Origin of the sequence: Leifsonia sp. NPDC058248 (assembly GCF_042881905.1) — a bacterium.
Taxonomy (GTDB): domain Bacteria; phylum Actinomycetota; class Actinomycetes; order Actinomycetales; family Microbacteriaceae; genus Leifsonia.
Genome location: NZ_JBHVXB010000008.1, coordinates 50,621 through 107,243, shown reverse-complemented (window position 1 = coordinate 107,243; position 56,623 = coordinate 50,621). Strand labels below are relative to the sequence as shown.

49 protein-coding genes and 1 tRNA gene (1 of these 50 only partly in view) are annotated in these 56,623 nt (G+C 69.6%); 30 read left to right on the top strand and 20 right to left on the bottom strand.

Annotated features, from left to right (window positions below; translation table 11 throughout):
- Positions 1-955, bottom strand: partial view of a DUF222 domain-containing protein gene (locus ACFVV5_RS14330; RefSeq protein ID WP_387245266.1) — the 5' portion only. Its footprint begins 530 nt before the window's first position; 955 of the gene's 1,485 nt are visible here — the first part of the coding sequence; its start codon is at positions 953-955; its stop codon lies off the left edge, out of view.
- Between the two features lie 211 nt (positions 956-1,166).
- Between ACFVV5_RS14330 and metG the strand changes: the two genes are divergently transcribed.
- Genes metG through ACFVV5_RS14310 form a run of 4 tightly spaced genes read left to right on the top strand, consistent with a single transcriptional unit; the run spans position 1,167 to position 5,488 of the window.
- Positions 1,167-2,756 carry a methionine--tRNA ligase gene (gene metG, locus ACFVV5_RS14325; protein WP_387245263.1) on the top strand — a complete coding sequence of 530 codons (1,590 nt, stop codon included), beginning with the start codon at positions 1,167-1,169 and terminating at the stop codon, positions 2,754-2,756.
- A complete protein-coding gene (locus ACFVV5_RS14320; RefSeq protein WP_387245260.1) occupies positions 2,753-3,682 on the top strand; it encodes a TatD family hydrolase in 930 nt (309 codons plus the stop codon). Before metG ends, ACFVV5_RS14320 begins: the two co-directional genes overlap by 4 nt.
- On the top strand, positions 3,679-4,524 hold the full coding sequence (gene rsmA, locus ACFVV5_RS14315; RefSeq protein WP_387245257.1) for a 16S rRNA (adenine(1518)-N(6)/adenine(1519)-N(6))-dimethyltransferase RsmA: 846 nt from the start codon (positions 3,679-3,681) through the stop codon (positions 4,522-4,524). The genes ACFVV5_RS14320 and rsmA overlap by 4 nt, the downstream gene beginning before the upstream one ends.
- A gap of 31 nt (positions 4,525-4,555) precedes the next feature.
- A complete protein-coding gene (locus tag ACFVV5_RS14310; RefSeq protein WP_387245254.1) occupies positions 4,556-5,488 on the top strand; it encodes a 4-(cytidine 5'-diphospho)-2-C-methyl-D-erythritol kinase in 933 nt (310 codons plus the stop codon).
- Between the two features lie 267 nt (positions 5,489-5,755).
- On the opposite strand, the gene ACFVV5_RS14305 is transcribed toward ACFVV5_RS14310, so the two are convergent.
- A complete protein-coding gene (locus tag ACFVV5_RS14305) occupies positions 5,756-8,710 on the bottom strand; it encodes an AAA family ATPase (protein WP_387245251.1) in 2,955 nt (984 codons plus the stop codon).
- 174 nt (positions 8,711-8,884) lie between these two features.
- Here ACFVV5_RS14305 and ACFVV5_RS14300 point away from each other — a divergent pair, with 174 nt between their 5' ends.
- Both ACFVV5_RS14300 and ACFVV5_RS14295 read left to right on the top strand, forming a co-directional pair.
- Complete coding sequence (locus ACFVV5_RS14300) at positions 8,885-10,711, top strand: ABC-F family ATP-binding cassette domain-containing protein (RefSeq protein ID WP_387245248.1); 1,827 nt, start codon at positions 8,885-8,887, stop codon at positions 10,709-10,711.
- Positions 10,712-10,715: 4 nt separating this feature from the next.
- A complete protein-coding gene (locus ACFVV5_RS14295) occupies positions 10,716-12,338 on the top strand; it encodes an acyl-CoA dehydrogenase family protein (protein WP_387245245.1) in 1,623 nt (540 codons plus the stop codon).
- A gap of 189 nt (positions 12,339-12,527) precedes the next feature.
- On the opposite strand, the gene ACFVV5_RS14290 is transcribed toward ACFVV5_RS14295, so the two are convergent.
- Positions 12,528-15,104 carry a CDP-glycerol glycerophosphotransferase family protein gene (locus tag ACFVV5_RS14290; protein WP_387245242.1) on the bottom strand — a complete coding sequence of 859 codons (2,577 nt, stop codon included), beginning with the start codon at positions 15,102-15,104 and terminating at the stop codon, positions 12,528-12,530.
- Between the two features lie 82 nt (positions 15,105-15,186).
- Entirely contained in the window at positions 15,187-15,690 is a 504-nt protein-coding gene (locus tag ACFVV5_RS14285) for a MarR family winged helix-turn-helix transcriptional regulator (RefSeq protein WP_387245515.1), read from the bottom strand.
- A gap of 92 nt (positions 15,691-15,782) precedes the next feature.
- Here ACFVV5_RS14285 and ACFVV5_RS14280 point away from each other — a divergent pair.
- The 4 genes from ACFVV5_RS14280 to ACFVV5_RS14265 all read left to right on the top strand — a co-directional run bounded on the left by ACFVV5_RS14280 (position 15,783) and on the right by ACFVV5_RS14265 (position 19,349).
- Positions 15,783-15,854: transfer RNA gene (locus tag ACFVV5_RS14280), tRNA-Gln, on the top strand.
- 28 nt (positions 15,855-15,882) lie between these two features.
- The gene (gene glmU / locus ACFVV5_RS14275) at positions 15,883-17,307 is read left to right on the top strand and encodes a bifunctional UDP-N-acetylglucosamine diphosphorylase/glucosamine-1-phosphate N-acetyltransferase GlmU (RefSeq protein WP_387245240.1); all 1,425 of its coding nucleotides are present in this window, start codon (positions 15,883-15,885) and stop codon (positions 17,305-17,307) included.
- A complete protein-coding gene (locus tag ACFVV5_RS14270) occupies positions 17,308-18,285 on the top strand; it encodes a ribose-phosphate diphosphokinase (RefSeq protein WP_387245237.1) in 978 nt (325 codons plus the stop codon).
- A gap of 23 nt (positions 18,286-18,308) precedes the next feature.
- Entirely contained in the window at positions 18,309-19,349 is a 1,041-nt protein-coding gene (locus tag ACFVV5_RS14265; protein ID WP_387245234.1) for a DUF2891 family protein, read from the top strand.
- 21 nt (positions 19,350-19,370) lie between these two features.
- On the opposite strand, the gene ACFVV5_RS14260 is transcribed toward ACFVV5_RS14265, so the two are convergent.
- The 6 genes from ACFVV5_RS14260 to ACFVV5_RS14235 form a co-directional block, all read right to left on the bottom strand.
- A complete protein-coding gene (locus ACFVV5_RS14260; protein ID WP_387245231.1) occupies positions 19,371-19,739 on the bottom strand; it encodes a hypothetical protein in 369 nt (122 codons plus the stop codon).
- A 189-nt stretch (positions 19,740-19,928) separates the two neighbouring features.
- Positions 19,929-20,282, bottom strand: a complete 354-nt coding sequence (locus tag ACFVV5_RS14255) for a DUF202 domain-containing protein (protein WP_387245228.1) — start codon at positions 20,280-20,282, stop codon at positions 19,929-19,931.
- Between the two features lie 22 nt (positions 20,283-20,304).
- Positions 20,305-20,658, bottom strand: coding sequence for a YidH family protein (locus tag ACFVV5_RS14250; RefSeq protein ID WP_387245225.1), 354 nt, complete (start codon positions 20,656-20,658; stop codon positions 20,305-20,307).
- Positions 20,659-20,660: 2 nt separating this feature from the next.
- Entirely contained in the window at positions 20,661-22,118 is a 1,458-nt protein-coding gene (gene gndA, locus ACFVV5_RS14245; protein WP_387245222.1) for an NADP-dependent phosphogluconate dehydrogenase, read from the bottom strand.
- A gap of 91 nt (positions 22,119-22,209) precedes the next feature.
- Positions 22,210-23,625, bottom strand: coding sequence for a glucuronate isomerase (uxaC, locus tag ACFVV5_RS14240; protein ID WP_387245219.1), 1,416 nt, complete (start codon positions 23,623-23,625; stop codon positions 22,210-22,212).
- Entirely contained in the window at positions 23,622-24,698 is a 1,077-nt protein-coding gene (locus ACFVV5_RS14235) for a LacI family DNA-binding transcriptional regulator (RefSeq protein WP_387245216.1), read from the bottom strand. The genes uxaC and ACFVV5_RS14235 overlap by 4 nt, the downstream gene beginning before the upstream one ends.
- Before the next feature lie 143 nt (positions 24,699-24,841).
- On the opposite strand from ACFVV5_RS14235, the gene ACFVV5_RS14230 reads away from it, so the two are divergent.
- Genes ACFVV5_RS14230 through ACFVV5_RS14190 form a run of 9 tightly spaced genes read left to right on the top strand, consistent with a single transcriptional unit; the run spans position 24,842 to position 34,128 of the window.
- Entirely contained in the window at positions 24,842-26,197 is a 1,356-nt protein-coding gene (locus tag ACFVV5_RS14230; RefSeq protein WP_387245213.1) for an ABC transporter substrate-binding protein, read from the top strand.
- A gap of 12 nt (positions 26,198-26,209) precedes the next feature.
- Positions 26,210-27,202: a carbohydrate ABC transporter permease gene (locus tag ACFVV5_RS14225; protein ID WP_387245210.1), complete on the top strand. Its 993-nt coding sequence runs from the start codon at positions 26,210-26,212 to the stop codon at positions 27,200-27,202.
- Entirely contained in the window at positions 27,199-28,071 is an 873-nt protein-coding gene (locus tag ACFVV5_RS14220) for a carbohydrate ABC transporter permease (protein ID WP_387245207.1), read from the top strand. The genes ACFVV5_RS14225 and ACFVV5_RS14220 overlap by 4 nt, the downstream gene beginning before the upstream one ends.
- Positions 28,068-28,910, top strand: coding sequence for a sugar phosphate isomerase/epimerase family protein (locus ACFVV5_RS14215; RefSeq protein WP_387245204.1), 843 nt, complete (start codon positions 28,068-28,070; stop codon positions 28,908-28,910). The genes ACFVV5_RS14220 and ACFVV5_RS14215 overlap by 4 nt, the downstream gene beginning before the upstream one ends.
- Positions 28,907-30,085, top strand: coding sequence for a Gfo/Idh/MocA family protein (locus tag ACFVV5_RS14210; RefSeq protein WP_387245200.1), 1,179 nt, complete (start codon positions 28,907-28,909; stop codon positions 30,083-30,085). Before ACFVV5_RS14215 ends, ACFVV5_RS14210 begins: the two co-directional genes overlap by 4 nt.
- Positions 30,082-30,954, top strand: coding sequence for a sugar phosphate isomerase/epimerase family protein (locus ACFVV5_RS14205; RefSeq protein WP_387245197.1), 873 nt, complete (start codon positions 30,082-30,084; stop codon positions 30,952-30,954). The genes ACFVV5_RS14210 and ACFVV5_RS14205 overlap by 4 nt, the downstream gene beginning before the upstream one ends.
- Positions 30,951-32,345 carry a mannitol dehydrogenase family protein gene (locus ACFVV5_RS14200; protein ID WP_387245194.1) on the top strand — a complete coding sequence of 465 codons (1,395 nt, stop codon included), beginning with the start codon at positions 30,951-30,953 and terminating at the stop codon, positions 32,343-32,345. The genes ACFVV5_RS14205 and ACFVV5_RS14200 overlap by 4 nt, the downstream gene beginning before the upstream one ends.
- A gap of 2 nt (positions 32,346-32,347) precedes the next feature.
- Positions 32,348-33,595, top strand: coding sequence for a D-mannonate dehydratase ManD (manD, locus tag ACFVV5_RS14195; RefSeq protein ID WP_387245191.1), 1,248 nt, complete (start codon positions 32,348-32,350; stop codon positions 33,593-33,595).
- A gap of 17 nt (positions 33,596-33,612) precedes the next feature.
- Positions 33,613-34,128 carry a gluconokinase gene (locus ACFVV5_RS14190; protein WP_387245188.1) on the top strand — a complete coding sequence of 172 codons (516 nt, stop codon included), beginning with the start codon at positions 33,613-33,615 and terminating at the stop codon, positions 34,126-34,128.
- Positions 34,129-34,195: 67 nt separating this feature from the next.
- Here the strand turns inward: ACFVV5_RS14190 and ACFVV5_RS14185 are convergent, their stop codons facing one another.
- The 6 genes from ACFVV5_RS14185 to ACFVV5_RS14160 form a co-directional block, all read right to left on the bottom strand.
- Positions 34,196-34,468 carry a hypothetical protein gene (locus ACFVV5_RS14185; protein ID WP_387245185.1) on the bottom strand — a complete coding sequence of 91 codons (273 nt, stop codon included), beginning with the start codon at positions 34,466-34,468 and terminating at the stop codon, positions 34,196-34,198.
- Between the two features lies 1 nt (position 34,469).
- The gene (locus tag ACFVV5_RS14180; protein WP_387245182.1) at positions 34,470-35,510 is read right to left on the bottom strand and encodes an FtsX-like permease family protein; all 1,041 of its coding nucleotides are present in this window, start codon (positions 35,508-35,510) and stop codon (positions 34,470-34,472) included.
- Positions 35,511-35,614: 104 nt separating this feature from the next.
- Positions 35,615-36,250, bottom strand: coding sequence for an ABC transporter ATP-binding protein (locus tag ACFVV5_RS14175; RefSeq protein WP_387245179.1), 636 nt, complete (start codon positions 36,248-36,250; stop codon positions 35,615-35,617).
- Between the two features lie 11 nt (positions 36,251-36,261).
- Complete coding sequence (locus tag ACFVV5_RS14170; protein WP_387245176.1) at positions 36,262-37,170, bottom strand: peptidoglycan-binding protein; 909 nt, start codon at positions 37,168-37,170, stop codon at positions 36,262-36,264.
- A 213-nt stretch (positions 37,171-37,383) separates the two neighbouring features.
- Positions 37,384-37,872 carry a hypothetical protein gene (locus tag ACFVV5_RS14165; RefSeq protein WP_387245173.1) on the bottom strand — a complete coding sequence of 163 codons (489 nt, stop codon included), beginning with the start codon at positions 37,870-37,872 and terminating at the stop codon, positions 37,384-37,386.
- The gene (locus tag ACFVV5_RS14160) at positions 37,869-38,273 is read right to left on the bottom strand and encodes a hypothetical protein (protein WP_387245170.1); all 405 of its coding nucleotides are present in this window, start codon (positions 38,271-38,273) and stop codon (positions 37,869-37,871) included. The genes ACFVV5_RS14165 and ACFVV5_RS14160 overlap by 4 nt, the downstream gene beginning before the upstream one ends.
- A gap of 502 nt (positions 38,274-38,775) precedes the next feature.
- Between ACFVV5_RS14160 and ACFVV5_RS14155 the strand changes: the two genes are divergently transcribed.
- Both ACFVV5_RS14155 and pth read left to right on the top strand, forming a co-directional pair.
- Positions 38,776-39,396: a 50S ribosomal protein L25/general stress protein Ctc gene (locus ACFVV5_RS14155; protein ID WP_387245167.1), complete on the top strand. Its 621-nt coding sequence runs from the start codon at positions 38,776-38,778 to the stop codon at positions 39,394-39,396.
- 7 nt (positions 39,397-39,403) lie between these two features.
- Entirely contained in the window at positions 39,404-39,985 is a 582-nt protein-coding gene (gene pth / locus ACFVV5_RS14150; RefSeq protein WP_387245164.1) for an aminoacyl-tRNA hydrolase, read from the top strand.
- A gap of 3 nt (positions 39,986-39,988) precedes the next feature.
- Here pth and ACFVV5_RS14145 read toward each other — a convergent pair whose 3' ends face one another.
- Complete coding sequence (locus ACFVV5_RS14145) at positions 39,989-40,726, bottom strand: hypothetical protein (protein ID WP_387245160.1); 738 nt, start codon at positions 40,724-40,726, stop codon at positions 39,989-39,991.
- Positions 40,727-40,872: 146 nt separating this feature from the next.
- Here ACFVV5_RS14145 and ACFVV5_RS14140 point away from each other — a divergent pair, with 146 nt between their 5' ends.
- Together ACFVV5_RS14140 and mfd are read left to right on the top strand one after the other, a co-directional pair.
- The gene (locus tag ACFVV5_RS14140; protein WP_387245157.1) at positions 40,873-41,577 is read left to right on the top strand and encodes an alpha/beta fold hydrolase; all 705 of its coding nucleotides are present in this window, start codon (positions 40,873-40,875) and stop codon (positions 41,575-41,577) included.
- Positions 41,578-41,665: 88 nt separating this feature from the next.
- Entirely contained in the window at positions 41,666-45,301 is a 3,636-nt protein-coding gene (mfd, locus tag ACFVV5_RS14135; RefSeq protein ID WP_387245154.1) for a transcription-repair coupling factor, read from the top strand.
- Positions 45,302-45,512: 211 nt separating this feature from the next.
- Here the strand turns inward: mfd and nhaA are convergent, their stop codons facing one another.
- Both nhaA and ACFVV5_RS14125 read right to left on the bottom strand, forming a co-directional pair.
- Positions 45,513-46,724: a Na+/H+ antiporter NhaA gene (gene nhaA / locus ACFVV5_RS14130; protein ID WP_387245151.1), complete on the bottom strand. Its 1,212-nt coding sequence runs from the start codon at positions 46,722-46,724 to the stop codon at positions 45,513-45,515.
- 117 nt (positions 46,725-46,841) lie between these two features.
- Positions 46,842-47,210, bottom strand: a complete 369-nt coding sequence (locus ACFVV5_RS14125) for a VOC family protein (protein ID WP_387245148.1) — start codon at positions 47,208-47,210, stop codon at positions 46,842-46,844.
- A gap of 61 nt (positions 47,211-47,271) precedes the next feature.
- On the opposite strand from ACFVV5_RS14125, the gene ACFVV5_RS14120 reads away from it, so the two are divergent.
- The 5 genes from ACFVV5_RS14120 to ACFVV5_RS14100 all read left to right on the top strand — a co-directional run bounded on the left by ACFVV5_RS14120 (position 47,272) and on the right by ACFVV5_RS14100 (position 52,160).
- Entirely contained in the window at positions 47,272-47,997 is a 726-nt protein-coding gene (locus tag ACFVV5_RS14120) for a MazG family protein (RefSeq protein ID WP_387245145.1), read from the top strand.
- A 127-nt stretch (positions 47,998-48,124) separates the two neighbouring features.
- The gene (locus ACFVV5_RS14115; protein WP_387245142.1) at positions 48,125-49,189 is read left to right on the top strand and encodes an iron-siderophore ABC transporter substrate-binding protein; all 1,065 of its coding nucleotides are present in this window, start codon (positions 48,125-48,127) and stop codon (positions 49,187-49,189) included.
- A gap of 6 nt (positions 49,190-49,195) precedes the next feature.
- The gene (locus ACFVV5_RS14110; protein ID WP_387245139.1) at positions 49,196-50,269 is read left to right on the top strand and encodes a FecCD family ABC transporter permease; all 1,074 of its coding nucleotides are present in this window, start codon (positions 49,196-49,198) and stop codon (positions 50,267-50,269) included.
- Entirely contained in the window at positions 50,266-51,354 is a 1,089-nt protein-coding gene (locus ACFVV5_RS14105) for a FecCD family ABC transporter permease (RefSeq protein WP_387245136.1), read from the top strand. Before ACFVV5_RS14110 ends, ACFVV5_RS14105 begins: the two co-directional genes overlap by 4 nt.
- A 2-nt stretch (positions 51,355-51,356) precedes the next feature.
- On the top strand, positions 51,357-52,160 hold the full coding sequence (locus ACFVV5_RS14100; protein ID WP_387245133.1) for an ABC transporter ATP-binding protein: 804 nt from the start codon (positions 51,357-51,359) through the stop codon (positions 52,158-52,160).
- A 272-nt stretch (positions 52,161-52,432) separates the two neighbouring features.
- On the opposite strand, the gene ACFVV5_RS14095 is transcribed toward ACFVV5_RS14100, so the two are convergent.
- Positions 52,433-53,560 (bottom strand): epoxide hydrolase family protein, encoded by a 1,128-nt coding sequence (locus tag ACFVV5_RS14095; protein ID WP_387245130.1) that lies wholly within the window; start codon positions 53,558-53,560, stop codon positions 52,433-52,435.
- A gap of 83 nt (positions 53,561-53,643) precedes the next feature.
- On the opposite strand from ACFVV5_RS14095, the gene hisS reads away from it, so the two are divergent.
- Both hisS and eno read left to right on the top strand, forming a co-directional pair.
- A complete protein-coding gene (gene hisS / locus ACFVV5_RS14090) occupies positions 53,644-54,936 on the top strand; it encodes a histidine--tRNA ligase (RefSeq protein WP_387245127.1) in 1,293 nt (430 codons plus the stop codon).
- A gap of 116 nt (positions 54,937-55,052) precedes the next feature.
- Positions 55,053-56,333, top strand: coding sequence for a phosphopyruvate hydratase (eno, locus tag ACFVV5_RS14085; protein WP_387245124.1), 1,281 nt, complete (start codon positions 55,053-55,055; stop codon positions 56,331-56,333).
- The last annotated feature ends 290 nt before the right edge of the window (positions 56,334-56,623 follow it).

Below are 56,623 nucleotides of genomic sequence, written 5' to 3'. Positions count from 1 at the left end.
CGGCCGGTGTCGTGCAGGCGGCGGCATGCCGGAACACGTCGGTCGCCGCATCCGAACGGAACTGCGCCAGGCTCCGCGACTCCGGAACATCACCAGTGCCAGTCTCATCATCGAGATCCGGTGTGTTCGGGCGGAACCGCACGGCCCGCAACTCGTGGCCGACGACCGCATCGATCGCGGTGACCACGAAACCGGCCGACTCCGGATCCAGAAACCAGTCGAGATGGGTCATGCCATCGGTGGTGGTGGAGATGGTGAGGGAGCGTCTGCGCCGTTGCCGGTCCTCGCGCGGCTCGACCCCATCCTGATCCAACCGGTCCCGCACCTGCCCGGCCAGCACCCGCACGTCCTCGACGGTCAGGCCGGGAGCATGCTCGACCAGCGTCTTCTCACCCAGCGCCAGCGCCTCCCGCGAACACGACGGGGCAGCCTTGTCCAGCTCCCGCACGATCACCGCCGCCTGATCCACACTCACCCGAGACGGAGCGGCGAAGCCGTGATCCCCGTCGGAGGAGGCAGGGATGAGCGCCTCGGCAAGGAGCGGGTAACGCGCCGGCAGGGATTCGCCGAGGAGACTCCGCTGGGTGCTGGTGCTCGCGCCCACTCGGCAGAGCTGCCGAGCCGCCGGGAGTGCTATGCGCCACCGCTCGGCCAGGAGGGCGGGCGGGCTCGCATGGCCGCTCCGCCTGACCGGGTTCTCGTCGTCAGGAGCAGCCGAGCGGCGCACCAGCTCGCCGGCGATCCGCACCTTTGCCGCGTCCAGCACCGATTGCAGGTCGCCGAGCGAGGTCACCGCCAGCAGCAGCTCGTCGCGCCCGAACCGTCCCGGAGACGCGAACGTCGCCCCGACCTTCGCCGCGAACTCCGCAGCGACCTTCGCCGCGAACTCCGCGCCGAAGCCCGCAACATCCTCTGCGAGGAGATCGCGTAACTCGGGCGCCGGGCTGGTCGACATGTACCCATCGAATCATGAACCACTGACATCGGGTGTCCCGGATACGGGCCCTGATCAGCCATTTACCTGTGGATAACCGGCGCCGACCGCATCCTGTGGAGGAGGCCCCGCGACCCGCGCATCCACAAGCCGCCTCGCCGCCCGGTCCGACAGGCCGCGACCGCCGGTAACACACCAGAGCACCTGTTCGCGCGCCCGTAGGATAGACAGCATGTCCGACGGCTCTTCGTTCTACATCACCACGCCGATCTTCTACGTGAACGATGTCCCGCACATCGGGCACGCGTACACAGAGGTCGCCGCGGATGTGCTGGCGCGCTGGCACCGTCAGTCGGGTGACGACACCTGGCTGCTGACGGGAACCGACGAGCACGGCCAGAAGATCCTGCGCACGGCCACCGCGAACGGCACGACCCCCAAGGAGTGGGCCGACCGTCTGGTCACCACCGAGTGGCTGCCGCTGCTGAAGACCATCGACATCTCCAACGACGACTTCATCCGCACGACCGACGAGCGCCACGAGAAGAACGTCCAGCTGTTCCTGCAGAAGCTCTACGACGACGGTTACATCTATGCCGGCGAGTACGAGGCGCTCTACTGTGTGGGCTGCGAGGAGTTCAAGCCGCAGAGCGAGATCCTCGACGGCACAGGGGAGTACGAGGGCCAGAAGGTCTGCGCGATCCACTCGAAGCCGCTCGAGCTGCTGCAGGAGAAGAACTACTTCTTCCGCATGAGCCAGTTCGCCGACAAGCTCCTCTCTCTCTACGAGGAGCGTCCCGAGTTCGTGCAGCCCGAGTCGGCCCGCAACGAGGTCGTCTCGTTCGTGCGCCAGGGCCTCTCCGACCTGTCGATCTCGCGCTCCAGCTTCGACTGGGGCATCAAGGTGCCGTGGGACCCCTCGCACGTCGTCTACGTGTGGTTCGACGCTCTGCTCAACTACGTCACGGCGGTCGGCTACGGACAGGACGAAGCGACCTTCGACCGCCGTTGGCCGGCGACGCACATCGTCGGCAAAGACATCCTGCGGTTCCACGCGGTGATCTGGCCGGCGATGCTGATGGCGGCCGGCGTCGACGTCCCGCACCGGGTGTTCGGCCACGGCTGGCTGCTCGTCGGCGGCGAGAAGATGTCCAAGTCGAAGCTCACCGGCATCGCGCCGACGCAGATCACGGACACGTTCGGCTCGGACGCGTTCCGGTACTACTTCATGCGCGCGATCAGCTTCGGTCAGGACGGCTCGTTCAGCTGGGAGGACCTGGCGGCCCGCTACCAGGCGGAGCTCGCGAACGGCTTCGGCAACCTCGCGTCACGCGTGATCGCCATGGTCACCCGCTACTTCGAGGGCGTCGTGCCCCCGGCGTCCACGTACTTCGACGCCGACTTCGCCGTTCAGGACACGATCGCGAAGGCCACCTCGGCGGCCGACGCGGCGATCGAGAAGCTCGCCATCCACGACGCCCTGACGGCGATCTGGACGATCGTCGACGAGCTCAACGGGTACATCACGGCGCAGGAGCCCTGGTCGCTCGCCAAGGACGAGACGCAGCGCGAGCGGCTGAGCACGGTGCTCTACACGGCGTCCGAGGGACTGCGCTCGCTCGCGGTGCTGCTCTCGCCGTTCATCCCGGCGGCGACCCTCAAGCTCTGGGTGGCGCTCGGGGCCGAAGACGAACTGGGCGGACTCGACGAGCAGCCCATCCGTTCCGCGGGCGTCTGGGGCCAGCTCCCGGCAGGCACGACGGTGAACGGGCTGGAGGCCCTCTTCCCGCGCATCGATGCGGACGCGGTGCCGGGCGCATGACCGATCCGGCGTTCATCCGCCAGCGTCACGTCACCAACGGACGCGACCTGGCGTATCCGCCGCTTCCGGAGGCGCTCGTCGTGCCGGTCTACGACAACCACACCCACCTGGAGATCTCCGACGGCGACGACCCGCTCGACTACCGGGAGCAGCTCGACCGGGCATCCAGCGTCGGAGTGCGCGGGGTCGTTCAGGTCGGAAACGACGTCGAGACGTCACGATGGTCCGCCGAGATGGCGGCGATCGAGCCCCGGATGCTCGCAGCGGTCGCGCTCCACCCCAATGACGCCCCGGATTACGCCGAACGCGGGGAGCTCGACGACGCGCTGGCGGTGATCGCCGAGCTCGCCGGACGGCCGCGCGTGCGTGCGGTCGGCGAGACCGGCCTCGACTTCTTCCGCACCGCGGCCGGTCCGCGGCGTGACGCGCAGTTCCGCTCGTTCGAGGCGCACATCGAGATCGCCAAGCAGAACGATCTCGCCCTGCAGATCCACGACCGCGACGCTCACGCCGACGTCGTGGCCACCCTGAAGCGGGTGGGCGCCCCGGAGCGCACCGTGTTCCACTGCTTCTCGGGCGATGTCGAACTGGCCGAGATCTGCGCCGAGAACGGCTGGTACATGTCGTTCGCCGGCAACGTCACGTTCAAGAACGCGCACAACCTGCGGGACGCCCTCGAGTCGGCCCCGCGCGCACTGCTGCTGGTCGAGACCGATGCGCCGTTCCTCACGCCGATGCCGTACCGCGGCCGGCCGAACGCGCCGTACCTGCTGCCGCACACTCTGCGGGCGATGGCCGACACTCTCGGGACCGACGCCTCGACGCTGGCCGCTCAGATCGGCTCCAACACCGAGCTCGTCTACGGACGCTGGGACGCCGAGCCCGTGGCGGCGCCGCCGACGACGCCGATCGGGTCGATCGCGTGACCGAGCTCCGCCTGCTCGGGCCGGCCGAGATCCGCGACCTCGCGCAGCTGCTCGACGTCACACCCACCAAGAAGCTCGGCCAGAACTTCGTCATCGACGGCAACACCGTGCGGCGCATCGTGCGGGTCGCCGGCGTGCAGCCGGGCGACGTCGTGGTCGAGGTCGGCCCCGGCCTGGGCTCGCTCACGCTCGGCCTGCTCGAAGCGGACGCGACGGTGATCGCCGTCGAGATCGACCGCCGCCTGGCCGCGCAACTGCCGCAGACCGTCGCCGTGACGGCTCCCGAGGTGGCCGATCGTCTCACGGTGATCCACCAGGACGCGCTCACCATCGAGACGCTTCCCCAGTCGCCGACCCGCCTGGTCGCGAACCTCCCGTACAACGTGTCGGTGCCGGTGCTGCTGCACTTCCTCGAGCATTTCGACAGCATCCGGTCGGGCGTGGTCATGGTGCAGGCCGAGGTCGGCTTCCGGGTGGCCGCCGAGCCGGGGTCCAAGGTCTACGGGTCGCCGAGCGTGAAAGCCGCCTGGTACGGCTCGTGGCGCACGGCCGGCAACGTGAGCCGCCAGGTCTTCTGGCCGGTCCCGAACGTCGACTCCGTGCTGATCGCGTTCGAGCGTCACGAGAACGTGCCGGGCGACGAGGAACTTCGCCGCCGCACGTTCGCGCTGGTGGACGCCGCGTTCCAGCAGCGCCGGAAGATGCTGCGGCAGGCGCTCGCGCCGGTTTACGGCGACTCGGCCACCGCATCCGCCGCCCTGGAGGCCGCCGGACTCGCCCCCACTCAACGCGGGGAACAGCTCGGCATCGCCGACTTCGTCGCGCTTGCGCGGGTGGAGTAGACGGTCGCCCTTCCGCCTGTAGGTTGGAAGCATGAACTCGTCGGCGGCTGAGATGGTGCACGTCAGAGCACCGGGCAAGATCAACGTGTTCATGCGGGTGGGCGCCGTGATGGACGACGGATACCACGATGTGGCCACCGCGTACCAGGCCGTCTCGCTCTACGAAGACGTACGCGCCTACCTCGCCGACGACTTCTCGGTCACGTTCAGCGGCTCCGTCGACACGTCGAGCCTCCCCACCGACGGCACCAACCTCGCGATCAAAGCGGCCCGGATGCTCGCGCGGAAGACCGGCTACACCGGCGGTGTGCGCCTGGAGATCGAGAAGCATGTTCCGATCGCAGGCGGCATGGGCGGGGGCTCGGCCGACGCGGCGGCGACGCTGGTGGCGTGCGATGCGCTCTGGGGCACCGAAGCATCGAAGGACGACCTGCATGCGCTCGCGGCCCGGCTCGGCGCCGACGTGCCGTTCGCGCTCGTCGGCGGCACCGCCATCGGAACGGGACGCGGCGACCGGTTGAGCCCGGCCCTCGCGACGGGACAGTTCCAGTGGGTGCTCGCGCTGCCCGACAGCGAGCTGAGTACGCCGATCGTGTACACCGAGCTCGACCGTCACCGTGAACGCCACCTGCACGACATCGCGCCGGCGCAGCTGAAGCCCAGCGTCGACACCTCCGTCCTCCAGGCGCTGCGCGCGGGCGACCCGCACATGCTCGCGGAGTCGCTCACCAACGACCTTCAGGCCCCTGCGATCCACCTCGCGCCGGAGATCGGCGAAGTGCTGGAGCTGGGCGAGATGAACGGCGCGCTGGCCGGGATGGTGTCGGGGTCGGGGCCGACCGTCGCTTTCCTGACGGCCGACCTCGACAGCGCCCTCGACCTGCAGATCGCGCTCAGTGCGGCACGGCTGACCGCCGTTCGGGCGACGGGGCCGGTGCACGGCGCTCGGATCATCGGCGATTGACGAGCGCGCTCCCCTCGGGTGCGGGATGCGGGTCCCACGAGGGTTTCCACCCGAGGATGCCCAGCTCACGGCTCGCATGCTGGGTTGAGACGATCCGTTGCGAGAGCCGTTTCCATGCGACCCGGGCGGGCACCCTGGGTGTGTCTCCAAACTAGCGACGCCGGGGCGGACGCTCACCATGGTGAGGTGAAAACCGTCAAGAGTTGACGGGATGCGCGGCGCCGGCGCACGGGCCCGGGTCGGGTCGGCGCTCGCGCCGGGCTCGGGTCAGCGACCGGGGCCGCTGCGGCGTCCGGTCACGTGCTGACCCTCGGGGTGCGGACGCGGGTCTCCCAGGTGCGGGAGGTCGGCACGCCGCGGCGCCGGCCGCCGGGCGCCGCGCTGCGTGCTGGTGAGCTTGCGCAGGTCGCGCCGCGAGGACAGCTCGAGCTTGGCCAGGATGTTGCGTACGTGGAAGTTGACCGTGGTCACCGAGACGTAGAGGCGCTCGGCGATCTCCTTGTTGGTCATCCCGGCGGCGAGGGCGTGGGCGACCTGCCGCTCGCGGGTGGTGAGCGGGGCGAACGGGTCGGGACGGTCGGCGTCGCTGCGGGCGCTGCCGTCGCTCTGCGCACTCGCCAGGTCTTCGAGCAGACGCGAGCAGCGATAGAGGTACCCGGCGGCGCCGAGCCGGCGGAACGTCTCCGAGGCCCGCTCGAGCAGTGTGCGCGCCTGCTCCGGATCGGCGCCCCGGGTCGCGAGCAGGCGGCCCGCGTCGAGCGCGGCGACAGCGTGAGGGAACGGGAAGCGGGCCGATCCCGGGTCGTCCAGCGAGCCGAGGTAGGCGGCGACCGCCTCGTCCGTACGCCGCTCCGCCTCGAGCACGCGTCCTTCGAGCCAGCCGAGAGTGCCGTAGTAGGGGCGCCACAGCCGCCGGGGGTCGGTGCAGGCCTCGAAGGCCGCGCGAGCATCCGGGGCACGACCCAGGGTCGCCAGCGCGTCGACGCGGTAGCTCATCCAGCCGAGAGTGGATGCGCCGGTCGCCTCCGCCTCGGCCGCTTCGGTGGCCGCGAGCTGGTCGTGGGTACGGCCGAGGGCTCGCGCCAGCTCGGCACGGGCGATGTGCGGGATGTCGCCATCGTAGGAGCCGGCGAATCCCGGCCGGGCACGCGACGCCGAGCCCAGACGCTCGTCGACCGCGGACGTCTCGCCGCGGCCCGCGCGCACCAGGGAGGAGACGGTGAGGGCGATCGGCCAGCCGGACAGGTCCGTCTCGTCGAGCGCCAGCGCGACGGAGGCGTCGGCGGCAGTCACCGACTCGTCCCACTCGCCGACCAGGAACAGCACATGCGCGTAGATGGTGCGCGCGAACCCGGCTGTCCAGCTCGACGGGAAACGCCGCACGAGCACGGCGGCGCGGGCGAGATCGTCGCGGGCGCGGCCGACGTCGCCGGAGAGGATGAAGACGCGGGCCCTCGTGACCAGGGAGTCGACGGCGGCCGGCGACTCGACGCCGTCGAGCAGGCCGTCGAGCTCGTGGATGAGCGGCCCGATGAGGTCGGCCCGGCGCATGTGGCCGGCCGCGATGAGCGTCCAGCCGAGCAGGCGGAGGAGGTCGTCCTCGGGCTGGGCGAGCCAGCGCAGGGCGGGGTCCGCGACCTCGGAGGGGTCGGCGGGCGCGGCAGCGATGTGGAGGCGCGCCCGGTCGAGGTACTCGACGGTGGCGCCGAAGTCGCGCGTGGCCATGAGGACCTTGGGGATGGCTTCGGCCACGTGGGCGCGGATGGCGCGCTCGTCCGGCGTGATCGCGGGAGCGGCATCCATGGCGAGCGCGAGGGAGAGAGCGCCGGGGATGTCGCCGGTGAGCGTCCGGAGCTCCAGGAGCACGGCATCCCGGGACGGCGAGGACGGCAGAGCCTCGATGGCGGGGGCGAGGTCGAAGATCCGCTCGTGCATCCGGGTGCGCATCGCCAGGAGGCCGATCTCGAGCAGGGCGCGGTGGTGCTCCGCGCCGGGAGCGGCGAGGTGCACGGCCGAGCGGGCGTAGCTCATCGCCTGATCGGCCTGGTGGCGATCGGCGGCGAGCCGGCTCGCGGCGAGCAGTTCTGTCACGAGCGTCGGGTCGGCGGTGTCGGCGGCCTCCACCCGGTGGCGGAGTGCGCGGTGCCCGGTGAGCACGCGGGAGGCGATCCGGTGGATCTCGACCCGTCGCTGCAGGGGGAGCTCGCCGGCGAGGGCGTCGCCGAGGATCGCGTGCGCGGGCTCGACCCACACGACGCCGTCGTGCTCGGAGGAGCGCACCAGACCGCGGGCGACGGCGCCATCCGGGTCGACGGGCGTGCCGAGGCGGGCGGCGATCGTGCCGAACAGGGGGAGGGGGAGCGGGTCGCGCAGCACGGCGACGATCTCGGCGGCGTTCCGCACCGACGGGTCCGCGCCCTCCAGAGCCGACGAGACGGCGGTGGCGAGAGGGGTGATCGCTGCGACGGGAAGGTCCCAGCCCGCCGGGTGCAGTGCGGAGGCGAGCGTCTCGCGCAGCTGCCCGAGCAGCACGCTCAGCAGCAGAGGGGAACCCTGCGTCGCCTCGGTGAGGCGGGTCGCCGTGCGGCGCGAGATGGCGTGACCGAGGATGTGCTCGGCGAGCTCCTGGGTGTCGGCGACGGTGAGCGGCGTGAGGTCGACGCGCGCATGGTTGACGGTGGTCGCCGCGATGTCGTCGAACAGGGACACGACGCTGTTCGGCACCGGGCGCGTCGCCGCGACGAAGAGGAAGCGGTGATCGGCGAGGCGCCGCACGACGAAGCGCAGCGTGCGCGCCGACGCCTCGTCCACCCACTGCGCGTCGTCGACGACGACGCACACCGGAGTGCTCGCGCTGTCGATCGCGTCGAGCAGCAGGCGTCCCACCGTGATCGGCTCGTCGTCGGGCTCGGGGAGCCGGATGCCCGCGCGGCTCGAGGAGTTCAGTCCGTTCAGCGCGTTCAGCCCGCGGACCAGCCGTTCGACGGTCGCATAGCTCAGGTCGGACTCGAACGAGTCGGCGTGCACGCGCAGCACGGTCCAGCCGTCGAGGCGTTCGGCGACATCCCCGAGGAGCGCGGTCTTGCCGAGGCCGGCCTCGCCGGTGACCAGCACGGCGCCGCCTTGGCCGAGGGCCCGGCGGGCGACGAGCAGCACGGTCTCACGGGCCGCGTCGCGTCCGAAGAGCGGGAGGGTCGACAGTGCCGCGGCGTTCTCGGTCACGTGGATTCCCCATCCTGATCGGCCGGGCGGACGCGCCGGATCGAACGCGAACCGATCGTTGCGAGTCTCCCATAACGGCGGAGCGCCGGGCAGCACCCGTCCAGGGGACGGCGGCCTCCGCGGGGCCTCGCGCCCAGGGGACCGCCGGGCTCAGCCGGTAGGCTGGAGACCCTCATGGCACACCTTCTCGGCGCTGAGTCGCTGCATCTCGAATTCCCGACCCGCGTCATCTTCGACAGCGTGACCGTCGGCATCAACGAGGGCGACCGCATCGGAGTCGTCGGGCGCAACGGCGACGGCAAGTCCACCCTCCTCTCGCTGCTGTCCGGCCGGCTCGAACCGGATTCCGGCCGCGTCACCCGGCGTCGTGGCGTGACGGTCGGGATGCTCGACCAGGGGGACGAACTCGACTCCGCCCTCACCGTCGGCGGGGCCATCGTGGGCGAGATCGACGAGCACGTGTGGGCGGGGGACGCGCGGGTGCGCGACGTGCTCGGCGGACTGGTCGCGGACATCCGGTGGGATGCGACGGTGGGCGAGCTCTCGGGCGGTCAGCGCCGGCGTGTGGCGCTCGCTGCGCTGCTCGTGCAGGACCACGACATCCTCTTCCTCGACGAGCCCACCAACCACCTCGACATCGAGGGCGTCGCCTGGCTCGCCGCCCACCTGAAGAGCCGCTGGCCCGCCTCGGCGGGCGGCCTGGTGGTCGTCACCCACGACCGGTGGTTCCTCGACGAGGTCTCCACGGCCACCTGGGAGGTGCACGACGAGCTGATCGAGCCCTTCGAGGGCGGCTATGCGGCGTACATCCTGCAGCGGGTGGAGCGCGACCGCATGTCGTCGGTCGCCGAGACCAAACGCCAGAACCTGATGCGCAAAGAGCTGGCCTGGCTGCGGCGCGGCGCTCCCGCCCGCACGTCGAAGCCCAAGTTCCGGATGGACGCTGCCGCCGAACTGATCGCGAACGAGCCGCCGCCGCGCAACCCGGTCGAGCTGAAGCAGATGGCCACGGCGCGCCTCGGAAAGGACGTCGTCGACCTGATCGACGCCTCCGTGGTGTTCCCCGTGGCCGGCGGCGAGGACGCCCCCACCCACAAGACGGTGCTGCGCGACGTGGAATGGCGGATCGCGCCGGGGGAGCGCACCGGCATCCTCGGTGTCAACGGCGCGGGCAAGTCGACGCTGCTCGCCCTCGTCGCGGGAACGCTCGAGCCCACCTCGGGCCGGGTCAAGCGCGGCAAGACGGTCAAGATCGCCAGCCTCACACAGCAGCTCTCCGAGCTCGACGACGTGCAGGACGACCGGGTCAGCGCGGTCATCGCAGGCAAGCGCACCACCTACCTCGCCGGCGGCAAAGAGATGACCCCGGGGCAGATGCTCGAGCGGCTCGGCTTCACGAACGCCCAGCTCTCGACCCCGGTCAAAGACCTCTCGGGCGGGCAGAAGCGGCGCCTTCAGCTCCTGCTGATCCTGCTCGACGAGCCGAACGTGCTCATCCTCGACGAGCCGACCAACGACCTCGACACCGACATGCTCGCGGCGATGGAAGACCTCCTCGACTCGTGGCCGGGCACCCTCATCGTCGTCTCGCACGACCGGTATCTGGTCGAGCGCGTGACGGACCAGCAGTACGCGGTGATGGATGCGGCCCTACGGCACCTGCCGGGCGGCGTCGACCAGTACCTGCAGCTGCGGCGGGCGCAAGGCTCGTCGGCGGAGGGCGGCGCTCCGGCGCTGGTCGGAGCCGGATCGGGGGGAACGGGCACTCCCGCTCTCGGTGGCGCCGCGCTCCGGAACGCGCAGAAGGAGGTCGCCTCGATCGACCGGCGCCTCGGCAAGCTCGCCGACCAGGTCGCCGCCGCCCACGAACGGCTCGCCGAGCACGACCAGAGCGACTACGTGGGCATCGGCACCATCACGGACACGCTCCGGGCTCTCGAAGACGAGATCGCCACGCTGGAGACCCGCTGGCTCGAACTGTCGGAGCAGTTGGAGGATTAGGGGCATGAGCACCCACGACGTGACCAACCAGCCGCCTCCGCGGGTCGACGTCGACGAGTTCGCCGCCGACATCCCCCTGCTCGAAGGCGTCGAACGGTACGACTCCGGCTGGGCGGTGCCGGAGCTCGGCCGGGTGGGCCGGCTGGTGGGCAGCGCCGAGTTCCAGCAGGACGCCGAGCGGGCATCCGTTCACGAGCCGGAACTGCGCGCCTTCGACCGCTGGGGGAACCGCATCGACGAGGTCGAGTACGACCCGTCGTACCACCGGATCCTCGGCGAGGCGGTGGCGGCGGGTGCGCACACGAGCGCGTGGGCCGAGCCGCGACCGGGCGCGAACGTCGCTCGCGCGGCGACCTTCATGCTGTTCGCCCAGATCGAGCCCGGGCACGCCTGCCCGATCTCGATGACGCATGCGGCGGTGCCGGCGCTCGCCGCCTCGCCGGAGCTCTCGGCCGAATGGCTGCCGCGCCTGCTGAGCCGCGAATACGACGGCCGGCTGCGAGCGGATAAGACGTCGGCACTCGTCGGGATGGCGATGACCGAGAAGCAGGGCGGCTCGGATGTGCGCGCCAACACCACGCGCGCCATCGCCTCGTCGGAGGGCCGCCACCTCCTGACCGGCCACAAATGGTTCTGCTCGGCGCCGATGTCCGACGCGTTCCTCGTGCTCGCGCAGACCGCGAGGGGGCTCAGCTGCTTCGTGGTGCCCCGGATGCTCGAAGACGGCACCCGCAACGTGTTCGCCCTCCAGCGGCTCAAAGACAAGCTCGGCAACCGCTCCAACGCGTCGAGCGAGGTGGAGTTCGACGACACCGTCGGCTACCTGCTGGGCGAGGAGGGCCGCGGAGTGCGCACCATCCTCGAGATGGTCGATCGCACGCGCCTGGACTGCATCCTGGGCAGCGCCGCCGGGATGCGCCAGTCGGTGGCGGAGGCGGCCTGGCACGTGCGCCACCGGGCGGCGTTCGGCTCCCGGCTGATCGACCAGCCGGCGATGACCGGCGTGATCGCCGACCTCGCGCTCGAATCGGAGGCAGCGACCGCCGTCTCGCTCCGGCTCGCGCGCGCCCACGACGACGACGCCCCGGATGCCGACCGCGCCTTTCGCCGGCTGGCCACCGCCGTCTCGAAGTACTGGGTGTGCAAACGCGGCCCCGGTCATGCGTACGAGGCGCTCGAATGTCTGGGCGGCAACGGGTACACCGAGGCGTTCCCGCTGGCGCGCCGCTACCGCGAGCAGCCCGTGATGGCGATCTGGGAGGGCTCCGGCAACGTCATCGCGCTCGACGTGCTGCGCGCGATCAGCCGCGAGCCGGCCAGCGCCGAGGCGTTCGACCTCGAACTCTCCGCGTCGCGCGGCATCCACCCGTTGTTCGACGAGCACCACGACCGGATGCGCGCGCGACTGCAGGAGGCCGCCGGACTCGACGAGGCCGACGCGGCCTCCCGCGTGCGCTCGCTCGTGGCCGGGCTGGCGGTGGCGTTGCAGGCCGCCCTGCTGCTGCGCACGGCGCCGGAGGCGGTCGGCCGCGGCTTCGTGGAGGCGCGGCTCGGCCCGTCCCGCGGGTCCCTCTACGGCGAGCTGCCGCGCGGCCTGGACCTCGCCGGGATCGTCGCCCGCGCGTAGCGGTGCACTGACTCGCCCGGCGGGCCGCACCTGAATTCAGGAGTCTCCGGCGTGCTGCGACCGCCGGCACCTGAATTCAGGAGCGGGCGGTCGCCAGACGTCGGATCGTCCTGAAAACAGGAACGCGGTGGCCGAACACCGTGCAGTTCGCGAGACTTCCGCCGCCGCCGGCGGCGACGCCGCGCCGCCTCAGGCGGCCGGTTCGACGTCCGCAGTGCCTGCCGCAGCGGCAGCCCCGGGCGAAGCAGCATCCCCGGGCGCGGCCTCGGCGCCGGACACCGCGCCGATCGCACGATAGAACTGCTCGACGGCCTTGCGGTTGTACGCGCGGTAGTCGAACGCGCTCGCCGGCACCTCGCCGCGCAGGAACGCCTCGAGCCCGGCGGCCACGCCTTCGTCGCTCTGCGGCACCACGAGGCCGGAGCCGGCGGGCAGCGCGTTCTTGGCCGAGGCGAACTCGACGGTCACGATCGGCAGACCGAGCACGAGCGCTTCGAGGATGACCATCGGCTGCCCCTCGTAGTCGCTGGAGAGCACGAAGCAGTCGGCGTGGGCCATGATCGCGTGCGGGTTGCGCTGCATGTCGGTGAGGAACACCGCGCCGTGCAGGCCGAGCCCGTCGATCAGCCCCTGCAGGTCGTCGGCGAGCGGACCGGATCCGACGATCACGAGGCGGGTGGCCGGATGCTCGGCGTGGACACCCGCGAAGGCGCGGATCAGCCTCGCCTGGTTCTTCTCGGGGGAGAGCCTGCCCACGGTCACGAACGTGGTGACGTCGTCGTCTCCGAGGAGCGCCTGCGCCCAGTCGGGCACCTCGCCGGTCTCCTCGTCGAAGCTGGCCTCGTGCAGGTCGGCCTGGGCGTTCTCGAGGATGTGCTCGGCGTCGACGGTGTTGAGGGCCGAGATGAACTTGCCGGGGTCGGCGTATTCGGCGAGCCCCTCGCGGTTGATCTCCGACAGGGTGGGCGAGACGGAGACCAGGTGGTCGTACTGCCGGTAGAGGGTGAAGATCTGGGTCAGGCTGTGCAGCATCTTCTTCTCGCCGCCGACCTCGCGGTGAGCATCCGACGCCAAGTCGTTGTGCAGCCAGATCGAGCGCGTCGCGTCGGGCGAGTGCAGCATCAGGGTCGCCCAGAACGGGCCGTAGCCCGAGAAGTCGACCACGTAGTCGAAGCGGCTGTCGCCGAAGCAGCGGGTCCACTCGTCGTCCCAGAGCCTGTTCTGCGACGGGATGGTGTTGTGCTCGGCGATGCGGCCCCGCCGGAAGTCGAGGTGGCGGGCGAGATGGCGCAGCTTGGCGCCGTTCATGCCGCCGACGCGCGGGAACTGCCGCACCTCGGGGTTGATCTGCGACTGCTTGGCGATGGTCGCGGCCGAGCGGCTCTGCGCGAAGAACGCGGAGACGTCGTACCGGTCGTGATCGAGGTTGTTGAGCAGGTTCAGCGCCGACGTGGTGATGCCGTTGGGTCGCATGCCGCCGAGATACAGCAGGATCGACTCGCGGCCGTCGTCCGCGAGTCCGGTGCGCAGACGGTAGCCCTCGCGTACCCCGCGGAAGACGATGTCGACGATGCGCTTCGACACCTGGCCGTCGTCGTACGGAGTGAACCGCTGCTGCATGGCGCGGTAGCGGTCGCTGGACTCGGCGGGCAGGGCATCCCCGTTCTCGGCGATGGCGGCGAGCTCGTCGCCGATCTCGCGCGCGGACATGCGCACGGGCCCGGGCCATTCGTCGGGTTCGAAGTACAGCCCGCGCGTTCCGGCGTAGTCGGCCAGATCGGGGGTGAAGAACAGGATGGGCCGGCCTGTCTGAAGGAAGTCGAAGAAGATGCTCGAGTAGTCGGTGATGAGGGCGTCGGTCACGCCGAGCACGACGTTGGTGGGGATCTCGTTCGGGACGAGCATCCGCGCGAGCTCCGGCCGGTGCACGGCGAGGGCGTGCACCGTCTGGTGGGTCTTCAGCAGCACGACGTAGCGGCTGGTGTCGATACGCTCCTCGATGGCGGCGACCTGCTCGAGGATGTCGTCGATGTCGTCGGTGGGACGGCCGAAGGACGCGCCCTTCCAGGTGGGGGCGTACAGGATGACCTTGCGGTCGCCGAGCGGGATGCCCGCCTCGACGAGACGCCGGCGGGCCGTCTCGCGTCCTGCGTCGTCGAGGAACTGACGGTCGATCCGCGGGTAGCCCTCCTCGACGACCGTGCCGCGGTAGACGCCGGCGAGCTTGTACCCGGTCTCGTACATCTGGTCGGCCATGAACGCGTTTGCGGCGAGCAGGTAGTCGGCGGCGACGAAGTTGCGCACGATGTTCGCGGTGGCGAGCGCGCCGCCCTCGATGTCGTAGCCCATGCGCTTGAGCGGGGTGCCGTGCCAGGTGTTGAGGTAGACCTGGCCGGCCCGCTTGCTGAAGTCGGGCGGGAAAGTGGCGTTGTTGACCAGGTACTGGCTGGTCGCGAGCGCGCGGTAGTAGGCGGTCGAGCCGTACCGGACGAACGACACGCGCGGGTCGTCGGCGAACTCGTCCACGGCGGCTTTGTACTGCTGCAGGTCGGAGAGCGCCCAGATGTGCGTCAGATGCGCGAGGTCGGGGGCCGCCAGCAACTCGCGGAAGAGCGCCTCGGGGTTGTCGAGCATCCCGTTGCCGGAGAACGACTCGTAGAAGACGGACCCGACCACCAGGGGCTGCCGGCGCCAGTACGCGTGGATCTCGAAGCGGGCGGCGCGCTTGACCCTGGAGGGGATGCGTTTCAGGCGGGAGAGTCTCATCACCGGCGATTTTATGTGAGCGGGATAACGGACACCTGTGAGCCTCTTCTGCGGTCGCCCGGCGCGCGCCGTCCGGTCGGGGTCAGGACTCCTCGTCGAAGCCGAGCGACAGCTTGCGCAGCAGCCCGGACAGACGCTCCTGCTCGGTGGGCGAGAGCGAGGCGAGCAGGTCGGACTCGGCGTCGACCAGGCGGGTGATCGCCGCATCCACGCGGGTGAGGCCCTGGGCCGTCATCTGCACCAGGATGCCGCGCCCGTCGTTCGGGTCGGTGCGGCGCTCGACGAGGCCGCGCGAGACGAGCCGGTCGATGCGGTTGGTCATGGTGCCGCTGGAGACGAGGGTCTGCTGCAGGAGGGCTTTGGGGCTCAGCTGGTACGGCGCGCCGGCGCGGCGGAGGGCGGCGAGCACGTCGAACTCCCACGACTCCAGGTCGGAGCGCTCGAAGGCCGTGCGGCGGGCGCGGTCGAGGTGCCGCGCCAGACGGGCGACGCGCGAGAGCACCTGCAGGGGTGAGAAGTCGAGGTCGGGGCGCTCGCGCAACCACGCGTCCACGATGCGGTCGACCTCGTCGCGTGCGTCGGGCATCCGGGCGTCTGGCATCCTCCCATGCTATTTCGTCGGGAGGTCGGAGGATGGTCTGGCAAACTGTCATGTGCGCCGGATGCCCGTCCGCGTGGTCCGCCTTGGTGTAATGGCAGCACGACAGCCTTTGGAGCTGTTAGGTCCAGGTTCGAGTCCTGGAGGCGGAGCGAACCTGTTTTCGATCCCGGGAGAACCATGACCGACCAGAATCTCGCCATCGTCGTGCTCGCGGCGGGTCAGGGCACACGGATGAAATCCGCCACCCCGAAGCTGCTCCACCCTCTCGGAGGGATGCCGATCGTCGGGCACGTGCTCGCAACGGCGAAGGAGCTCGACGCGGCGCATGTCGTCTCGGTGGTCCGCTACGAGCGCGACCGTCTGGCGGAGGTCATCGCAGCCGACATGCCGGAGAGCCTGATCGTCGACCAGGACGAGGTGCCGGGCACCGGGCGAGCGGTGGAGCTGGCCGTGGCCGCCCTGCCGGCCGACTTCGCCGGCGACGTGCTGGTGGTCAACGGCGATGTCCCCCTGCTCGACGCGGCCACCCTGCGCGAGCTCATCGCGCGGCACCGCGCCGGTTCCGCGGCGGCGACCATCCTCTCGTCGTTCCCCGCCGATGCGACCGGCTACGGCCGCATCGTCCGCACCGAGAGCGGCCACCTCGACCGCATCGTCGAGCACAAGGACGCGACGGAGGCCGAGCGCGGGATCGGAGAGATCAATGCCGGCATCTACCTCTTCGGCCTCTCGCAGCTGCGCGACCAGCTCGCGGCGCTCACCACCGACAACGCACAGGGCGAGAAGTACCTCACCGACGTGATCGGGCTGCTGCGCCAGGCCGGCTTCGACGTGGATGCCCTGCCGGTGGCCGAGTCGTGGCTGGTCGAGGGCATCAACGACCGCGCACAGCTGAGCGACGCGGCGGCCAAGCTGAACGCGCTGCTGGTGCGCACCTGGCAGCTCGCGGGTGTGACCGTGCAGGATCCCGGCACGACCTGGATCGATGTGAAGGCCAAGCTCGCGCCCGATGTGACGCTGCTGCCCGGCACCCAGATCCGGGGTGCGACGCTGATCGAGTCGGGGGCGGTGGTCGGTCCGGACACGACGCTGCTCGACTGCGAGGTCGGCGCAGGCGCGACCGTCAAGCGCACGGATGCGACGCTCTCGGTGATCGGCGCCGGCGCCACGGTCGGACCGTTCGCCTACCTGAGGCCGGGGACGGTGCTCGGCGCGGACGGCAAGATCGGCACCTTCGTCGAGACGAAGAACGCGACGATCGGGGCCGGCACGAAGCTCGCCCACTTCAACTACGTGGGAGACGCCGAGGTCGGGGAGAAGTCCAACCTGGGCGCCGGTGTCATCACGGCCAACTACGACGGCGTGAACAAGCACCGCACCGAGATCGGCTCCCATGTGCGGGTCAGCACGAACACCGTGTTCGTCGCGCCCGTTAGGATGGGAGACGGAGCGTACACCGGAGCCGGTACCGTCGTCCGCAAGGACATCCCGGCGGGAGCGCTCGCCCTCACGGTGGCTCCGCAACGCAATATCGAAGGTTGGGTCGCGCAGAAGCGACCGGGCACCGACGCCGCCAAAGCTGCGGAAGAGAGCGGAGAGTAAGTGTCAGGGATCACCACCACCTCGCATAAACGACTTGTTCTGATCTCGGGGCGTGCGCATCCCGAACTCGCTGAGCAGATCGCCGAGCATCTCGGAAGCGAGCTCGTTCCCACCGATTCCCGCACCTTCGCCAACGGCGAGATCTATGCGCGCTTCGATGAGAGCGTCCGAGGCTCGGATGCGTTCGTCATCCAGTCGCACACGTCGCCGATCAACGAGTGGCTCATGGAGCAGCTGATCATGGTGGATGCCCTCAAGCGGGCCTCCGCCAAGCGCATCACCGTCGTGGCGCCGTTCTACCCCTACGCCCGGCAAGACAAGAAGGGCCGAGGCCGCGAGCCGATCTCCGCCCGCCTCGTCGCCGACCTGTTCAAGGCCGCCGGCGCCGACCGCATCATGTCGGTCGACCTCCACGCCGCGCAGATCCAGGGCTTCTTCGACGGACCCGTCGACCACCTCTTCGCCATGCCGGTGCTGCTCGAGCACATGCGCAACGAGCTCGACGCGAGCACCCTCACGGTGGTCTCGCCCGACATGGGCCGCGTGCGGGTCGCCGACATCTGGAGCGACAAGCTCGGGGTGCCTCTGGCGATCATCCACAAGCGCCGCGACCCGCTGGTGCCCAACCAGGTGTCGGTGCACGAGATCGTCGGCGACGTCCGCGGACGTGTCTGCCTGCTGGTCGACGACCTGATCGACACGGGCCGCACGATCGTCAAGGCCGCCGAAGCGCTCAAGGCGGCCGGCGCCCTCGGCGTCGTCGTGGCTGCGACGCACGCCGTCTTCAGCGACCCGGCCGTCGAACTGCTGCAGAGCGATTTCATCGACTCGGTGGTCGTCACCGACACCCTTCCGCTCCCCGAGCACAAGCGCTTCGAGAAGCTGACGATCCTCCCGATCGCCCCGCTGCTCGCCAACGCGATCCAGCAGGTCTTCACCGACGGCTCGGTCACCTCGATGTTCGACGGAGCGGCGTAGGCACGACGGAGCAGCCCGAGAGCGTGACGGACGACCGGGCGGCTCTCGCGCCCGTCTACGCCGACATCGTCCTCGACAACCTCACGCGGTCGTTCCCGTATGCGGCGCATCACGTCGCGATCGACGAACCGGATGCGCGCGCGACGCCGCGGGAGCTGCATCCGGCGTTCTCCACCTCGTTCGACTGGCACTCCTGCGTGCACATGCACTGGCTGGGCGTCTCGTTGCTCGAGTTCGGGCTCGATCCGGCGCGGGATGCAGCACTGCGCCTCGAGCTCGGCCGAACGCTCATCGCCGGGAACATCACGGTCGAGGTCGCCTACCTGCGCGCGAACCCGGGCTGGGAGCGACCGTACGGCTGGGCGTGGCTCGCGCGCCTTGCGGCGGTCTGCGCGAACTCGGCGGACCCGGAGGTTCGTCGCTGGGGCGCGGCGCTCGATCCGGCCCTCGACGCTGTCACCGACCTGCTCGGAGCGTGGGTGCCGGTGACGGACTGGCCGGTGCGCCACGGCGTCCACACGAACGCGGCCTTCGGGCTCGCGCTGCTGCTGGACGCGTTCCGCAGCACCGGTCGTGCCGAAGCCGCCGCCGTCTGCGAAGAGGCCGCCCGACGCTGGTTCGCGGCGGACGCGGGCTGGCCGCACGCCTGGGAGCGGAGCGGGCAGGACTTCCTCTCCGCCGGCCTCACCGAGGCCGACCTGATGCGGCGCGTGCTCGACGGCGCCGCGTTCACGGACTGGTTCGGGGCGTTCCTGCCCGGCCTGGAGCCGGGGTCGACGGTGCTCACTCCGGCGGACGTCGTCGACGCGACGGACGGCTACCAGGTGCACCTCCACGGGCTGAACCTGTCGCGCGCGGCTCAGCTCGCGCGCATCGGCGCTGCGCTCCACGGGTCGCCGGCCGGCGGTCTGCTCGCGGATGCTCGGGGCCGGCTGCTCGACGCGGGACTCGACGCCGCGATCGCGCGGGAGTTCATGTCGTCCCACTGGCTGGCGTCGTTCGCGTGGGACGCGCTCACGGCGACCTCCGCCGCCTCCTCGGCCACCGCTTCTGCAGCCGAGTGACGCTCGGGGGAGTGGTCTCCCTCAGGACGAGGCGCCGGTCTCGGCCGGGAACGGGCGCGGCGTCGTCGGGATGAGCCCCAGCGGCGCCACGAACGAGCCGTCGCCCTCAGTGTTGAGCGCGTAGCACTGCCACCCGGGGCCGGCCGGCGCGAACAGTTCGAAGCGCGCGGACGAGCTCTGAGCATCCGGTGCGTAGTGGTGGACGTACACGGAGCAGGTGTTGGCGGCGGTGGCGCTCGCGAAGCTGATCGTGACCAGCACGCCCGGCAGGACGAGGGCGATGAGGCCGAGCACCACGACGACGCGGGTGACGATGATCATTCGTCGTCCGCGGAGCGGTTCCTCGAGCGGCTCGTAGCCTGCGAGTTCCGGGTGATCGTCGAACGTCATGATTCGAGTGTCAGTGTGTTCGGCCGCCTTTGCAACCCGCAGTGTTCCCCGTCCGTCCCGCGCCCCTGCCTGCCTGTTCTCGTCGAGGGGTGGCGAACGCACGCGAAACGCGTGGTTCCGGGTGCGTTGGCCACCCCTCGACACCTCCGCTGCGGGCGGGCGGAGGCGCGGGGAGGGGACGGCACGGGGCTAGTGGACGACGAGCACGGAGGCGATGCCGGCGGCGCAGGCGAGGAGCGCGGTCGCGGCGGCGAGGGTGACGGCCAGCGCGGGGGCCGTCGGTGGCTTCTGGCCGGTGTGGCCGACGAGGGCGCGGCCACGGACGCCCCCGTAGACGACGGCTGCGATCGCGGCTCCGAGCAGGAGCACCCCGACGGCGACGAGTGCCGGCTCGCCGGAGATGACGCCGCTCCGCAGAGAGAGCAGCGCGTTCACGACGATCACGAGCGCGGTCCTGGTCCAGGAGAGGGCGGTGCGTTCGGCCTGGAGGCCGGGATCGCGCGCGGGGCGGTCGTCGGCTGCGTCGGGCGGCGGGATCGTCACGTCGAGCTCTCCGGCACTGAGGTCACTGCACCGCGAGCAGGATCACGATGACAGCGGCGACCGCCAAGACGATGGCGGAGAGCAAGGGGATGGCCACCGTGCTCGGCAGCCGGCGCCCGTGACGCATCGCGATCTCGTTTGCCCGCCAGCGCACGTAGGCGATCACGCTCAATACGGCGGAGAGCACACCGAGTGCGACCGCGAGGATCACCACGACGATGTGCGGACCGATGTGCGTGGAGAACTGCTCCAGCACCACGCCGCCCGCGAGCAGAGCGAGTGCGGTGCGCACCCAGGCCAGGAAGGTGCGCTCGTTGGCGAGCGAGAACCGGTAGTCCGGCTCCTCGCCCTCCCGGCGCCAGGCGGGCTCGCGCATGGCTAGTGGCTGGAGCCTTCGGTTTCGATCTCCGTGCGGTCGCCCGACCACAGCGTGTGGAAGATTCCCTCTTTGTCGACGCGCTTGTACGTGTGGGCGCCGAAGAAGTCGCGCTGACCCTGCACGAGTGCGGCGGGGAGCCGCTTGCTCGCGAGCGAGTCGTAGTAGCTCAGCGCGGCCCCGAAACCGGGGACCGGGACGCCGGAGAGCGCCGCGGTGGCGACGACCCGGCGCCACGCGGCTTCGCCCTCGGCGACGGCGTCGGCGAAGTACGGAGCCTCCAGCAGCGTGGCGATGTCGGGGTTCTCGTCGTAGGCGTCGGCGATGCGGTTGAGGAACTGGGCGCGGATGATGCAGCCGCCGCGCCAGATCTTCGCGATCCTGTCTTTGTTGATGTCCCAGCCGTATTTCTCGGCCCCGGCGATGATCGCGTCGAAGCCCTGCGCGTAGGCGACGACCTTCGACGCGTACAGGGCTTTGGACACATCGTCGGCGAACGAGTCGTCGACCTTCTGCACGTCGGGCCGGGTCTTCACGACGGCCTGCACGGCTTCGCGCTGCGCGGGCTTGGACGACACCGCACGGGCGAACACGGCCTCGGCGATGCCGCCGACAGGAACGCCCAGGTCGAGCGCGTTCTGCACCGTCCAGACGCCGGTGCCTTTGGAGCCGGCCTGGTCGAGCACGATGTCGACGAACGGCTTTCCCGTCTCGGCGTCGACCTGGCGGAGAACCTCGGCCGTGATCTCGATCAGGTACGACTCGAGGTAGCCCTTGTTCCATTCGGCGAACACGTCGGCGATCGCCGCGGGCTCCAGACCGCCGACGGTGCGCAGCAGGTCGTACGCCTCGGCGATGAGCTGCATGTCGGCGTACTCGATGCCGTTGTGGATCATCTTCACGAAGTGACCGGCGCCGTCCGTGCCGACGTGCGTGACGCACGGCTCGCCCTCGGCGATCGCGGCGATCGACGCCAGGATCGGGCCGAGCGTCTCGTAGGACTCGACGGAGCCGCCGGGCATGATCGACGGGCCCTTCAGTGCGCCCTCCTCGCCGCCGGAGATTCCGGCGCCCACGAAGTGGATGCCGGTCGGGGCGATGCGCTTCTCGCGTGCGATGGTGTCCTGGAAGTTCGCATTGCCGCCGTCGACGATGATGTCGCCGGGCTCGAAGCGCTCGACGAGCTGCTCGATGACCGCATCCGTCCCCGCTCCGGCCTGGACCATGATGATCGCGGTGCGCGGCTTCGACAGCGACGCCACGAAGTCGTCGATCGCCTCGGAGGAGACGAATCCGGCTTCCGGATGCTCGCCGATCAGCTCTGCGGTGCGCGCCCAGGTGCGGTTGAAGACGGCGACCGTGTTGTCTTCGCGGGAGGCGAGGTTGCGGGCCAGGTTCGAGCCCATCACCGCCAGACCGACGACACCGATGTTGGCTGTTGCGCTGGCGTTCTCAGGCACGATCTCTCCTTGGTGGTGACAGGCTGTGTACCCCAGCGTAGTGCGAGGGACGACGGGGTCGGCGAACTGTTTCGCTTCGTTGACGGGGCGCTCAGCCGAGCCGGAACGTCGCGCGCGGGATGTCCGAGACCAGCCGGCCCGCGATCGTGAACGCGTCCTCCTCGGACAGCTGGTGGGTGGCGACGAGAGTCGACAGGAACGATGCGTCGACGCGACGCGACATGTCGTGGCGGGCCGGGATCGAGCAGAAAGCCCGCGTGTCGTCGATGAACCCGCTGGTCTTCGTGAAGCCCGCGCTGTCGGTGATCGCCTGCCGGTAACGGAGGATCGCGGAGGGGGTGTCGAGGAACCACCACGGCGCGCCCGCGTACACCGATGGATAGAACCCGGCCAGCGGAGCGATCTCGCGGGAGAAGGTGGTCTCGTCGACGGTGAAGAGCACGATCCGGAACGTGGGGTTCGTGCCGAAGTCGCGCAGGATCGGGGTGAGCGGCACCGTGAAGCCGCCGACCGCCGGGAGGTCGTGGCCGGTGTCGGGACCGAAGGCGTCGAACGTCGGCCGGTGGTGGTTGCGGATCACGCCCGGGTGCAGCTGCATCACCAGGCCGTCTTCGCTGGACAGCTCGGCCAGCCGGTAGAGCATGTTGCGGCGGTAGGCGACGGCTTCGGCAGCCGTGAGCTCCCCGTCGAGGGCGGCGCGGTGGATTCGCGAGGCCTCGTCGATGTCCAGCGGCTCGCTCCCCGCGTCGATCACCCCGGTGTCGGTGGCGGTCCCCCCGGCGGCGATGAAGGCCTGACGGCGGCTCCGCAGAGCATCCAGCAGCCCGGAGTACGTTGAGGTGTCGATGCCGGAGGCTTCCGCCAGGGATCCGAGCCTGCCGCGCCAGGCGGGCTCGTCGGGGTGCATGTAGCGGTCGGCGCGGAAGGTCGGGACGACGCGGCCCGCGAAGGTCGGGTCGTCGCGCAGTGCGAGGTGCGCGGAGAGGTCGTCGGCCGGGTCGTCGGTGGTGGCGAGCACCGCGATGCGGAATGCCTCGAAGAGCGCGCGGGGCCGGAACTCCGGCCGGGCGAGCGTGTCGGCCAGCTGGTCGTACAGGTCGTCGGCATTCGCGGCCGACGGATGCTCGGTCAGCCCGAACACCTCGCTGAACTCGGACTCGAACCAGAACCGCACCGGAGTGCCGAGGAAGGCGTCCCAGTTCTCGCACAGCCGGCACCAGATCGAGCGTCCGGATGCCGTGGGAGCCGCACCCGGGCGCGACAGCCCGAGGTCGTCCAGCGGAACACCGACGGCGTGCAGCATCCGGGTCACATAGTGGTCGGGCGTGATGAGCAGCGCGGCGGGGTCGGGGAAGGGCGCGTCGTCCAGGAGCATCCGGGCGTCCACATGGCCGTGCGGCGAGTAGATGGGCGCGTCGGAGACCGACGCGTGCAGCCGTCGGGCGAGTTCGCGTTCGCCGGGGTCGGCGGGGAACAGGCGGTCGGGATGGGGTGCCAGGGCGGTCATGCTCGTCCTTCGGAGTTCGGTGCGGGCGCAGGTGCAGGCGTCGGTGCAGCCGCACGCGCGGGTGCGGGGCCGGTCGAGGCCCGGACGGTCAGATGGGTCGGCAGCGTGGCCGTCTGGCGGACGCCGACTGTCGCGCGGTCGTCGAGCCGGTTGAGCAGCATCGAGACGGCGGTGCGCCCGGCCTGCTCGATCGGGGCGGTGAGGGTGGTCAGCGGCGGATTGCAGAAGTCCGCGCCGAAGATGTCGTCGCAGCCGACGATGCTCACGTCGCCGGGGACGTCGACGCCGCGCTCGCGGAACCGGCCGAGCATCCCGATCGCCAGCAGATCGTTGAAGGCGACGCAGGCGGTCACGCCGGCGTGGAGGATCGCGTCCGCGGCGGCGGCCCCGGCGTACTGGCGGGGCGCGAACGGTCCGAGCCGGGTGACGGTGACGCCGTAGCGTTCGGCGGCCCGCAGCATCGCGCGCCAGCGGCCCTCGTTCGGCCAGGAGGTCTCGGGGCCGGATACGTAGGCGATATCGGTGTGGCCGAGCGACACCAGATGGCCGATCGACTGCTCGATGCCGCTCGGGGTGTCGATGAACACGCTGGGGACACCGCGGGTCTGCCGGTTGATCGCGACCAGCGGGATCTCGGCGGCGAGGGCCGTGAGGCGGCGGTCGGTGAGCCGGGAGGCGGCGAGGATCGCGCCGTCGAACGAGCGACGGAGCTTGTGGAGCATCCCGTCTTCGAGCTCGTCCGACTCCTCCGTGTCGATCAGGATCTGCGTGTAGCCGGCGGCCTTCAGCTGCTGCTGGGTGCCGCGGATGATGCCGAAGTAGAACGGGTTCGTCACGTCGGAGACCAGAACGGCGATCGCGCGGGTCTTTCCGCTGGTCAGCGCACGGGCTTGCGAGTTCGGTATGTAGTTCAGCTCGCGGGCGGCGAGCTCGATGCGTTCGCGGGTCAGAGCGTTCACGCGACCCGGGTTGGAGAGCGCGCGGGAAACCGTCGACGTGGCGAGACCGGTCGCCGCGGCGACGTCCGCGAGGGTCGCGGGTCGTTCGGACCCCGCTCCGGCGAGAGGTTGCATGACGACATCAGAACACACGTTGGCAATTTTTGGCAATCGTTTGCCTCCGTGTTGCCAATCTGAATAGAGTCCAACCCAACCATCCCCGGTGCACCACCGACGGGGATGTCTCATTCACATCCCGCCTCAAAGGAGAGTCACAGATGAGATCACGTATCGCGCTCGGCGCGGTCGCCGGCCTCGCCGCCATCGGCCTCGCACTGACCGGTTGCTCGTCGAGCAACTCGGGTTCGTCCAGCTCCGGTGGACTCGACGGCAAGGGCAAGACCCTCGACGTCATGATCGCCGCCAACAGCCTCTACCCCACCGAGCAGCAGCAGTGGTTCAAGGACGTCTCGGCGCAGTTCCAGAAGGAGACCGGCGCCACCGTCACGTTCGAGACCTTCGCCTCGGCCAACGACGAGCTCACCAAGATCCAGACCTCGGTCCTCAGCGGCCAGGGGCCGGACATCTACGACCTCGGCACCACCTTCACCCCGACCGCCTACTCCACCGGCGCGTTCGTCAAGCTCACCGACGACGACTGGAAGAAGATCGGCGGCCGCGACCGGTTCGTGCCGGCCACCCTCGGCATCTCGGGTCCCGATCAGAAGAACGAGGTCGGCATCCCCTTCCTCAGCCGTCCCTTCGTGATGGCGTACAACAAGGACCTGCTGAAGGCCGCCGGGATCGACAAGCCCGCCGACACCTGGGACGGACTCGCCGAGCAGGCCAAGAAGCTGACCTCGGGCGGCGTCCACGGCATGGCCGTCGCCTACGCCGACAGCTTCGACCCCTGGAAGTTCGTCTGGGCGATGTCCATGCAGCAGGGCAACACGATCCTCGACCTGAAGAACAAGAAGGCGACGATCGACGACCCCGTGGTCAAGAAGGCCTACCAGACGTACTTCGGCTGGCTGACCGACGACAAGGTCGTCGACCCGGCTGCGATCGGCTGGAAGAACGCCCAGGCCGTGGCGGCGTTCGCCTCGGGCAAGGCGGCGTTCCTGCCCATGGTGTCGTCGTCGTCGCAGGTGAGCCTCGACAAGTCCGCCGTCGCCGGCAAGTACGCCTACGCCGTGATGCCCACGATCCCGCCGGGGGAGACCTCGCTCCCGAGCGACGGCAAGGCCGCCGCCACCATCATCTCGGGTGACAACATGGTCGTCGCGAAGTACTCGAAGGACCAGGATCTGGCGTTCGCCCTGGTCAAGATGCTCACCAGCACCGAGAACCAGGTGACGTACACGAAGACCTTCGGAGACCTGCCGACCAACGCGGACGCCGCCAAGCAGATCGAGCAGGGAAACCAGCTGATCGCGCCGATCCTCGACGCCGGCACCAAGGCGTACGGCACGCCGTTCTCGGGCGCCTGGGGCGACACGCAGCTGGCCCTCGTGAACGTGGTCGTCCAGTCCATCCCTTCGCTGTCGAGCGGCAAGGTGTCGTCGTCCGACCTCGACGCGAAGCTGAAGTCGGCGCAGGACACGGCCCAGAGTTCGCTGGACAAGGCGAAGTAGCCGGTCGAGCAGATGTCAGAGACCATTCTGATCCCGCCCGCGGGCGAGGTCGGCGAGCAGAGCGGCCTGCCCGCGGGGAAGCACCCCGCGGGCGGCCGCCCGGCCCGCAAGCGCGCCACGCGCGGCCACGAGAAGGGCCGTCCGTTCTGGATGCTGCTGCCCGGCGGCATCCTCATGCTCCTCGTCATCGTGGTGCCGCTCGTCGTCGCGGTGGTGATGTCGACGCTCGACCTCGATCAGTACACGCTGCAGAGCTGGTTGCGGGCGCCGTTCATCGGCCTGCAGAACTACGTCGAGGCGGTCACGTCGTCGTCGCTGCTCCGCTCGATCGGCATCAGTGTGTCGTTCGCTGTCATCGCCGCGGTCGTGACCATGCCGATCGGCCTCGCCGCCGCCCTCGCCACGCAGAACACGTTCCGCGGGCGCGCGCTCATCCGTTCGCTGTTCCTCATCCCGTACGTACTCCCGGCGTTCGTCGTCGGAACCCTCTGGCGCACCATGCTGCAGCCCGGCGGCGTCGTCGACTCGACGCTCAGCTCGGCGGGCATCCACACCGGCCTCTGGCTGAACGGTCCGCTCAGCTTCTGGTCGCTGATCCTCGTGCAGATCTGGACCTCGTGGCCGTTCTTCTACCTGCTCGTGCTGGCCGGCCTGCAGTCGGTCGACCACGAAGTGCACGAGGCCGCTGCTCTCGACGGCGCGACCTGGTGGATCAAGCTGCGCGACGTCATCCTGCCCTACCTGCGCGGGCCGATCTTCCTCGCGCTGATCATTGCCTTCCTGCACAACATCAACGCGTTCACCCTGCCGTTCGTGCTGTTCGGCGTCCCTGCCCCGGTCGACGTGGACGTGCTGCCGGTGCTCACGTATGTCACCAGCTTCCAGAGCTTCCGGTTCGGGCTGAGCGCCGCCATGGCGATCTGCTCGCTGGTCCTGATCGCGATCCCGCTGTTCGTCTACCTGCGAGCCGTGAAACTCGACTCCGGAGAGGAGGAGAAACGATGACCACCGCGACGTCGTCCTCCGACATCACCCGGCTGCTGCCGCGCCCGCTGCTCGTCACGATCATCGTCGTGCTGCTGGTGGTCGTGCTCGGGCCGGTCGTCTACATGCTGTTCTCGTCGGTCAACTCCGACGTCGCGGTGGCGTCGGGCGCGTTCTTCCCGACGGAGCTCCACCTCGACAACTACCTCAAGGTCTGGACCACGGTCGACCTCGGCACCGGCTTGATGAACTCGGTCATCGTCTGCGGCGGGGTCGCGATCGTGTGTGCGTTCATCGCCGTGGCGACCGCCTACGTTCTCGTCCGCTACGAGTTCCGCGGCCGGCTGACCTTCCTGCGCGGACTCCTCGGCCTGCAGTCGATCCCGGGCACGCTCATGCTGCTCCCGGTCTTCGTCCTCTTCTCGTCGACCGCGAGCCTGCTCGGCGTCCAGATCATCGGCACGCGCTGGGCGGTGTTCATCACCTACCTCACGTTCGCGCTGCCGTTCTCGACCTGGGTGATGGTGACCTACCTGCGCGGGCTGCCGAAAGCCCTCGAGGAGGCGGCGCGCATCGACGGAGCGTCGTCCTGGCGCATCCTGACCCAGATCGTGATGCCGCTGAGCTGGCCCGGCATCGTGGTGTCTGGCATCTTCGCGTTCCTGCTCGGCTGGAACGACGTGCTGTTCGCCTCCGTCCTGACCAACCCCGAGACACGCACCGCCGCTGTGGCGCTGCAGGTCTTCGGGGCGACCCAAGAAGGTGGCGCGATACCGCTCTACGGGCAGATGATGGCTGCGTCCCTCATCTGTGCCGTGCCGGTCGTCGCGCTCTACCTCGTGTTCCAGCGCTACCTCGTGGGTGGCCTGACCTCTGGAGGAGTCAAATGACCGACGCAACCTGGGCCCTGTCGGGGTTCGGCGACGAGATCGACGAAGACCCGGTCGTCCAGATCGCGGTGCTGCAAGCGCTCGGCGCCCGGCACATCGAGGTGCGCAGCGCGTGGGGGGTGAACATCGTCGACCTCGACGGTGCGCAGCTCGAGCGGCTCGCGGGCATCCTGAGCGAACGCGGCATGGGGGTCTCGGCGATCGCCTCGCCGATCGGCAAGGTGGATGTGTCGCTTCCGGTCGAGCACGAGGTGGAGCGGCTCGGCCGTGCCATCGCCGCCGCCCACGTGCTCGGCTCCCGGTACATCCGGCTGTTCTCGTTCTACCGTGGCGAGGGCGTCTCCGTGGAGAGCATCCGCGACGATGTCATGGTCCGGATGCGCGCCCTGGCCGACGCCGCGGAGGCGGCCGACGTCATCCTGCTGCACGAGAACGAGAAGGACATCTACGGCGACACCCCGGAGCGCTGCCTCGACATCGTCGAGACGGTCGGCTCCGACCATCTGCGGCTCGCCTGGGACAGCGCCAACTTCGTGCAGGTCGGCGTCGCGTACCCCTACGACGACGGCTACGCGGCCCTCCGCCCGCACCTCGAATACCTCCAGGTGAAAGACGCCAGGAGCGCGACCGGCGAGGTCACGCCCGCCGGCGAGGGCGACGGGCAGCTGCTCGCCACCCTCACCGCTCTCCGCGACGACGGCTACACGGGCTTCGCCTCGCTGGAGCCCCACCTCACCGACGTGAACGCCCTCGGCGGCTTCTCGGGACCGGAGGCCTTCGGGCGCGCCGGCCGGGCGCTGCGCCACCTCACCGACCAGATCGGAGTGAAGCTCGCATGAGCGACCCCCAGGATTCCCCGCGCATCGCCGTCGCCATCGTCGGCTGCGGCATCATCGGCCTCAACCACGCCCGGGCGATCGCCCGGCATCCGCACCTCACCATCACCGCCCTCGTGGATGCGGTGCCCGCCGCCGCGAGCGCGCTCGCCGACCAGGTCGTCTCGGAACTCGGGGTCGAGCGTCCCGCCGAGTTCGAGACGCTGCCCGCCGCCATCGAGGCCGCGCCGGTCGACCTCGTCGTGATCTGCACGCCGAGCGGACTCCACGTGCAACTCGCCGAGGAGGCCCTCGCCGCCGGCACGCACGTGGTCATCGAGAAGCCGCTCGACGTCTCGATGCCGCGGGCCCGCCGCATCCTGGAGCTGTCGCGCGAAGCCGCGGCACAGGGCCTGGTGGTCTCGGTGATCAGCCAGCACCGGTTCGACCCGTCGTCGGTCGCGGTGGCGCAGGCAGCCCACGACGGCACCTTCGGCCGGCTCACGAGCGGCATCGCGTCGGTGGCGTGGTGGCGGAGCCAGGACTACTACGACTCCGGCCAGTGGCGCGGAACGTGGGAGCTCGACGGCGGCGGCGCCGTGATGAACCAGGGGGTGCACACCGTCGACCTGCTGGTCTGGTTCCTCGGCCGTCCCGTGGAGATCGTCGCGCAGACCGCCCTGCTCGCGCACGAGCGCGTCGAGGTCGAGGACATCGCCGTCGCCACGGTCCGGTTCGAGTCGGGGGCGCTGGGCGTCATCCACGCGACCACGGCCGCCTATCCGGGACTCTCGGTGCGGCTCCACGTGCACGGCGACCGGGGTTCCGCCGTGATCGACGACGACCAGCTCGAATACTTCGGCGCCGCCGACCCGCAGGCGTTCGACCCGAGCGGCGCGAGCGTCGTGAACCGGGCCGCCGAGCTGGTGCCGGCGAGCGAGGTGCGCGGCGGCGACCGCGGGCCCGACCAGTTCATCGTCGGCCATCTGCGTCAGTACGACGACATCGTCTCGGCCATCGAGGGGGGTCGCCGTCCCGGCGTCACCGTCGAGGACGCCTTCGTCTCTCTCGCCGTCGTGCGGGCCGTCTACCTCTCCGCGACGCTCGGACGGCCGGTCGGGTTCGACGAGGTGCTCTCGGGCTCCCTCGACGATGTCGTCGTGACGACGGGCGCGGCCCACCCGGAGGCGGCGAAATGAAGTTCTCCGTCTTCACCGCATCCACGCCGGACTGGTCGCCCGAACAGGCGGCGCAGACGCTCGCCGCCCAGGGCTGGGACGGCATCGAGTGGCGCGTCACCGATCAGGCCGACGCACCGTCGCCCGGCTTCTGGGCGGGCAACCGTGCCAACTGGCCGCTCGACGGCCTCGAAGGGAACGTCCCGGAGATCGCCCGCATCACTCGCGACTCCGGCCTGGAGTTCTCCGGCATCGGCGGCTACGCCCGCTGCGACGACCACGAGAACGTCGACCGGATGCTCGCCGCGACCGCCGCACTCGGCGCACGTCAGGTGCGCGTCACCATGCCCCGCACCGACTCGGGGGAGTACCGCGAGCTGTTCGCCGGCGCGCGCCGCGACATCGAGCGTGCTGCGGCCCGTGCCGCGGAGCTGGGCGTCAAAGCCCTCATCGAGCTGCACCACGAGACCATCACGCCGTCGGCCTCGGCCGCCTTCCGGCTGGTCGACGGCCTCGACCCCGAGCACGTGGGCGTCATCCACGACCTGGGCAACCTGGTGATCGAGGGTCAGGAGGCGACGCTCGCCGCCTTCCAGCTGCTCGGCCCCTACCTGGCGCACGTGCACGTGAAGAACGTGCGGTGGGTCGCCGGTGAGCCGGAGGCCGACGGCACGGTGCGCTGGTCGCACGAGTGGGCGCCGCTGCGCTCGGGCCAGGCGGATGTCGAGGCCTACTTCACAGCGCTGCACGCGTTCGGCTACGACGGCTGGGTCACGTCGGAGGACTTCTCGACCGAGCTTCCGCTGGAGGAGCGCACGCGCGACAACCTGGCGTACCTGCGCGCGGTCGAGGCCGGTACCCGCAGCCTCGCCGGCGTGACCGCCCCATGACGCCGCCCGCGCGGACCGAACGCCATCCGGTCCGCATCGTCCATCTCGGCCTGGGCGCGTTCCATCGGGCGCACCAGGCCTGGTACACCCAGCGCGCCAACGATGCGTCGAGCGACGGCGCGTCGGGCGACGGCGGCTGGGGAATCGCCGCGTTCACCGGCCGCAGCCCGCGCGCCGCCGAGGCGCTCGCGGCTCAGGATGCGGTCTACACGCTGGTCGAGCGCGGCCCGGAGTCCGACACGGCCACGCTCATCCAGAGCCTGACCGTCGTCGCCGACGGTGCGGACGGCGAACGCTGGCGCGCGGCGATGGCCGACCCGGCGGTCGCCGTCGTCACCCTCACGGTGACCGAGGCCGGGTATCGCCCGGACGCCGCCGCGCTCGACGCCGACCTCGCCGCCCTGCGCGCCGGGGGAGCCGCGGCCACGGCGCCGGGCCGACTCGTCGACGGACTCCGGGCCCGGCGCGCCGCCGGAAGCCCCCGCCTCGCGATCGTCAGCTGCGACAACCTGCCGGACAACGGCGCCGTCACCCGCGAGGCGGTGCTCGGCCTCGCCGCACGCGTCGACCAGGACCTCGCCGCCTGGATCGACGGCGAGATCTCCTTCGTCTCCACCATGGTCGACCGCATCACCCCGGCGACCACCGACGCCGACCGCGCGACCGTGGAGCAGCTCACCGGCTTCGACGACGCCGCACCGGTCGTCACCGAGCCGTTCAGCGAATGGGTGCTGAGCGGTGAGTTCCCGGCCGGGCGCCCTGCCTGGGACGCGGTCGGGGCGCAGTTCGTCAGCGACGTCGAGCCGTTCGAGCGCCGCAAGCTGTGGCTGCTCAACGCCGGGCACTCATTGCTCGCCTACCTCGGGCTGCTGCGGGGCCACACGACGATCGCCGAGGCGATGGCCGATCCGGCGTGCGCCGACGCCCTCGAAGCGCTCTGGTCCGAGGCGCGCACCGAGCTCCCGTTCGACGAGGAGGCGGTCGACGCTGCGCTCGCCGCCCTGCGCGACCGCTTCACTAATGCGCGCATCGAGCACCGACTGGCGCAGATCGCGACCGACGGCTCGCAGAAACTCGGGCCGCGCATCCTGGACCCGCTCCGTTCCCGGCTCGACGCCGGGCGCGCGCCCGGCGTGGCGCAGGCCGGAGCGATCGCCGCCTGGATCCGGCACCTGCTCGGCGGCGCGTACCGCGACCCGGGCGCCGAGGCCCTGGCCGCACGGCTGGGGGAGCTCTCCGACGACGAGGACCTCGCCACGGAGGCGATGCGCGCGCTGGCGCCCGGCGTGACCGGCCTCGAGCCGGTGATCGCCCTCATCCGGGACCAGCTCGGCGCCCTGCGCGCCACCACGACCATCCTGACGACCGAACCCCAACGAGGAGCACACTGACCATGCGAATCACATCCGCCGACGTCCTGGTGTCCAGCCCGGGCCGCAACTTCGTGACGTTGCGCATCACCACCGACGACGGTTACGTCGGCCTCGGCGACGCGACGCTGAACGGCCGCGAGCTGGCGGTGGCGGCCTACCTGAGCGAGCACATCGTGCCGTTGCTGATCGGCCGGGACGCCCACCAGATCGAGGACACCTGGCAGTACCTCTACCGAGGCGCGTACTGGCGGCGCGGACCGGTGACGATGGCCTCGATCGCGGCCGTCGACACCGCGCTCTGGGACATCAAGGCCAAGTTCGCCGGCCTGCCCCTCTACCAGTTGCTGGGCGGTCGCAGCCGACGGGGCTGCCTCGTCTACGGGCATGCGTCGGGCGCCGAGCTGCCGGAGCTGTTCGACTCCATCCGCGACCACCAGGAGCAGGGCTACAAGGCGATCCGGGTGCAGACGGGCATCCCGGGCCTCGGATCCGTCTACGGTGTCGCCTCGTCCGCGAACGCGGCGGCCGGCGCGGGCGGGACCACCGCGCGCTACGACCACGAGCCTGCACGGCGCAGCGCGATCCCGGTCGAGGAGGAATGGGACACCCGCGCCTACCTGCGCCACGCACCGCGGGTGTTCGAGGCGGTGCGCAACGAGTTCGGGCCGGAGCTGCCGCTGCTGCACGACGCGCACCACCGGCTCACGCCCATCCAGGCGGCCAAACTGGGCAAGTTGCTGGAGCCGTACGACCTGTTCTGGCTCGAAGACGTGACACCGGCCGAGAACCAGGCGGTGCTGCGCCGGGTGCGCGAGCACACCACGACCCCGCTGGCGATCGGCGAGGTGTTCAACACCATCTGGGACTACCGCGAACTGTTCGAGGAACAGCTGATCGACTACGTGCGCAGCCCTGTCACCCACGCCGGCGGGATCACCGGCCTGCGCCGCATCTTCGACTACGCCGCCGTCTACCAGATCAAGTCCGGCGTGCACGGACCCACCGACGTCTCCCCGGTGGGCCTCGCCGCCGCCATCCACCTCGGCATCGCCATCCCCAACTTCGGCATCCAGGAGTACATGAAGCACAGTGCGGCCACGCACGAGGTCTTCCGCACCACCTACAGCTTCGAAGACGGGATGCTCATCCCGGGCGAGACCCCCGGACTCGGAGTCGACTACGACGAAGTGGTGGCGAACTCCTTCCCGTATCAGGCGGCATACTTGCCTGTGAACCGTCTTCTCGACGGTTCCATGCACGACTGGTGACGAACGGAGGACAGCCGGTGGAACGCCCCCTCATCGTCGTCGCGGGCGTCTCCGGCTCGGGCAAGACCACGGTCGGCGAGCGGCTCGCGGATGCCCTGGGCACGCCGTTCATCGACGGCGACTCCCTGCACCCGCCGGCCAACGTCGCCAAGATGGCCGCCGGAACGCCGCTGACCGACGACGACCGCTGGCCCTGGCTCGCCGTCGTCGGCCGCACGCTCGCGGACGCCGGGCCGGCCGGGATGGTCGTTGCCTGCTCGGCGCTCCGGCGCGTCTACCGGGCGGCGATCCTGGCAGAGGCGCCCGGCGCGGTGTTCGTCCTGCTCGACGGTTCGCGCGAACTCCTGTCGCAACGCATCGGAGCCCGGGTCGGCCATTTCATGCCGCCGAGTCTGCTGCAGTCCCAACTGGCGCTGCTGGAGCCGCTCGCCCCCGACGAGCCGGGCATCCGGGTCGGCATCTCCGGGACGCCGGACGAGATCGCGGCCGACGCGGCGCAGTTGCTGCGCTCGCGGGCGGGTTCGCAGGGCTAGTCGCGTTCGCAGGACGCAGCACGACACCTAGGCGAGCAGCTGGCCATCGTGCGCGGCAGACGATTGACTAGTGAATGTGCACGCGAAGGTCATCCGGACCGGTCATCGCGCTGATTTCCACCGAGTCGAGTGTGAAGATGACTCCGACGAGCTTCGCGTTGGTCAGGGTGACCAAACGGACCTGCCGAACTCGTTGACCTATCGTGGATGCGTACGGGACCTCTTCGGAGACGTCGAACGCGGTCCATTTGCCGGAGGCGAGCACGTACTGCCTGTTCTCTTCCGACAGACAGAAGCGAGCCGCGGTGCAGGCTCGGCCAGGGGCGTCGGAACCGAACACCTCACGGGACTCGAAGTTCCCTTACAGGGTCACGTCGAGAAGCGATCATCGCAGGAAGGATGGCTGCGATGAGCGAGATCAATAGGGCAAGGACCGCGACCGCACCGAGGTAGTCAATCGGAGGGGTCGGAGCGTCAGTCGCAGCGAGGATCGCCGCGGCCACTCCGACACCAGCGACCGCTCCGATTGCCGACAACATGACGGTCTGCGTCACCACCAGGAGCACGATGAGAGAGCGGCTGGCCCCCAACGCCCGGCGCCGACCGAAGTCCCTGCGCCGCTGCATCACAGAAAGTACCAAAACCGCGCAAGCGAGTGTCGCAGTAATGGCAACGATGCCGGCCGCCAATGTCCGCCCGAAGACACTCAGCTGACCCTTCACGGCCGTTCGAACTTCAGCAAGTTGTTGACTCGTCGAAACCGTGTAGTCGGCTGGATCGTCAAGGTCGACGAGAGTAGTCAGAGCTTTCGCGGTGGTGTCGATGTGGTCCGTCGAACGCGTGAGAACAATGACCTGGTCAAATCGCTCTGCGTGAGATCTGCTTCGTTCAAGAACGAGAACGCTCGTCCCGAACGAAGCCAGATGGGACGGCAACCCCGTGGGGCCTGCGATAAACCACGCAGAACCACTTCGCGCTTGGATCTGGCCGACGCCATCGGCGAACCCGAGCCCGGTCAGAGTCACCTTTGTGGCGTAGACGTCCGTGCCGGGCTCCCCGCGAGGTTCGGGCAGCCCTGTCGTGTCCCACGTTGATGCCCAGAGTCGGCGCACGGGAGCGGTGTTGCCGCCTGGTACATGGGCATTGGCCGCATCCGCGACAAACTGCGTCGCTCCCACCCACTCGATATTGCTGAACGCGAGGACTCGGTCCACCAGGCCGGAGTCGAAAGACTTCCCCGAGCGAGCGGTGATGGTAATGGAGCGTGTCCCTGCGCCGTCGATAGTCGCAATGACTGCTCGTTCGGAGGCGATCGCGCGGCCGTTGGTCAAAACGATCGCCGCACACATGCCCGCGATCATTGCGATCACAAGCGCTGCCACAACTGGAGCAGATCGAGCCGCAGCCCCGGCCTCACGGATGACCGCCGCTAGGGCTGAACCGCCTCGGAGCAAGTGCGGCGAAAGTCGGTCTTGCTGACGCACTCTCACAACGCGACGATCCTGTCGCATTGGTTCACAAGTAGCGAGTCATGCGTGGCTACCAGCACGACTGCGCCGGATCGCGCCTGCATTTTAAGCGCTTCAATCACAACCCCGCCGGAATCGGAGTCGAGGTTGCCTGTCGGCTCGTCGGCGAGCACGAAGCTCGGTTTGTGCAACAGGGCGCGACACAGCGCGATGCGTTGGGCTTGCCCACCGGAAAGTTGGCCTGGCTTGGCTTCTGGTCGGGCCTCGACCCCGAACTCGCGCATGAGCGAAAGAGCGAGCGGTCGCGCGGCCCGCCGTGAGGTGCAACGGTAGAGAACCGATTCGACCACATTGTCGAGAACGCTGCGCGTCGCATCGAGCGCGGCGTCCTGAAAGACGAAGCCGAATCGTGTCGCGCGCAGCCGAGCCCGGTCTGCGTCGGACATCACGGACGAGTCAACGCCATCCACGAGCACAGTTCCTCCGATTGGCTTGAGCATCAGCCCAAGGAGGTAGAGCAGAGTGGACTTGCCTCGACCGGATGCGCCGGTAAGAGCAACCATCTCGCCCTCCTGGAACGTGACTGAGTAGTCCAGGAACATCGGCGAACGATCCTCGTACCGGAACTCAAGATCGCGCACTTCGATTGGCACCGGCAGAACACCTATCTCGCCGACGACGGAGTGGGCGAAAGGCGCACCTTCGTACCTGCGTCGATACCCGTGACAACGCACATCCCTTTCGCGCTTGCAACGATGTCAATCGTTAGCCGTCGACCGGTGGAGTCGATCACAAAGGTCTCACCCGCAGAACTGGACCGAATCGCCACTGAGGGAAGGACTACGCCCTCTACCGGTGACTGCAGGATCGCACTAGCGCTGAACTGGGTTGACCCCGTCGCGGGGATCGAGCCACAGTGATCTCCGCAGATCGGACCTTGATCTGTTGGGGCGAGGACGGCGGCGAGATCTCTGCTGCTTGGGTCGGAGGACGGCACCTGATCCATCACTGTTGCGTTCCAACTCCCGACTTCTGTCTCTATCTGAACGGCAGTTCCCACTCCGATGGTGCTTGCCTGGCCTTCGGCGATGGGGATTGAGAAGGCTGGCTGGGCCTCAAGCGTCGCTACAGCCCGTTCACCTCCACTTACCGCCGACCCCACCGAGATCATCTCGGCGTCAAGGACAACCCGAGCAGGAAGGGATGGAACGTAGATGATGTCACCGGTCTGAACCGTGCCATCGACTGCCAGTTTCTGGTCTCGCTGGTAGGCCTCGATGGCTCTACGAGCCTGCGCACCAAACGAGTCGTCAGGCTCACCCTTGTAGAACCCGAGTGCAGACATGAGCTGCAACATCTGATGAACGTCCGGTCCCTTTGCGTCGACGGACAGCGGCCTGAATGCCGGCGTGGCGCCAACTGCAATTCGGACGGGACGGAGATCCACGGTGAACAGCAAGTCGCCTTCACGTAATTCCTTACCGGGTTCGATATCGATCGATGTAACGGTTCCAGATGCCTGATTGGCAGCGGTGAAACTCTTCTCCCAAGCGGCGACAGCGGTGAGCTTCATGGATGATTCCACCGTGCCTTTGCGCGCAACCGCGGTGGTGAATGCTGATGCCGTTGACTCTGTGTTCGGCGGCTGGAAGAGGACGGACGTCGCCCATACTCCGGCCGCAGCCCCGACGAACACAGCAACGGTTAGAGCGGCGAAGCGAATGAACACGCGCCCGTGGCGCGCACTAGATGCAGACGGCTCGCCAGCCAAGCCTTGATTGCGCATTCAGCCCGACCCTCCCATCATTGACGGGCACTTCTTGCCAGCATCCGGCATGTCGGGTCCGGGCACCTCACTCCAGGGAATCCAGGGCGCTGAATTGTAGGTGGCCTTGAACGCGTCGAGGGATGGCCGGGACGGCGTCGACCAGCCTTCGTCCTCGAGACACTGCTGGATGTCGATGTAGGACGCATAGATCTGCTCGAACTGGGCATCGGAGATCGGCGCATCGGGATCGACTCCCGCTGCACGCAAGCACTCATCGGCGTCCGCGCGATACTGCGGCCTCTGTGCTTCTGGTAGGTCGGCGACGATGGCACCATCCTCAAGGCGTACTGCCCAACCCTTGTCCTTGAGGCACTCGAAGCGAATTTCGTTTATCTCCCGGTCGCTCTGCGCAAGCGCGGGGGCGCTCCCGGCCTGAGAAGCCTGGGAGCACCCCGCGAGCGCGAAGAGCGCTGCTGTTGCAAGTGACGCGGCGGCGACGCGCCTCACGAAAGAATGTTCTGGCAGTACCTGTTCACCGCCGACACCGCGCCGGCCGATCCCCACGCATAGGCTGTGAAAGTACCGGCCGATCCAGCCCACCACTTCCAGCCCCAGGCGGAATATGCGGACGAGTAGCCCATGCCCACCGTTCCGAGGCTGGCAGCGTTGTTGTGGGCGTTCATAGAGAACTCGACATCGCCCTTGGCGGTCGCCGTGGTGCCGATCGCGATATTCGGATACGCGGTGCACTTAATGTTGCCGTAGACACTCTTATTGCCTGCTGCCTGCGCTGGCGCCGCCGTGGCAAGGCCTATTCCGGTGGTCAATAGAGCGATGCAAGCCACCGCCAGTAATTTGCCGCGGGCGCTGCGTCGTCTATCTGAAATGGGCGCAGTGGAGCGCTTCATAGTTCCCCCAATTGAGTTGTCAGCCAGTATATTTCCAGCTTAGATATTGATCACTTAAAACTCTCAAAGAGACATACGGAGTTCAAGTCCTCATTAACGAGGACACTTCGACCGCCGGGATCACTGCAAATCAGATCCCCTCGGACCGAGTTCATAACCGCACGAGGAACGACAACTAGGTATATGTAGTGCCCAGGGACATTGTTGATATCGGTTCGAGCCGACCGTGTTCGTCGCCGACCTACCCTTCGAATACCTACGTATCGCGGGTGAATCCGGGTGTGGCCGCGGCCCGTCCGGGCATCCGGTAGACTTGCACACTGAACTTCGGCGAGGGATGTGCGCGGGATTCCGTGAACATCCGTTATCGACGCGGTGGAGCAGGCTTCGCAGTCTTTCCTCACACGTCTTTCATCAGAACGATGCGTTCGAGTCGACACACAATCAGACACTGCGAGCACCGCTCGCCCCGACAGCCGGCCACGCCGGCAAGGAGTTAATCATGGCTGACGAGTCCAACAAGGTCGTCGCGGAGATCCGCGACAGCTTCGGCAAGGGTGCGGCGCGCAAGATCCGCGCGGCCGGCAAGATCCCTGCCGTCATCTACGGTCACGGCACCACGCCCGTGCACGTCACCCTCCCGGCCCACCAGGTCGGCCTGCTTCTCCGCAAGGCGAACGCGGTCCTCGACATCGACATCGAGGGCGCCGACAAGCAGCTCACCCTCGTCAAGGATGTCCAGAAGGACCCGGTGCTGCAGATCATCGAGCACCTCGACCTCATCGTCATCCGAAGCGGCGAAAAGGTCGAGGTCGAGGTTCCCGTGCACGTCCTGGGCGAGAGCTTCTCGGGCACCATCGCGGTTCTCGACGTCCCGACACTGCGTCTCCAGGTCGAGGCCACGCACATCCCCGAGAACATCGTTCTCGACGTGACCGACGCTCCTGAGGGCACCCAGTACCACGCCAAGGACTTCACGCTCCCCACGGGCGCGGTGCTGGCCGAAGACCCCGACCTGCTGATCCTCGCCGTCATCGTCCCCGCCGCCGCACGTGGCGAAGAGGAAGAGGCTGCGACCGAGGCTGCCGAAGCCGAGGTCGCCGAGGCCGAGGCTGCCGAGTAACGACTCGATGGATTCACCCTGGCTCGTAGTCGGGCTCGGCAACCCCGGGCCCGACTACGCCGCCACGCGTCACAACGTGGGGCAGATGGTGCTGGACGAGCTGGCCGAGCGCGGCCGCCTCAGCTTCAAGACCCACAAGACCAACGCGACCGTCGCCGAGGGGCGCCTCGCCCCGGGCGGGCCGCGTTTCATCCTGGCCAAACCGAACACGTTCATGAATGTGTCGGGTGGTCCGGTCGCGCAGCTCCTGCGCTTCTACTCCTTGGAGCCGTCGCAGCTGATCGTGGTGCACGACGAGATCGACATCCCATTCGACACGATCAAGCTCAAGTCCGGCGGTGGCCACGGAGGCCACAACGGCGTTCGCGACGTGACGTCGGCCATCGGCACCGGTGACTTCACGCGGGTGCGGGTCGGCGTCGGACGCCCGCCCGGATCGCAGGGCGCCGCGGACCACGTGCTCAAAGGCTTCAGCGCGGCTGAACGCAAGACGCTCCCGATGCTGCTGTCCGATGCGGCGGATGCTGTCGAGCAGATCGCTGCGGACGGCCTCACCGCCGCGCAGCTCCGCTTCCACACCGCGCGCTGACTGTCAGAGCGGCGGCAAGGTGGCGACGATCGCGACCATGTACGCGATGACCGACACGATCGGCGCTGCGGCGGCGACGATGATCGCCACGACGCCGAACGAGCGCCCGCGCTTGGTCACGGCGGCGACGATGCCCTGGACGAACGCCCACACGCCGATCGCGGTCCCCAGAAGCATCTGCACCAGGATGAGGGAGCCGACGCCGGCAAAACCCGCGGCCTGCTCCGGCGACAGGTCGTTGCTGTTGAAGTTGAAACTCGTCGAGGTCCGCGTGGAGAGGGGGCCGGCCGCGGTCCCGACGACGATGGACGCGATCACCGACAGCACGAAGACGCCGATGGCGGCGTACATGGCGACCTGGCCGAGCCGCGGCGACTTCGGGGCCTCGGGCGGGTACAGGTCGAAGGGGGAGTAGCCGGGCGCGACCGGGTACGGCGGCTGATACGGCTGCTGGAACGGCTGCTGTGCCGCCGCCGGGTACGGCTGCGGGGCTGCCGGCGCGCCGTACTGCGGGATCCGCTCGCCGTATTGCGGCGGCGCGAGTTCGCCGTACCGCGGCTGCGGAGGCTGTGCTGGCTGGTATGCAGCCTGCTGCGCTGCCTGCTGTGCGGCCGCGTCGGCCGCCTGAGCCGCCTGCTGCGCGGCGGCATCGGGTTGGAACGCGGGCGGCTGCAATTCGTAGGCCGGGGGCGGTGCCGGCGCCTCGGGCGGGTTGCTCTCGGGCGGCGGGAAACTCGACATCGTGCCTTCTCCGGTCTTTCGGGCGCAGGGGGACGAGCCAGAGCGTACTGGATCCGGGCATCCGGAGCCCGTAGCTGCGGCAGCCCAGTCCGGGGGTGTGCACAGTCCCGGCCGGTGCACAGGTACCCCGAGGTACTGTTCCGAGCATGAGACTGTTCACGCGCGAGTGGGGCAGCGGCGACCGCGAAGCCGTGCTCGTGCACGGTGCGATGTCGGACTCGCGCAATTGGCGGACGGTCGGGCCGGCTCTCGCCGAACGCGGCTACCACGTGGTCGCGGTCGATCTGCGCGGGCACGGTCACAGCCCACGGGCCGGGGAGTACACGGCCGAGCTCCTCGCGCAGGATGTGGTGGAGACGGTTCCGGCGCATCCGGAACTGGTGATGGGGCATTCGCTCGGCGGACTCGCGCTGAGCCTCGCGATCGAACGCCTCGCCCCCGCCCGCGCCATCTACGTCGACCCGGCGTTCTCGGGTCCGGCGCTCACCTGGTGGCAGCTGCTGCTCGCCCCGGCCTTCCTGCGCAACCTCACCCGTGCCTCGGCCGCCCGCATCGCCAAGAAGAATCCGCGCTGGGACCCGGCGGACGTGGCGATCGAGGTCGAGACGTTCGCGGCGTTCGATCCGGCGGTGATCCCGGTGCTGATCACGCCCGGCTCGCTGCGGGCGCCGGAGTCGATGCACGTGCCGTCGCTCGTGGTGCTGGCCGACAACTCGCAGCTCGTGAAGCCCGCGCTCGCCGACCGGCTGCGCGTCGCAGGGTTCGAGGTGCGCATCGTCGAGGGGACCGGGCACACGGTCGCCCGGGACGACTTCCACGGGTTCATGCGAGCGCTCGACGGCTGGATCTGACGGCTGGGTCGGCCGGATCTGACGACCGGAGACCGCCGGATCGGATGCCGCACTAGCGGTGTCGGTGGCTCGCCGTAGACTTGGCCGAGTGATACTGCAGGGCTTGATCGCAGCGCTTTCGCGCGCCTCCACGTTCGACGACGCCCTGGCGTCGGCCTCCCGCGACGCTGATTTCTCGCTGACCGACGGACTCCGCGCACCGCTGATCGGCGGTCTGCTGCAGCGACGGGCGAGCGCGGGAGCCTCGCAGGCACTCCTCGTCATCACGGCCACCGGGCGCGAGTCCGAGTCGATCCGCGGCGCCCTGAGCTGCGTGCTCCCCGACGCCGAGGTGATCGAGTTCCCGGCCTGGGAGACCCTGCCGCACGAGCGGCTGAGCCCGAGCGCCGAGATCGTGGGCAAGCGCCTGCTCGCCCTCCGCCGTCTCGGCGACTGGGAGGCGGGCGACCGGAGCCGCCCGATCATCGTCGTGGCATCGGTGCGCGCCGCTCTCCAACCCCTCGCCGACAACCTGATGGACTACCAGCCGATCGAGCTGACCGCCGGCGGCCGCGGGTTCGACCTCGGCGGCCTCGCCCACCAGCTGGTCGACCTGGCCTACTCCCGGGTCGACATGGTCACCCGGCGCGGCGAGTTCGCCGTCCGCGGCGGCATCCTCGACGTGTTCCCGCCTACGGCGGAGCATCCGTATCGCGTCGACTTCTTCGGCGACGAGGTGGAGCAGATCCGCGCGTTCTCCGTGGCCGACCAGCGCTCGCTGCCCGCGCCCATCGCATCCGTCACCCTCCCGCCGAGCCGCGAGCTGCTGCTGAGCGAATCGGTGCGGCAGCGGGCGCGCGAGATGGAGCACGAGTTCCCGAGCCTGTCCGGGATGCTCGCCAAGATCGGCGAGGGCATCCCGGTCGAGGGCATGGAGTCGCTCGCGCCGGCGCTCGTCGACCGGCTGGTGCCGCTGACGCACTACCTCCCCGACGGAGCCGCTGTCGCGGTCCTCTCGCCCGAGCGCGTCGCCAGCCGCGCCGTCAGCCTCGCCGAGACGAACCGCGAGTTCCTGTCGGCGGCATGGAGCGCCGCCACCGTCGGAGCCGCCGCCCCGATCGACCTGGCGGCCGGTGATTTCCTCACCCTGCAGAAGCTCCGCGAGTCGGCGACGTTCAGCGCACCCGGCCAGAAGCCGCCCGACCACCCGTGGTGGACGATGAGCGGGTTCCAGGCCGATGAGGTGCTGCCCGAAGAGCGGGAACTCGAAGAGCACCTGCAGATCCGGATCGCGGCCGAGGCAGTCCCGAGCTTCCAGGGCAACGTGACGGGCGCCATCGAGCACGTCGCCGCCCGGCTCCGCGACGGCTGGAAGGTCGCGATCGTGGCCGAAGGCGCCGGCCTGGTCGAGCGCGCGGCCCAGGTGCTCGCCGAAGCCGAACTGCCCGCCCGGCACGTCGAGGAGTATCCCGCCGATCCGGAGCCCGGGGTCGCCTACCTGCTGCGCGCGACGGTCGAGCACGGGTTCGAGGTCGAGGAGTCCAAGCTCGCCCTGCTGAGCGAGTCCGAGTTCTACGGCCGCACCATCGGCTACGACTCCCGCCAGGTGAAGAAGCTCGCCACCCGCCGCAAGAACGTGGTCGACCCGCTGGCGCTCAAGCCCGGCGACTTCGTCGTGCACCAGACGCACGGCATCGGCAAGTTCGTGGAGCTCACCCAGCGCGAGGTGTCGAGCGGCGGGCGCAACGCCGTCAAGTCCAAGCGCGAGTACCTCGTGCTGGAGTACGCGCCCTCCAAGCGCGGCTACCCGGGCGACAAGCTCTACGTGCCCACCGATCAGCTCGACCTGCTCACGCGCTACGTGGGGGGCGAAGCGCCCGCCCTCAGCAAGATGGGCGGCAGCGACTGGTCGGCGGCGAAGGGCCGCGCTCGCAAGGCGGTCCGCGACATCGCGGTCGAGCTCGTCAAGCTCTACTCCGCCCGGATGGCCAGCAAAGGCCACGCGTTCGGCCCCGACACCCCGTGGCAGAGCGAACTGGAGGAGGCGTTCCCGTTCGCCGAGACCCCCGACCAGCTGCAGACCATCGACGAGGTCAAGGCCGACATGGAGCGGCCGATCCCGATGGACCGGCTGATCTCGGGCGACGTCGGCTTCGGCAAGACCGAGATCGCGGTGCGTGCGGCGTTCAAGGCCGTGCAAGACGGCAAGCAGGTGGTCATGCTGGTGCCCACGACTCTGCTGGTCAAGCAGCATTTCGAGACGTTCCAGGAACGGTTCGCCGGCTTCCCGGTGCACCTGCGCGCGCTCAGCCGGTTCCAGACCGACAAGGAGGCGCGCGAGACCCTGCGCGGCATGGCCGACGGCACGGTCGACGTCGTGATCGGCACGCACCGCCTGCTCGCCGACGGCATCACGCTCAAAGACCTGGGCCTGGTGATCATCGACGAGGAGCAGCGCTTCGGCGTCGAGCACAAGGACGCCCTCAAGAAGCTCAAGACCAATGTGGACATCCTCGCCATGAGCGCCACGCCCATCCCGCGCACCCTCGAGATGGCGGTGACGGGCATCCGTGAGATGTCGACACTCGCGACGCCGCCCGAGGAACGCCACCCCATCCTGACGTTCGTCGGGCCGTACTCCGACAAGCAGGTCGGGGCCGCCATCCGGCGCGAGCTCCTGCGCGAAGGCCAGGTCTTCTTCGTGCACAACCGGGTGGGCAGCATCACCAGCGCCGCGGCCAAGCTGGCCCAGCTGGTGCCCGAGGCCCGCATCGGTGTGGCGCACGGAAAGATGAACGAGCGGGCGCTCGAACAGGTGGTCGTCGACTTCTGGGAGCGCAAATACGACGTGCTCGTCTCGACCACGATCATCGAGACCGGCCTCGACATCGCCAACGCGAACACGATCATCATCGACCGCGCCGACAAGTACGGCCTCAGCCAGCTCCACCAGCTGCGCGGACGTGTGGGTCGAGGCCGCGAGCGGGCGTACGCGTACTTCCTCTGGGACGAGAACAAGCCCCTCAGCGAGACCGCCCACGACCGCCTCTCCACGATCGCGGCCAACAACGACCTCGGCAGCGGCATGCAGGTCGCGCTCAAAGACCTCGAGATCCGCGGCGCCGGAAACCTCCTCGGCGGCGAGCAGTCCGGCCACATCGCAGGCGTCGGCTTCGACCTCTACCTCCGGATGATCGGCGAAGCCGTGAGCACCTTCCGAGGCGAGGTGGCCGAAGGCCAGACCGAGCTGCGCCTGGAACTGCCCGTCGACGCGCACATCCCCGAAGAGTACGTGGACAGCGAGCGGCTCCGCCTCGAGGCCTACCAGAAGCTCTCCACCGCGAGCTCGCCCGCGGCCAAGGCGGGTCAGATCGACCAGGTGCTCGACGAGCTCACCGACCGGTACGGCGAGCCGCCGGAGGCTGTCCTCAACCTGATCGCCGTCTCCCGGCTGCGCCTCGCCGCGCAGCGGGCCGGCCTCGGCGAGGTCGTCGCGATGGGATCCAACCTCCGCGTGGCGCCGGCGATCCTGCCCGACTCCCTCCAGGTGCGGCTGCAGCGCATGTACTCGGGCTCGAAGTACCACGCCGCGCCCAAGGTGGTCACGGTGCCGCTGCCGCGCGTGAACGGCGAAGCGCTCGACGACTCCGCCCTGATCGAGTGGGTGTCGTCCCTCCTCGGCGCCGTCTTCCCCGCCCCCGAGCCGGCGGTCGCTGCGGAGGCCGAGGCCGAAGCCACCGCCTGACCCGCGCCGGCGCGCCTGCCTCCGGTCTCTCGGGGGCACCAGCTCCTGAATTCAGGAGGAATCAGCCTGCATCCGCCGCCCGCACCTCTATTCAGGAACGAGCGGTCGCGGCGGCCCGAGAAGTCCTGACAACAGGATGCGTCACCCCGTCGGCCGTTCCGCGCCCAGCAACTCCGGAGCTTCGGCCCCGAATGCCGCCAAAGCTCCGGAGTTACGGGCTTTTGATCGGCGTGTCGGCCGACTTCTCCGGAGTTGCGCTCGGCGCCACCGCATCCGGATGCGGATGCGGATGCGCGCGCCGGTAGCGCCGCGCCAGCGCCGAAACCAGCAGCCCCGACAACACGATCGACACCGCCGAGCCGAGCAGCACGGCGAGTGTTCCCTCGCTGCGCACCAACTCGTCCCCGGCGAAGGCCAGCTCGCTCATGAGCAGCGACACTGTGAACCCGATCCCGCCGAGCGCGCCGATCGTCACCAGCCCGAAGAACGGGATGCGCGACCGCTCCCGCTTCGGCTTGGTGAACGATCCCAGCCAGCCGCCGACGGTGATCCCGATGAGCTTGCCCACCGGCAGCGCCACCAGGATCCCCCAGAACGCCGGACTGAGCTCGGACGGCGACACCTGCGGGATCACGACCAGCGCGGCCGAGAACGCGAACAGCGGCAGGATCACTCCGTTCGACCACGGTTCGAGCACGTGTGCGACCCTGCCGGCGGGCTTCCGAGACATCACCAGCCCGAGCGCGACGCCGGCGATCGTCGCGTGCACGCCGGAGTCCCACACGAGCCACCAGCTGAGGCAGGCCAGCAGGAGCATGAGGACGCCGATCGGCCAGCGCATCCGGCCGTGAAGGAAGCGGCTCAGCACGCCGAAGGCCGCGACGGTGACGACGGCCAGCCCGAGCTCGAGGAGGTTGGGATCGGTGGTGAAGAACACCGCGATGATGAGGATCGCGATCAGGTCGTCGAGCACGGCGAGGGCGAGCAGGAACACCCGCAGTCGGTTGGGGAGGCCCCGGCCGAACACCGCGAGCACTCCGAGCGCGAAGGCGATGTCCGTGGCCGTGGGGATCGGCCAGCCCTGCCCGAATCCGCTCCCGCCGGCGAACGCCAGGTAGATCGCCACGGGAACGATCACGCCGCCCACGGCCGCGATCGCGGGGTGGATGGCCTTCTTGACGCTGTTCAGCTCGCCGACGACGAGCTCGTGCTTGAGCTCCACGGCGACGATGAAGAAGAAGATCGCCAGCAGCCCGTCGCTGATCCAGTGGCCGATGCTCAGGTCGGTGGCGCCGATGCCGAGGTGCGTGTGCTGCAGATCGAGGAGGGCGGGCCCGATTGCGGTGTTCGCCAGGAGGAGCCCGAGGGCGGCGGCCCCGAGGAGGAGCCCGGCGGCGGTGCGCTCGGATCGGATGATGCTCATGACGTTCTCGCCATTCTCACGCCGTCGTCCTCACGGACGCCGTGGCGTGGTCGGTTGGGGGAGCGACGTGAGGACGTCACCCGCCGACCAGACTTCCCGGCACACCAGGTCCACACTTTACCGGAGCGGGGCGACCAGGCACAGGATGTGACCGTCGGCGTCGCGCAGCACGGACTGCCGTTCGCCCCACTCCTGGTCGGCAGGCTCGTCGACGACGGTGGCTCCGGCCTCGACGGCGGCCTCGGTCGCCACGTCCACGTCGGCGACGGTGAAACTCGCCGCGACGCCGGCGTCGCCGGAGCTCGGGATGCGCTGGTGCAGCAGCACTTCGGTGGCCGTGCCGGCGGGGGCGGCGGCGTCGGTGGTGAGCATCGCGAGACCGTCGACCGTGTAGACGCCGGACAGGCCGATCACGTCGCGGTAGAGGGCGAGCGCCCGCGGAAGGTCTTCGACGGAGATGGTGAGGCGTGCGATCCGGGTTCCCATGCGGCCAGGCTAGTCCTGGCCCGCTGCGGTGAGAGGATGGACACGTTGACGAGGAGGGCAGATGACCGACATGAGCTTCTCATCCGCGCCGGCCGGAGCGCAGCCGACCAAGCTCGATGAGCTGGTGGCTGTGATGGAGCGGCTGCGCGGTCCGGGCGGATGCCCGTGGGATGCCGACCAGACGCACGAGTCGCTCGTGCAGTACCTCATCGAGGAGACGTACGAGCTCATCGAGGCGATCGAGACCGGCAACCGCGACGACATGATCGAGGAGCTCGGCGACGTGCTCTACCAGGTGCTGTTCCACTCGGACATCGCCGCGCACACGCCGGGCGAGGATTTCGACATCCAGGATGTGGCCGCGCAGATGACCGCGAAGATGGTCGGACGGCACCCGCACGTGTTCGGCGGCGATCGCACGGCGGAGACCGCCGACGATGTCGTCGAGTTCTGGGAGGACCTGAAGCGCCGCGAGAAGCCGTCGCGCACGAGCGTTCTCGACGGCATCCCGCAGGCGATGCCGTCACTGGCTCTGGCCGACAAGCTCCTCGGACGGGCGCAGAAGGTCGGGATGATCGACCTGGACGACGCCGGGGGCGTGCCGGTCGAGTCGGAGGACGAGCTCGGCCCGCTGCTCCTGGCGATCGTGGCCTCGGCGAAGTCGAAGGGGCTCGATGCCGAACGCGCGTTGCGGTCGACGTTGCGCGGCCTGCAGGACGAGATCCGCGAGTACGAGGTGGGCGCCGCCGACGCGGGCATCATCGGAGTCGCCGCCTCCGACGACTGAGGGGCGAGCGCGCCGGCAGGGCGACCGGGAGAGCGGGCAGGTCGACACCGGACGGGAAGTTAGGTTAGCCTTGCCTAACAGGCCGTTTTCGGCCGACATCCCGTGTTCGTCCTCCCGAAGGAGAGCCATGCTCGAGCCCATCGCCCGCGGTCGCAACCGCCGCTCGCGAATCGCCCTGATCGCATCCGCCATCGTCGTCTCGGCGGCCCTGGCGCTCACCGGATGCTCCGCAGGAAGCGGATCCGCCGCCGAGAGCAGCGGAACGAGCGCCGAGGCCGGCGCGTTCCCGGTGACGATCACGAGCGCACTCGGCTCCGTGACCATCGAGAAGAAGCCGGAGCGCGTGGCGGTGTGGGGCTGGGGCGCCCAGGATGTCGCGCTGGCGCTCGGAGTGGTGCCGGTGGCGATGCCCAAGATGACCTACGGCGGCGACGCGGACGGCGTGCTCCCCTGGGACGCCGACGCCATCGAGAAGCTGGGCGGAACGACTCCCGAGCTGCTGACGGGTGCGGACTCCGACCAGGTGCCGTTCGAGCAGTTCGTCAAAGCGAAGCCGGATGTGATCCTCGCGCCGCTCTCCGGACTCAGCCAGAAGGACTACGACACGCTGAGCAAGATCGCTCCGGTCGTGGCATACCCGAAGCAGATCTGGGGCACCAGCTGGCAGGACCAGACGGCCATCGTCGGCAAGGCCCTGGGCAAGCAGGCGGAGGCGACCGCGCTCAGGAAGGCGACCGAGGAGAAGGTGGCCGCCCTCGGCGCGAAGTATCCGGTGCTGAAGGGCAAGACCTTCCTGTACGCCGCGGCGAACCAGCCCGGCCAGCTCAACGTCTACAAGGCCACGGACACGCGCGTGCTGCTCCTCAACGAGCTCGGTCTGACGAACTCACCCAGCCTGAAGGCGCTCGACCCGAAGGCCGACGGCAGCTTCTTCTACCAGCTCAGCTACGAGAACCTCTCCAAGATCGACACCGACGTGCTGGTCATGTACTTCGACAAGCAGGCAGCCGTCGATGCCTTCACCTCCGACCCGCTCGTGGCGGCGATGCCGACGGTGGCCGAGGGGCGGTTCGCCCCGATCGTCGGCGAGTCTTTCGTGATGGCGTCGAGCGCACCGAGCGTTCTGAGCATCCCGTGGATGCTCGACCGGTACGTTCCGAAGCTCGCGGCAGCCGCCGACAAGGTCGAGTAACAGCGCATGAGCACGAGCGCTGTGGCGACGACCGTCGGTGCCCGGGGGACGAGTGCCACCGGTGCCCCCGCCGGACCGCGACGCCGTCGCCGCCTGCTCATCGGCTTCGGGGTCGCCGTTGTGGGACTACTGGTGGCGTTCGTCCTGAGCCTGATGCTCGGCTCGAACCCGATCTCTGCGGGGTCGGTGCTGCAGGCGCTGCTGCACTACGACAGGACCGATGCGGCGTCGCTCATCGTGGTCGACAGCCGGCTGCCGCGCACGCTGCTCGGACTGACGGCGGGACTCGCGCTCGGGCTCGCCGGAACGGTGATGCAGGGTCTGTCGCGCAACCCGCTCGCCGATCCGGGAATCCTGGGCGTGAATTTCGGCGCCTCTCTGGCCGTCGTGGTGGCGATCTCGGTGTTCGGCGTCACCAGCGCATCCGGGTACGTGTGGTTCGCTTTCGCCGGCGCGGCGGTCGCCTCGGTCGTGGTGTATGCGGTCGCCTCGGCCGGCCGCGAGGGCGCAACGCCGATCAAGCTCGCGCTGGCGGGCGCCGCGATCTCGGCCGTGCTCGGATCGCTCATCACTGCGGTGCTCGTGACCAGCCGCGTGTCGCTGGAAGCTCTGCGCTTCTGGCAGGTGGGGTCGCTCGCCGGCCGCGGCTTCGGCATCCTGTGGCAGGTCCTGCCGACGATCGTGCTCGGCGCTTCGGTGGCGCTGGCGCTCGGGCGTGCGCTCAACGGGCTCGCACTCGGCGATGACGCCGCCCGCGGACTCGGACAGCGCGTCGGGCTGATGCGGGCGGCCAGCGCGCTCGCTGTCGTTCTCCTCTGCGGTTCGGCCACGGCGGCCGTCGGCCCGATCGCGTTCGTCGGCCTGGTCGTGCCGCATGTCGCGCGCGCGGTGGTCGGCGGCGACTACCGCTGGATCCTGGCGTTCTCGGCGGTCATCGCCCCGACGCTGCTCATCGCGTGCGACGTGATCGGGCGGCTGGTCGCATTTCCGGGCGAGCTCCAGGTCGGCGTGGTGACCGCGCTCGTCGGCGCACCCGTCTTCATCGCGCTCGTGCGCCGGCGTCGGCTCGTGACGCTATGACCGTGCCGCGGGACACGGTGGCCCGCGACGGCGCCTCCAGCACGCTCGGCGGCTCCAGCACGCGCGGCGGCACGCGCGCCGACCGCCGTACCCGCGCACTCCGCGGAACGCGCGTCGCCGTGGTCATCGCGGTGCTCATCGTGCTCGTCGCCGCCCTCTCGCTGAGCCTCGGAGCAGTGGCGGTCGCGCCCGGCGACATCCTCGCGGCGCTCGTCGGGCGCGCGGATCGGCTCACGCGGTTCGTCATCCTGGACCTGCGCGCGCCGCGCATCGTCGCCGCGGTGCTCGTCGGGGGCTGCCTGGGGCTGTCGGGCGCGCTCTTCCAGACCCTCGCCCGCAACCCGCTCGCGAGTCCCGACATCATCGGCATCACGGCGAGCGCGAGCGCCACCGGCGCGGTCGCCCTCGTCTGGTTCGGCCTCACCGGGCTCGCCCTGTCGGGCGCCGTCGTCGCGGGGACACTCGTCGCCGCCGTGATCATCTACCTGCTCTCCTGGCGGGACGGGCTCAGCGGCTACCGCTTCGTGCTCATCGGCATCGGCGCAGCCGCCGTGTTCGGCGGGATCGTCTCGTACGTGCTCACCACCGCCGACATCACGGATGTCCAGCAAGCGCTGGTCTGGATCACGGGAAGCCTCAACAACGTCGACCCGGTCGCACTCGTCGTGCTGGCGGCGAGCGCCGCGGCGCTCATGCCCTGCGCGCTGCTTCTCGCGCGCCCCCTCGCGGCACTCGGCCTGGGCGACGACACGGCCGCCGCGATCGGCGTGCGGGTGGAGCGCACCCGGCTGCTGGTCGTCGCGGTGGCCGTGGCGCTCGCCGCGGTCGCCGTCTCGGTGGCGGGCCCGATCGCGTTCGTCGCGTTCGTCGCGGCGCCGATCGCCCGCCGGCTCGTCGGCCGTGGCGCCCTCGCCCTGGTGTCGTCGGCGCTGATCGGCGCCCTCGTCCTCGTCGTCTCCGACATCGTCGCCCAATTCGCCGTTCCCGGCGTCGTGTTCCCGGTCGGCGTGGTGACGGGGATCGTCGGCGCACCATATCTGATCTGGCTCCTGGTCGGAACCAACCGAGTCGGCCAGGGAGGCTGACCATGACCACCACCGATCGACTCGCCGCACGCGGCCTGACCCTCTCCTACGACGGCCGGGTGGTCGTCGACGACCTCGACCTCGATATCCCGCCCGGACGCGTCACCGCGATCGTCGGTCCCAACGCCTGCGGGAAGTCGACGCTGCTCCGCGGGCTGTCCCGCCTGCTCGCTCCCGCATCCGGAACCGTGCTCCTCGACGGCGCCGACATCCACTCCCTGCCGACGAAGACCGTCGCGACCAGGCTCGGGCTGCTGCCGCAGACGCCCACGGTGCCTGACGGGATCACGGTCGCCGATCTCGTCGGACGCGGACGCTACCCGCACCAGGGATGGTTCCGGCGCTGGACCGCGGCCGACGATCGGGCCGTCGCCGAGGCGATGGCGTCGACCGGGGTCACCGACCTCGCCGACCGGTCCATCGACGAGCTCTCGGGCGGCCAGCGCCAGCGCGTCTGGATCGCGATGGCCCTCGCCCAGCAGACGGGCATCCTGCTGCTCGACGAGCCGACGACATTCCTCGACATCAGCCACCAGATCGACGTCCTCGACCTGCTCCTCGACCTCAATGCGGCCCGCGGCACGACGGTGGTCATGGTGCTGCACGACCTCAACCTAGCGGCCCGCTACTCCGACCACCTGATCGCGATGAAGTCAGGCTCGATCGTCGCGTCGGGGGAGCCGGGCTCGGTCGTCACCGCCGATCTGGTCCGGGACGTCTTCGGCGTCGAGTCGGTCATCGCCTCCGACCCGGTGACGGCGACGCCGCTCGTCGTCCCGCTCGGGCGCCACCACACCCTCCGCTGACCGCGCGCGACGAACGCAGAAGTGGCCGGCAGCGCGATCGCTTGGTGCTAACCACCTCGACCATTCGGGTGAGAGCGGAACCGCACTCCTGGCGTCTGCCGACCGCGCCGTCGGCCTGCGTGTCTGGCAGCCAGCACCGCTCCGCGGTCGGGTGCGGTGCGACTCATGCCAGGTCCCTCGGGACACCACCGCAGCCCGGCGAACCGGGCCATCAGGGTGGCAACACGGATATTTTACGACCGCCTACGACGCTTGCGACAGGTGATTCGCGCTCATCCGAGCAGGCTGCCGAAGAACCCCCGGATGGCCTCGGCCGTCAGCTCCGGACGCTCCAGCCCCGCGAAATGGCCGCCGCCCGGCGTCACCACGAACTCGCGCAGGTCGGACGCGGCGCGCTCGGCCAGCGAACGCGGGAAGCCGGCCATCACCGGCTCCCGGCTCAGGTAGACGCCGACGGGCGCCGCGATCGGCGGCCGGGGCGGGTTGTGCTCGTAGTCGACGTACTGCCGGAAGGAGGTGCCGATCGACTCCGTGGCCCAGTACAGCGTGGCCAGCGTGAGCAGGGCATCCGGTTCGATCATCCGGTCGAGGTCGCCGTCGACCCAGTCGTGCCATTTGTCCACGATCCAGGCGAGCAGGCCGGCGGGGGAGTCGTTGAGCGCGGCGGCGATCGTGTCGGGCCGCGTGAGCATGATCTCGCTGTACCCGCCGTCGGTCGCGTCGTAGGCGTCGACCGCCGCGAGGTACACCCGCTCCTCCTCGCTCTGCGGGGAGGCGTCGGCCGGGAACGGCGCATTCAGCAACTGCACGCCGATCACCCGGTCGGCGTGGTCGACGCCCAGCCAGGTGGCGGCGCCTCCGCCGATGTCGCCGCCGAACGCGGCATACCGGTCGTAGCCGAGAACGCCAGTCATCAGTTCGTGCAGGTCATCGGCGATCGCCTGGCGGGTCAGCAGGCGATCCGGCAGGTCGGAGAAGAGGAAACCGGGGAGCGACGGGATGACGACGTCGAAGGCGATGCGGGCATCCGACCCGAAGGCGGCCGGGTTCGCCAGGCGTTCGCCGAGCGGAAGGTACTCGGTGAAAGCGCTCGGCCAGCCGTGCAGGAGCAGCAGCGGGACCCGCTGTTCGGCCGAGCCCGCCGCCGGGATGCGCACGAAATGCATTCGGTGGCCGTTGACGTCGGCGAGGTACTGGTCGTACGAATTCAGGCGCTCCTCCTGCCCGCGCCAGTCGAAGCCGGCCCAGGCCGCGACGAGCTCGTGCAAGGTGTCCGCGTCGATGCCGCCGCCCCAGGGCGTGGAGTCGAGCGGGGGGAGGAAGCGAGTGCGTGCGAGCCGGTCGCGGAGATCGGCGAGCACGTCGTCGGGCAGGGCGATCCGGAAAGGTTCGATAGTCATCCGGGCCACCGTACCGTCTCGGCGCGCGCGCGGGCCAGAGATCGCTGCGTGCGGAAGTTCGGGCCCGTGGAAGAATCGTGACCATGGCTTCACCGATCACGCCGCCCCGCGGCATGCGCGACTTCCTCCCCGCCGACAAAGCGCGACGGGAGCACGCCCTCGGCGTCATCCGGCGCAGCTTCTCGGCCCACGGCTTCGACGAGATCGAGACGCCGGTGGTCGAGGACATCGCACGGCTCCACTCGGGGCTCGGCGGCGACAACGAGAAGCTCGCGTTCAGCGTCCTCAGGCGCGGGCTCGACGGCGACGACCTCGCCGCGGCCATCGACTCCGGCGACATCCTGAGCCTCTCCGACCTCGGCCTGCGGTTCGACCTCACCGTTCCGCTCGCGCGCTTCTACGCGACCCACCGTGCCGAGCTGCCCCCGGTGTTCCGCGCCATCCAGATCGCGCCCGTGTGGCGTGCCGAGCGGCCGCAGAAGGGCCGCTACCGGCAGTTCGTCCAGTGCGACATCGACATCATCGGCGAGGCGAGCCAGCTGGCGGAGGTCGAGCTGATCACGGCGACGGCGGCGGCTCTGGATGCTCTGGGCCTCACCGACTGCACGATCCGGATCAACGACCGCCGGATCCTGAACGGCCTGCTCGAATACTGCAAGTTCGAGGAGTCGCGCTGGCCGCAGGTGCTCATCTCGATCGACAAGCTGGACAAGATCGGCACGGCAGGTGTGGTGGCCGAGCTGAGTGCGGACGGCGCCGACTCGGCTGCGGTGCTGGGCGGCATCCTGGAACACCTGGAGCCGCACCTGGCCGACGGCGGGGTGGCGCTCACGGTCGAGGCGATCACCGGCATCCTGCCCGACGGGGTCGACACCGACGCGGTCGCCGCCCTCGAGGGCCTCGCCCACTCCCTCGACACCCTGCCGCCGGGCGTGACGCTGCGGTTCGACCCGACGCTCGTGCGCGGCATGGGCTATTACACCGGTACCATCTTCGAGATCGCGCACCCGGGATCGGGCAGCTCGGTCGGCGGCGGCGGACGCTACGACGGGATGATCGGGCGATTCCTGGGCTCGGAGGTCCCCGCGGCCGGGTTCTCGATCGGCTTCGAGCGCGTGGTCGACCTCATCGAGCTGCCGGAGTCCGGCGCGGCCGGCTCGGTCGCGCTCGTCTACGACCAGGACGTGCCCCTCGACCGCCTGCTGTCCGTCAAGAGCGAGCTCATCGCATCCGGCAGCCGGGTGCGTCTGGAGAAGCGCACGAAGAACCTCAAGGCGTTGCTCGAGCGGGTCGAGGCCGACGGCTTCGGGGCGTTCGCGTTCGTGACGCCGCAGACGACGGATGCGGGCTCGCTCGAGCTCAAGCCGCTCGGATGACCCGGCCGTTGCGACCGCCGGCCCGTCCGACGCCGCACTCCGCTGATCACTAGACTGACCAGCGGATCACCGCAGATTTTCCACCCACCCCACACACGTGAAACAAGGAGTTAGTTGTGGCTCAGATCGAAGCTGTAGGCGCTCGCGAGATTCTCGACTCGCGCGGAAACCCGACCGTCGAGGTCGAGGTGCTGCTCGAGGACGGCACGGTCAGCCGTGCCGCCGTTCCGTCCGGTGCGTCCACCGGCGCCTTCGAGGCCTATGAGCTTCGCGACGGCGACAAGGACCGCTACCTGGGCAAGGGCGTGCTCAAGGCCGTCGACGCCGTGCTCGACGAGATCGGCCCGGCCATCGAAGGTTTCGAGGCCGCCGACCAGCGCCTCATCGACTCGGCCATGATCGAGCTCGACGGGACCGACAACAAGAAGCGCCTCGGCGCCAACGCCATTCTCGGTGTGAGTCTCGCGGTCGCCAAGGCCGCCGCCGACTCGGCCGACCTGCCGCTGTTCCGCTACATCGGCGGACCCAACGCGCACGTCCTCCCCGTGCCGATGATGAACATCATCAACGGTGGCGCTCACGCCGACACCGGCGTCGACATCCAGGAGTTCATGGTGCTGCCGATCGGCGCCGAGACGTTCTCCGAGGCGCTCCGCTGGGGTGTCGAGACATACCACTCGCTCAAGTCGCTCCTCAAGCAGAAGGGGCTCAACACCGGCCTCGGCGACGAAGGCGGCTTCGCGCCCGAGCTCGAGCACAACGTCGCCGCCCTCGACCTGATCTCCGAGGCGATCCAGCTCGCCGGCTTCACGGTCGGCACCGACATCGCGCTCGGCCTCGACGTCGCCTCGACCGAGTTCTTCGAGAACGGCGTCTACCGTTTCGAAGGCCAGGACCGCACCGCGGCCGAGATGTCGGTCTACTACGCGTCACTCGCGGCGAACTACCCGCTGGTCTCCATCGAGGACCCGCTGGCGGAGGACGACTGGGAGGGGTGGACGCTCCTCAACTCCGAGCTCGGCTCCAAGCTGCAGCTGGTCGGCGACGACCTGTTCGTCACCAACCCGAAGCGCCTCGCCCAGGGCATCGCGGCGAAGGCGGCGAACAGCATCCTCGTCAAGGTCAACCAGATCGGCACGCTCTCCGAGACGCTCGACGCGGTCGCCCTCGCGCAGCGCAACGGCATGACCGCGGTGCTCTCGCACCGTTCGGGCGAGACCGAGGACACGACGATCGCCGACCTCGCCGTCGCCACGGACGCCGGCCAGATCAAGACCGGCGCCCCGGCCCGCTCCGAGCGCGTCGCGAAGTACAACCAGCTCCTCCGCATCGAGGAGGAGCTCGGCGAGGCCGCGGTCTACGCCGGCCGCAGCGCTTTCCCCCGCTTCACGGCGTAGTCGGCGCTCGCACCACCCGAGAAGGCCCCCGGATGCACGTCCGGGGGCCTTCGTCGTGCCCGGGCCCCCTGCGCCGTTCGTCGTTTGCCAGTAGCTGTCGTCATCCCGGGCGTGGTGACGACGACTAGTGGCAAACGGCGGGGCCGCGAGGTGCGGGTGTGCGCGCTGCCGTGCGGAGTTGTCCACAGCCCGGAGGAGCGTCGTGGGGGGGGGGGGGGGGGGGGGGGGGGGGGGGTGGGGGGGATACAGAGCCCGAAGAACCAACAAACAAAAAAAAACACCACCCCCGC

What these genes read in the sequence shown, in the direction of transcription:
- ACFVV5_RS14235 (WP_387245216.1), bottom strand. Translation starts at nt 24,698, where the DNA reads ATGCAACCTCTCGCCGGAGCGGGGTCCGAACGACCCGCGACCCTCGCG.
- ACFVV5_RS14310 (WP_387245254.1), top strand. Translation starts at nt 4,556, where the DNA reads ATGAACTCGTCGGCGGCTGAGATGGTGCACGTCAGAGCACCGGGCAAG.
- ACFVV5_RS14225 (WP_387245210.1), top strand. Translation starts at nt 26,210, where the DNA reads ATGTCAGAGACCATTCTGATCCCGCCCGCGGGCGAGGTCGGCGAGCAG.
- ACFVV5_RS14210 (WP_387245200.1), top strand. Translation starts at nt 28,907, where the DNA reads ATGAGCGACCCCCAGGATTCCCCGCGCATCGCCGTCGCCATCGTCGGC.
- metG (WP_387245263.1), top strand. Translation starts at nt 1,167, where the DNA reads ATGTCCGACGGCTCTTCGTTCTACATCACCACGCCGATCTTCTACGTG.
- ACFVV5_RS14125 (WP_387245148.1), bottom strand. Translation starts at nt 47,210, where the DNA reads ATGGGAACCCGGATCGCACGCCTCACCATCTCCGTCGAAGACCTTCCG.
- ACFVV5_RS14205 (WP_387245197.1), top strand. Translation starts at nt 30,082, where the DNA reads ATGAAGTTCTCCGTCTTCACCGCATCCACGCCGGACTGGTCGCCCGAA.
- ACFVV5_RS14320 (WP_387245260.1), top strand. Translation starts at nt 2,753, where the DNA reads ATGACCGATCCGGCGTTCATCCGCCAGCGTCACGTCACCAACGGACGC.
- ACFVV5_RS14120 (WP_387245145.1), top strand. Translation starts at nt 47,272, where the DNA reads ATGACCGACATGAGCTTCTCATCCGCGCCGGCCGGAGCGCAGCCGACC.
- ACFVV5_RS14105 (WP_387245136.1), top strand. Translation starts at nt 50,266, where the DNA reads ATGACCGTGCCGCGGGACACGGTGGCCCGCGACGGCGCCTCCAGCACG.
- uxaC (WP_387245219.1), bottom strand. Translation starts at nt 23,625, where the DNA reads ATGACCGCCCTGGCACCCCATCCCGACCGCCTGTTCCCCGCCGACCCC.
- pth (WP_387245164.1), top strand. Translation starts at nt 39,404, where the DNA reads ATGGATTCACCCTGGCTCGTAGTCGGGCTCGGCAACCCCGGGCCCGAC.
- nhaA (WP_387245151.1), bottom strand. Translation starts at nt 46,724, where the DNA reads ATGAGCATCATCCGATCCGAGCGCACCGCCGCCGGGCTCCTCCTCGGG.
- ACFVV5_RS14290 (WP_387245242.1), bottom strand. Translation starts at nt 15,104, where the DNA reads ATGAGACTCTCCCGCCTGAAACGCATCCCCTCCAGGGTCAAGCGCGCC.
- ACFVV5_RS14220 (WP_387245207.1), top strand. Translation starts at nt 27,199, where the DNA reads ATGACCACCGCGACGTCGTCCTCCGACATCACCCGGCTGCTGCCGCGC.
- manD (WP_387245191.1), top strand. Translation starts at nt 32,348, where the DNA reads ATGCGAATCACATCCGCCGACGTCCTGGTGTCCAGCCCGGGCCGCAAC.
- ACFVV5_RS14155 (WP_387245167.1), top strand. Translation starts at nt 38,776, where the DNA reads ATGGCTGACGAGTCCAACAAGGTCGTCGCGGAGATCCGCGACAGCTTC.
- ACFVV5_RS14215 (WP_387245204.1), top strand. Translation starts at nt 28,068, where the DNA reads ATGACCGACGCAACCTGGGCCCTGTCGGGGTTCGGCGACGAGATCGAC.
- glmU (WP_387245240.1), top strand. Translation starts at nt 15,883, where the DNA reads ATGACCGACCAGAATCTCGCCATCGTCGTGCTCGCGGCGGGTCAGGGC.
- ACFVV5_RS14145 (WP_387245160.1), bottom strand. Translation starts at nt 40,726, where the DNA reads ATGTCGAGTTTCCCGCCGCCCGAGAGCAACCCGCCCGAGGCGCCGGCA.
- hisS (WP_387245127.1), top strand. Translation starts at nt 53,644, where the DNA reads ATGGCTTCACCGATCACGCCGCCCCGCGGCATGCGCGACTTCCTCCCC.
- ACFVV5_RS14285 (WP_387245515.1), bottom strand. Translation starts at nt 15,690, where the DNA reads ATGCCCGACGCACGCGACGAGGTCGACCGCATCGTGGACGCGTGGTTG.
- ACFVV5_RS14140 (WP_387245157.1), top strand. Translation starts at nt 40,873, where the DNA reads ATGAGACTGTTCACGCGCGAGTGGGGCAGCGGCGACCGCGAAGCCGTG.
- ACFVV5_RS14230 (WP_387245213.1), top strand. Translation starts at nt 24,842, where the DNA reads ATGAGATCACGTATCGCGCTCGGCGCGGTCGCCGGCCTCGCCGCCATC.
- ACFVV5_RS14100 (WP_387245133.1), top strand. Translation starts at nt 51,357, where the DNA reads ATGACCACCACCGATCGACTCGCCGCACGCGGCCTGACCCTCTCCTAC.
- ACFVV5_RS14260 (WP_387245231.1), bottom strand. Translation starts at nt 19,739, where the DNA reads ATGACGTTCGACGATCACCCGGAACTCGCAGGCTACGAGCCGCTCGAG.
- ACFVV5_RS14095 (WP_387245130.1), bottom strand. Translation starts at nt 53,560, where the DNA reads ATGACTATCGAACCTTTCCGGATCGCCCTGCCCGACGACGTGCTCGCC.
- ACFVV5_RS14250 (WP_387245225.1), bottom strand. Translation starts at nt 20,658, where the DNA reads ATGCGCGAGCCCGCCTGGCGCCGGGAGGGCGAGGAGCCGGACTACCGG.
- ACFVV5_RS14115 (WP_387245142.1), top strand. Translation starts at nt 48,125, where the DNA reads ATGCTCGAGCCCATCGCCCGCGGTCGCAACCGCCGCTCGCGAATCGCC.
- ACFVV5_RS14300 (WP_387245248.1), top strand. Translation starts at nt 8,885, where the DNA reads ATGGCACACCTTCTCGGCGCTGAGTCGCTGCATCTCGAATTCCCGACC.
- ACFVV5_RS14295 (WP_387245245.1), top strand. Translation starts at nt 10,716, where the DNA reads ATGAGCACCCACGACGTGACCAACCAGCCGCCTCCGCGGGTCGACGTC.
- ACFVV5_RS14170 (WP_387245176.1), bottom strand. Translation starts at nt 37,170, where the DNA reads ATGAAGCTCACCGCTGTCGCCGCTTGGGAGAAGAGTTTCACCGCTGCC.
- ACFVV5_RS14110 (WP_387245139.1), top strand. Translation starts at nt 49,196, where the DNA reads ATGAGCACGAGCGCTGTGGCGACGACCGTCGGTGCCCGGGGGACGAGT.
- ACFVV5_RS14200 (WP_387245194.1), top strand. Translation starts at nt 30,951, where the DNA reads ATGACGCCGCCCGCGCGGACCGAACGCCATCCGGTCCGCATCGTCCAT.
- ACFVV5_RS14160 (WP_387245170.1), bottom strand. Translation starts at nt 38,273, where the DNA reads ATGAAGCGCTCCACTGCGCCCATTTCAGATAGACGACGCAGCGCCCGC.